Here is a 49,442-nt window from a genome sequence, read left to right on the forward strand (position 1 = left end):
GCGGCATCCTCAGCCTGGGGGTTGGGGTCGCTGGCGGCAGCGGCCCCTTCCTGCTTTTCGTCGCTTCCCTCGATGGGAATTTCGCGAGCCTCGGGGGCGACCTTCTTCTCGTCGTCCTTCTCACCCATGATTACTTACCTTCGTTCTTGTCGTCCACGACCTCGTAGTCAGCCTCGATCGGGCCGTCGTCGGCCGGGTTGGCGGCGCCGGCAGCGCCCGGAGCACCCTGAGCCTGCTGCGTGCTGTACACGACCTCGGCCAGCTTGTAACCGGCCTGCTGCAGCTTCTCGCCAGCAGCCTTGATGGCCTCGATGTCGGTGCCGGCCAGAGCGTCCTTGGCCTCCTTGATGGCGTCCTCGGCGGCCTGCTTGGTCTCAGCGGGAACCTTGTCGCCCAGCTCGGACAGGGTCTGCTCGGTGGCGTTAACCAGCGAATCGGTGTTGTTGCGAGCCTCAATCTCGGCCTTACGAGCCTCGTCCTCAGCGGCATGGGCCTCAGCGTCCTTGACCATGCGGTCGACTTCGTCGTCAGACAGAGCGGTGGAGCCGCTGATGGTGATCTGCTGCTGCTTGCCGGTGCCCAGGTCCTTAGCGGACACGTTCACGATGCCGTTGGCGTCAATGTCGAACGTGACCTCGATCTGAGGCACGCCGCGACGGGCGGCCGGAATGCCGGTCAGCTGGAAGCGGCCCAGCGTCTTGTTGTCAGCAGCCATCTGGCGCTCGCCCTGCAGGACGTGAATCTCGACGGACGTCTGGTTATCGGCGGCCGTGGAGTAAATCTCGGTCTTGCGGGTGGGGATGGTGGTGTTGCGGTCGATCATCTTGGTCATCACGCCGCCCATGGTCTCAACGCCCAGCGACAGCGGGGTGACGTCCAGCAGCAGGATGCCCTCGACGTCGCCGGCCAGCACGCCGCCCTGAACGGCCGCGCCGATGGCCACGACCTCGTCAGGGTTCACCGACATGTTGGGCTGCTTGCCGGTCATGTTCTTGACCAGCTCCTGCACGGCGGGCATACGGGTGGAGCCGCCCACCAGGATAACCTCATCAATCTGGCTGGAGGTCAGGCCAGCATCCCTCAGGGCACCCTCGACAGGCTGCTTGCAGCGGTCGAGCAAATCACGCGTGATGCGCTCGAACTCGGCGCGGGTCAGCGTGTAGTCCAGGTGCTGCGGAACGCCGTCGATGGAGGTGATGAACGGCAGGTTGATGTTGGTCTGCGAGGTGCTGGACAGCTCCATCTTGGCCTTCTCGGCGCCTTCCTTCAGACGCTGCAGCGACATGGGGTCCTTACGCAGGTCAACGCCGTGGTCACTGTTGAACTTGTCGGCCAGCCAGTCGATGACGCGCTGATCCCAGTCGTCGCCGCCCAGGTGGTTGTCACCCTTGGTGGACAGAACCTCGAACACGCCGTCGCCCAGCTCCAGAATGGACACGTCGAACGTGCCGCCGCCCAGGTCGAACACCAGGATCTTCTGATCCTTGTTGGTCTTGTCCAGGCCGTAGGCCAAAGCAGCAGCAGTGGGCTCGTTGATGATACGCTTCACCTCGAGGCCAGCGATCCTGCCGGCGTCCTTGGTGGCCTGGCGCTGCGCATCGTTGAAGTACGCGGGCACGGTGATGACGGCCTCGGTGATGGTCTCGCCGACCTTGGCCTCAGCGTCAGCCTTCAGCTTCTGCAGAACCATGGCCGAAATCTCCTCCGGCGTGTAATCCTTGCCGTCGATGTCGATGACGGAACGGCCGTCCTTGCCCTTCACCACGGAGTAGGCAACGGTCTTGCGCTCTTCGGCGGTCTCATCGTAGCTACGGCCGATGAAACGCTTGACGGAAGAAATGGTGTTCTTGGGGTTGGTGACAGCCTGGTTCTTAGCCTGCTTGCCCACAACGCGCTCGCCATCCTTGCGGAAGCCCTCCACGGACGGGGTGGTGCGGTCGCCCTCGGCGTTTTCCAGGATGACGGGGTTGTTGCCGTCCATGATTGCCATGGCGGAGTTGGTGGTGCCCAAGTCGATACCCAGAATCTTGCCCATATGTCTCAGTCCTCTCTTTCGTGCGAGACCGCCCGGCGCTGCGCCCTGCCTCTTAGCCCGGCGCCCGCTTCAAGCGGCCTCACGTGGCGGGTTCCCCCGCCGACTGTTATTACCTGTTTCTTCGTGCATTCAAGGCGCTTAACCTTTCTGCACGATTGACAATATAAAATCTAAGTGCTTCATTGTCAACTTATCTCACAAGTTATTTTTCATGTTACCTAGTTGTTGAATTGAGAGGATTGTTGAGCGTCTGGTTCATCATGCACATTCTTTATGGCAACGACGGATGCGGGGGTTTGCAAAATCGGATTCTGTTCTATCACTCACCCAAAAACGAGGCCCGCATGCTGCAATATGTTGCATACTGCAATATATTGCATGTCGGGCAGTTGGGTTTGGAGGCAGACGAGCATGGAGAACGTCGCGAACACGCAGGGTACCGGCTCAACCAATCTTCTTGAAGAGCTGGAATCCGTGCTGACAGGAAGCGGCGCAGCGCTTGTCGGGGTGGCCGACTTACGCGATATTGCTTCTGCGTCCGCAGGCCAGACGCAACGAAGCTCCTCCAACCATGCGAATGAGCGCGCGCCCGAAGACCCCCTTTTCTACCCTGTGGGCATATCCGTTGCCGTACCTGTGCCGGCCGAAATTGTCGCGGGCATTCGCGAGGCACCGACCGTCGCTTACGCGCAGGCATATCGCGATCTGAATGCGCAGCTTGATGCGATCGTGCTGGCAGGCGAGCGGTTTTTGACCAGCCACGGATACCGCGCGTTCGCCCTCACCAAGGCCCGCGCGGGAAAGACCAAAATCAATCGCTATGAAACGCTGCTCCCCCATAAGACCGTGGCATGCCTTGCAGGCCTGGGGTGGATCGGCAAAAGCTGCCTTCTGGTGACGCCCGAGTACGGCCCCGCCGTGCGCATTTCCACCTTGCTCACCGACGCGCCCCTGCACTGCGCAAAGCCCATGCTTGAACCGCGCTGCGGCGCCTGTATGCAGTGCGCCAAAGCCTGCCCCGGGCACGCTATCAAAGGGATGCTCTGGCGGGCAGGCTCCAGCCGCGACGATCGGCTGGACCTCAAGGCATGCGTCGCCCACATGGAGCAGGTGTCACGCGGCCTGGAGCAAGACCTCATCTGTGGCGCTTGTATCGCCGCCTGCCCTTATACGCAGCGATACATCAAACGCATGCAGAAAGGCACAATCAGCAGTAAATAGCTACGCTCGCCATACCTCGCTTTGCATGGCGAAAAAACCAACTACCCTTTTATTACAGCAGACAAGGCCATACACGATGCAGGAAACCACCGAGCAAAAGTAGTGCAGCCTGAGTTTCATACTGGACAAATCGGAAATTAGCCCGTTCGTGATAATTGGAAATAGTTGCTTGGTTAATATCCCGATTGGGAAAATATAGAAGGAGCAATCGCAATCCATGATGAGACCGGTAATCGCTTACACCCCCGAAGATATCGGGAAAGCCATTCGCGCGCGCAGGAAGAAGCTTGGCTATACGATGCAAGAAGTCGCCGAGTTTAATCAGTGCAGCCTTCGGTTCGTAAGCGAGCTTGAACGCGGAAAACCCGGTGCCGGACTTGGCCTTACGCTCAAAATAGCCAACAGCGTAGGCCTAGACATCGCCACCATCGAACGAGGAAGTGGCGTATGGGAATAACGGTCTTCTGGAAGCAATTCGCGGAAGATATCGGGGTGCCGTCCGAGTGGGTCATCGGTGAAAAGGAGCGGATGTCCAACGTCATCCAGGATAGCTGCCATTCTTTTGCGCGTTCGCTACCCGCAGATATGCTAGACGAATTTCGCCGCATTATCGACGATGCCAAACCGCGGCTTACTCTATAGGAAAGGCCCGACGGATGTCCGTCGGGCCTTTGGGATTGCCGCATTTATCGCGCTTACCTATTTCATCAAGCTCGCGATCTGGTTGGCGAAGGCTACCGGATCGGGAACGGTATCCCGCAGCTATCTACTTCACAACCTCGTACTCTCTTTCGACAATACTGATTAGCTCCTGTTGAGAATGGACGTCGAGCTTTGCGTAGATATGACGAACATGCGTTTTCACGGTATTGTGAGAAAGCACAAGCTTCTCCTGAATGATTAGGCTTGTTCGTCCGCGAGCGAGCAGCTCAAAAACCTCGGCTTCACGCGCCGTCAGACCGAATCGCTCGGCAACCGAGGAGCACGCGCTTTCGAAATCCTCTCCTTTCGTTGCCGGCAAAAAATCTTCGTTAGCAGCGTTTTGCCGCCCAGCATCGCAACCGCAACAGCCAGGGACAAACCCGTCTACTGCCGCATTGGCACGATTACCAGTTGCCGTATCATCCGCATGCACTTCTCGCTTGAGTTTGTAATCGGCGCCACGCTCCGCCGGAGCTTGAGCTTCAAGACAATCGACATGCGCAGGCACAATTCCCCCAATTGCGCGTGAAAAACTAAACCGTTCCGCTCCTATATAGTTGAACGCTATAAACACGAAGGCTATTACCATGGTGACCCATGCCGCAGCGGCTGGAGTGGTCTCGCCCATGCGTGCGGCAGCCTGCGCAATAGGAGCACCGACACCAATACCCACCCACTGCACTGCGAAAGCCGTCGTCGCAACAGACACAGCACCCAACCTATTGCGCGCACCCGCAACAGCCACTAGGCAATACAGCAGCATCGAAAACAAATCGGATCCCGAGTTGAGAAACGCTGCGTTCATTTGTCGACCAAGCATGGCGTTTTCGAAGAAAACCAAAGGCGCAGTAAGAAAGCCAGCGAACGCAAGCAAAGCGGCAGCCTTGTACACCGAGTCGAATGATGCAGCCCCACGAACTGCACCAACAACGAACGCTATGCTTACGGGCAGAAAGGATGCCAGTGTAAAAGTGGGCTCCATGCGCTGCGTTTCTCCTGAAACAGCAAACCCGCAAGCTACGCTGAACAGAAAAACCGCCACATACACAAAACTCGAAAGCGGCAAATACGACGACGGACTCGTTACATTAAGCACCGTGGGAGCCACGGAATCGTGAATCGCGCAAAGCGTTTTGCGGGCCAGAGGGCGAACAAGCACATAGCTCGCGACGAGCGAAGCCATGAACGCAATCGATGCGCACGGCACATCAAGAAAAACGCCTGCTGCCATCACGCCCATGCGAACCGCATAGTCAACAAGAAAAGCGCCCGGGACAACAAGGAGCACCTGTCTCGCAGCGAGGCTTGGCAGAGCAGCGCCTACAAGCACCGAAAGCCAGATTCCCGCGATTCCGCCAAGGGGACTTCCCGCGAGTATCGCCGTCTCATTCGCTGATACCGTGCCCCATGAAAGCATGCTCGCCGAAACAACGCCTGCGACGAACACCGCAGTCGTCCAAATCGTCTCGTTCATTGCCGACGGCCTGTGCCATGCCACCATGGCAACCACGACCGAGAACACCACACCACCGTATGTCGTAATTTCACGCGCCACAGGAAAGACCCCCGCAATGGGCGGAAAGAGGAACGTATTCAAAATATAGGAGGAAAATAACACGAGTGCCAAGGCGGCACATACGCGAGCCGAATCCCGCGATGACGAACTTTGGACTTCGCAAATTCCCTTAAATTGAAGCTCCATATACAACCCTCCCAACAATCAACAAAAGTGTATCGGAATACGGGATCTAGGTCTTTCAAAAAGGTCACCCTCTAGGGGCTATTTTTTTCTCTATACATGTTATTTTTCCTGGTCATTGAATCATTTTTATATTCACGATACCAGGGTGACGTTCTCGGTCCGATTTTTTCGTAGTGTGTGCTGCGTAGCTTAAGGGCTGCATCGTATACATGCATTAAGCATAAGGAGGGAACCATGGGAACTGAAAGTACTTCGAGGAGCGGTATTTCACGTCGGAGCTTTCTGACGGGCGCAGCGCTTACTGGGGTTGCCGCAGCAGGCGCGAGTCTCGTCGGCTGCTCGCCTTCGTCAAGCACGAGCAAATCCGAGTCGACGTCAAACGCGGACGTCATCGACTCCGCTAGCCCCTCGTGGCTTGGCGCCGAGCCAGAAATCGCCGAAAGCGACATCACGAAGACTGAGGAAACTGACTTCCTCGTAATTGGCGCGGGCACCGCTGGCATGTGCGCCGCAGGCACTGCGGCAGAACTCGGCATGAACTTCATTCTTGCCGAGAAAAATGACAAGGTTCCCGAGACTCGCGAATATTTAGGCATAGTAAATTCCAAAGCCGCGTTGGCGCAAGGCGGCGAAGTTGACAGCATGAAGCTGCTCAACGAGCTGACGCGTTACGCATCGGGCAAATGCAACCAGGACGTCATCAAAGTTTGGATTGACGAATCGGCCGAGCTGTTCGATTGGATCGATCCGAAAATGCAAGCAGTCGGCAAGCAGGTCGTGGTCGACATGCCAGCCGACCACGAAACCGGCGGTACCGATTACATGCTCCCCGTGCTGCAGCATGTTTGGCTCACCCCATATTCTGAACCCATGCGCAACGACGTGTTGCTCTCCCTTGTTCAAGAAAAGTCACCTGAGAGCGTACATTTCGGCTATGAATTGGTGAAGCTCGTCCATGAAGACGGCAAAGTGATGGGCGCCATTTTCAACACGTCCGAAGGCTATGTGCAAATCAATGCCAAAAATACGCTGCTCGCTACGGGTGGCTATCCTGCGAACCCAGTAATGATGAATGCCCTGCAGCCAGCTGCCGTCGGATGCTGCACCGCATCAAGTTTTAACCCGGCCGACAACGGTACTGGCCTGAAGGCTGGCATATGGGCAGGTGGCGTGAAAGATCCCGATGCGGCACCTATGATTTTCGACCGCGGAGCCGTAGAAGTTGGCGTCGATTGTGGCTATGTAGGTGAGGGGGATGACGCGGCATTCCCCGGCACTATCTATCAGGAAAACATCGGTAGCCAGCCGTTCATGAAGGTGAACCGGAACGGGGTTCGCTTCGCCAACGAATCGGCACCCTACGATACATTCTGCTTCCAAGCCGGTCAGCAGCCCGGCGGCGTGTGGTGCCAGATTTTTGACGGCAATGCAAGCGAAGACATCATTCGATTCTCGACCATCGGATGCTCAGCCTTCGCCAACCAGATGATGGCAGCTGGCATGCCGGTCGAGGAATTCGTCGCAACATCACGCGACGCGGGATTTTTGAAGAAAGCCGACACCATTGAGGAACTCGCCGACATGTTGGGCTTCGAAGGCGAAGCAAAGACCAACTTCCTGGAACAGGTCGACCGCTACAACCAGCAATTCGATGCCCAGGTCGATGACGACTACGGCAAAGAAGCGTATCGCCTTTCCGCCATTCGCACCGCACCGTTCTATGGCCTGTGGTTCGGCGGCACGCTGTTGACCACTATCGACGGCCTCCGTATCAACGGCGACTGCCAGGTGCTTGACATCAACGGAGCGCCCATCGAAGGTCTCTACGCAGCCGGCGATGTTTCGGGCAGCTTCTTCAGCGGCAACTATCCCGAGTACATCGTTGGAGTCGCTTCGGGCCGCTCTTCAACCCAGGGTCGCCATGTCGCACGCAAGCTCGCCGGTGACTTGTAATTTTCGATATCCCCGCCGCGGGTCGTCCCCTCCCTAGACCCGCAACAAGAAAGGCCCCTGCGACATCGAACTGCGCCCCAGTCCAAGAACCGGGGCGCAGTTCACACCGCAAGGGCCTTTTATTTAATCAGCATTTCGTAGTAGCTGAATCTTACCCGAACCTACTTCATCAAGCTGGCGATCTGGTTGGCGAAGGCGACCGGATCGGGCACGGGCATGCCTTCTACCAGCAGCGCCTGGTTGTACAGCAGGCCGGCATAGGTCTTCACCTTGTCGGCATCGCCCGCCTCCTGGGCGGCCTTGAGCGTCGCAAAGATCGGATGCTGAGCGTTAATCTCAAGCACGCGCTGGCTCTTGATCTCGTCGCCGGCGTCGGGCATCTGCGAGAGAATCTTCTCCATCTCAAGCGACAGCGGACCTTCGGTGGTGATGCACGCCGGCGCGTCGTCGGCCGAGGTCAGACGCGTAGAAACACCCACGCGGGTCACCTCGTCGCCTAGTGCGTCCTTCATGGCGCCAAACAAGCTCTCGGCCTCCTTTGCGGCTTCCTCGGCGGCCTTCTTCTCGTCCTCGGACTCAAGGCCCAAGTCGCCGGACGCCACGTTCTTCAGCGGCTTCTCGGTGAATTCCTCGCCCTCGACGGCAGGCTTGCCGTACGACTGCATGGCTTGGAAGCAGAACTCGTCCACATCCTGGGTGCACAGCAGCACGTCGTAGCCCTTGTTCATGACGGCCTTGACCACCGGCATCTTCGCCAGGCGCTCGACGGAATCGCCCGCGGCGTAGAAGATGGAATCCTGGCCCTCGGGCATGGCGTCCACGTACTCGTCGAGCGTGACCATCTTCTGCTCCTTGGCGGAGTAGAACAGCAGCAGGTCGGCCAGCTCGCCCTTGTTCATGCCGTAGCTCATGTAGATGCCGTACTTCAGGCCGCGGCCGAAGTTCTCGAAGAACTTCTCATAGGCCTCGCGGTCGTTGTCGCGCATGTTGGCGAGCTCGCCCTTGATCTTCTTCTCGAGCTTCTTGGCGATGGCGCGCAGCTGGCTGTTGTGCTGCAGGGTCTCGCGGGAGATGTTGAGCTGTAGATCCTGGCTGTCCACCACGCCGCGGACGAAGTTGAAGTAGTCGGGCAGAAGCTCCTCGCACTTCTCCATGATGAGTACGTTGGAGCTGTAGAGCGCCAGGCCCTTCTTGTAGTCCTTGCTGTACAGGTCGAACGGCGCGCGGCTGGGGATGAACATCAGCGCGTCGTAGGTCAGCGCGCCTTCGGCATGCACCTTGATCGTGCGCGCCGGGTCGCTGAAATCATGGAAGTCGGATTTGTAGAACTCGTTGTACTCTTCCTGAGTCACGTCCTGCTTGCTGCGCTTCCAGATGGGCACCATGGAGTTGATGGTTTCCGTTTCGGTGTAGTGCTCGTACTCGGGTTTGTAGTCGTCACCGGCGTCTTCGGGCTTGGGCTTCTGGCGCGTCTTGGAGCACTCCATGGTGATGGGATAACGCACATAATTGCTGTACTTCTTGATGAGGTTCTTCAGGCCCCACTCGGACAGGTAGGCGTCGTAATCGTCCTCATCGGTGTTGTCTTTGAGCGTGAGGATGACGTCAGTGCCGTGCCCCTCGCGGGTCGTCTCGCTGATGGTGTAGCCCTCGATACCGTCGCTCTTCCACTCCCACGCCTCGTCGGAGCCGAACGCGCGCGACACCACGCGCACCTCCTTGGCCACCATGAAGCTGGAGTAGAAGCCCACGCCAAACTGGCCGATGATGTCCACGTCGTCGCCCTGGGCCTCGGCGTTTTCGGACTTGAACTCGAGCGAGCCGGAATGCGCGATGGTGCCCAGGTTCTTATCCATCTCGTCCTTGGTCATGCCGATGCCAGAGTCGGACACGGTGACGGTGCGGGCATCCTTGTCGAAAGACACGTGGATGGTCAGCTCGTCCTTGCCCAGGCTCACATCGGAATCGGTCAGGCTCTTGAAATAGAGCTTGTCAACGGCGTCGGATGCGTTGGAGATGAGCTCGCGCAGGAAGATTTCGCGGTTGGTGTAGATCGAGTTGATCATGAGGTCGAGCAGCTTCTTGCTCTCTGTCTTGAACTTTTTCATGTGGCTCAGGTCCTTCTTTCCTTAACGCGTATGCATGCCGAAGAGACGGGCGGCACCTCGCAACCCTTCGGGTGGGTTCGCGGCGATTACCGCACGCCAGGCAAGCGGATTGGCGCCGTACACGCGACGGTTGCCGCTTTGTACGCGACCGGTGCGCTTCGCGGAGTTTGCTCGCCCTTCGACTTCGTTCCAAAAATTAGCACTCGAAGACTCCGAGTGCTAAAACGTGATTGTAGCCACGCGCGCGAAGGTGTCAACCCGCCCGCCCGCGACGTCATGCAATGTTGACGATTCGTTGCCGACGCATGAAGCCTGCGGTCCATGCCCATGCGAGCAAGTGCACCCCTTTCCCATCGTCGTGCGCTACACTTTGCGAAACCCCGACGAAGGGAGAACTCGTGATCTACGTTGTCTCCGATATCCACGGCCGCTACGACAAGTGGCAAGAACTCTTGCATACCATCAAGCCCACCTGGGCAGATACCATCTACGTGCTGGGCGACACCATAGACCGCGGGCCCGAGGGCCTCAAAACGCTGCTTGAGATGGCGGATATGCCTAACGTGATTCACCTGCTGGGCAATCACGAGTTCATGCTCATGAGCGTGCTGCCTATGCTGCTCGCGCATCTGACCGACGAAGTCGTCAACGACCTTGATCAAAGCAGCAACGCCATCGCTATGCTGGCAAATTACATGGCCAATGGCGGCGAGACAACGGCCGATGAGCTCAGCCGACTCGACGCAATTGAGCGCAAGAAGGTCCGTGCGTACATCCTGGGCATGAGCGCGTTCGAAGAAATCGAGGTGCGCGACAAAACGTACTTGCTTGTGCATGCGGGGCTGGACAACTTCGCCCCTGAAAAACCGCTCGAGGAATACGACCTACACGATTTTCTATGGGTGAGGCATGACGTGCGAAAACGGTATTACCCCGATAAAACAGTCGTGTTTGGACATACGCCCACGCGAAAGATTCGTCAGAAGTACGGTATAGGAGTCGGAGCCGGAACCGGCGACATGTGCGTAAATAGCCAAACAGACCTCGGTATTCGCATGGGCACCAAGAGCTCGATCTGCATTCATGCAGCCGACAATGACGCAAGCGAGAACAGCATCATAGTGGCACCTGGCATGATCGCCATCGATTGCGGCTGCGGCCATGGCGGCCCCTTAGGCTGTCTTTGCCTCGACACCATGGAGCGCGTGTACGTGTAGCCGAGAACGATAAAAGAGCGAGCTCATGCACAAAAATGGGATGAGCGTTTCCCGCGAAGCCATAACGTCATCCAAAGACACCGATGCTTCCCCAATTGACAAAAAGGAAAAAAAGGAAAGAATAGGAAAAAAAGGAAAACCTCAGGAGGACGCCGTGGTAGCTGATACGATTTTTTCTCCTTCTTTTGGGAATAGGCCTTCTTATCTGGTCGGGCGTGAAACCATCATTCGAGAGTTCATGCATGGGCTCGAAAGTGAGCCCGGCAATCGAGACCGCGCGATGGTTCTTCTGGGGCAACGCGGAAGCGGGAAAACCGTTCTTCTCTGGGAATTGGCCGATAGGGCTTCTGCCTCAGGATTCGTTGTTGCAACGCCAACGGTAACATCCGAGGGAATGCTTGAGCGCATCGTCGAAAAAATACAGGAAGACGGAGAGAGATACGTAAAACGCCGTCGTACTCATCTGACGGGCGGAACCCTTGGCGCACTCGGTTCTTCCGCCGGACTTGAGTTCGGCCGAGAGGTCCAAGAAACAAAGAGCTTCCAGTTCAAACTGGCCCAGCTCGCCCGAAAGCTCACCGAGCACGGACATGGCATTCTTATTCTTGTAGATGAACTGCAGGCAAACTCGAACGAAATCCGTCAGCTCGTCATCGCCTATCAGGAGCTTGTTGGCGAGCGGCTCAATATTGCGCTAGTCATGGCGGGACTTCCGGGAGCAGTTTCGGCGACTCTTAACGACAAGGTGCTGACGTTTCTTAATCGCGCACGGAAGGTATCGCTTCCACCCCTCGCGATAAGCGATGTAGATGCCTTTTACGACCAGGCATTTCGCAAACTGGGAATTCACATCTCTTCGAGTTTGCGCCTTCAATCAGCACAAAGCACGCAGGGATCCCCCTATCTGCTTCAGCTTATTGGGCACAATATTGTCTTGCGTGCGTCAGATGGCGAAGTTAACGAGGACGTCCTAGAGGCAGCAACGCATGCTGCTCGAGTAGATTTCGAAAACGACGTATGCAAAACCACGCTTTCAGCGCTGTCGGAGAAGGACCGAGAATTCCTCACAGCGATGGCCCAAGATGACGGGCTTAGCGCGATAGGCGATATCGCCGACCGCCTCGACGTGACGACCGATTATGCGCAGAAGTACCGCAGGCGTCTAATCGATGCCGGCGTTATTCAGCCAGCGGGCCGAGGTAAAGTAGAATTCGCTGTACCACACCTCCGAGACTTCTTGCAAAAAGAGCTTTGATCTCGTGCTTTTTTCGAGGACGGCCTTTGCGCCCTGCGTGCAAAGTGTCCCACTCGCTCAAATGCCGTTACCAGCGACAATCGTCTAGCGCACGAAAACGAGTGTGTCTTTATCGGAGCGCTCTTCGTCGAATCGATAGCCACCCACGTCGAAACGAGGGAAATCGGACACGTGCTCGATGGCGTTTTCGGCGCACCAGCGCACGAAGGTGCCACGCGCGGCCTTGGCCTCGGTCGCGCGCTGCGCGAACTTGCCGTTTTTCATGCTGCCGAAGAGACACGTAACGTAACGCGGCCCGCCCTGTTTCGCAGCGACCTTCGCGTACGGCTCAATCGCCTTGGCGTATTCGACGGACGCAAGGTTGACGATGGCGCGGTCAGCCTGAGCGAACGACTCAACGCTGATTTTGGCGTCCGTCGACGAAGCGTCACTCTCTGCGCCCGCAGCAGCATTCGTACCCTGAGAAGCCGAAACACCCAGGTCATCGCAAAGCGCATCATAGATGCGCGAGCCCCAGAACTCATATAAGTTACGCGTCGGCTCGCCGCTCGATTCACGCGGCATCGAAAGCTTCGCCTGCATCTCCAGGCGATACGGAGTCACGCCGTCGAACGGACGCACCACGCCATAGAAGCCGGAGAGAATGCGCAGATGCGCCTGCACATACTCAAGCTGTTCCGCCGTCATGACCTGCGGTGCCATGTTCTGATACTGAATGCCCTCGTAGGAAAAGACGGCCGGCGTAAGGAAGCGTTGCCAGCCAGGCAGCACGTTCCGCGCCGCGCCCTCTGCTTCAGCCCTTGCCTCCAACGGCTTAGCGTCGTCCGCATTGCCGCCCATGCAAGAGGCGCCGTTATCCGCGTTTTCGCCCAAATCCATATGCTGCACGCGATCGAAGTTGAGCTGAGCTAGCGCATCGCTGCACGCCCATAGCTCCTTGAGCTCCTCGTACGACATGCCCCGCAACGCGCCCAGCAGCTCGCGCGCCTGCGGAAGAAACCGCGGCAAATCTCGCCACGCAAACGCATCGGATGCATCCACCATCTTCTTAGCAGGAGAGACTATGAACAGCATACAAGGGCCTTTCTTATCTTTAAGATTCCCAACAATTGGAAAGAACGCCTAGATTCCCAAGTTTTATCTTTAATTTCAGCGATTTTTAAAGATAAGACTTCTGATTACTGACTCTTATCTTGAAAAATCACGATTTTTCAAGATAAGAACTCGATTCGACTTCTCCATCTTTTATTATTGTCCATATTTCAAATTAAGGCTCAATTGAAACAAGAGGCAAACAACATGTCCAACTATCTCGAGCTCTCGAAAATCTACCATAAGGCCGGCAACGATGGCGATTCCGAACTCGAAGCGGCATACCAAGCGCGATTCAACGCCGAGTCGACTTTTAGGACCGGCCTCATCACCAGTGGACACGAGCTTTTTCTGACCATGACTCATGAGCTTTCTCTGCTCACGGAGCGCATCCTTAGGAAAGAGAGGCGTGTCTCCAACATGCTGAGGCGCCTCCCCGCCATTGCCCATACCTCTCTCGTTCGCGATCTCATCATGGACGAGATTGTGTACTCAAATGAAATCGAAGGCATTCATAGCACACGCAAACAAATCGGTGAAGTTCTCGAAAGCATCCAGAGGAACGACCAAAGCCCAGAACTCAGACGGTTCAGGGAATTTGCTCGGCTGTATCTCCAAATCAGCGACGAATCCCATAAAGAGCCTGCTTCTCCGGAAGACATCCGCGAAATCTACGACCTCATTATGGATGGCGAGCTTAGCGAAGATGAAACCTCTGATGGAAAAATCTTTCGAAAGGATTCCGTCGAAATTATCGGCAGCGGGAAAAGCGTGCACACGGGTGTAAATCCAGAAAGCGCCATCATCGAATACGTAGATAAGCTTCTTAATCTGATGAGGTCAGATGCGATGCCGGGGCTTTATAGCGCTGCTATTTTCCACTACGTGTTCGAGTATATTCACCCGTTTTACGACGGCAATGGAAGAACAGGGAGATATCTGCTGGCTCTGCATTTAAGCAAGGTTCTTTCGATTTCGACCGCGCTCTCGCTTTCGCGGACGATCGCCGAGGACAAAGGCGCCTATTACCGCGGCTTTAGGTCGGTTGAAAACCGTTTGAACAGAAGTGATGCGACGCCTTTTGTGATTATGATTCTGGAGTTTATAGACCGCGCGCAAGACGATATGCTCGATAGGCTCGACAGCAGTATTATGGATCTTGAGCGCGCTACGAATGCCTTGAAGGAATATCACCTTGCTCATTCCGAACTGGAAGAAAAAGAATGTGCGGTTCTGTACTTGATGTTACAAGTGAAACTGTTCGGTGCATTCAGCAATATGTCTATCCATGAGATGGCTGATTATCTTGGCTGCAGCGCGCAAACCGCACGCAAATATACGCAGTCGCTTGAAGGCAAAGGCCTAATCGAAGCAAGGTCAAGGCGTCCCCTTGCGTTCGAGTTGACGAAAGAGGCAGAGGAGCTATTTTAGGATGAGGCAGGCAGGGCGTTGCCACAATCGGAGTAACGCCCGTTTGCCATTAATCAATCGCCCCTTCAAAATACTCGTAGATATCTTCACGAACCGGCGGATCCACATCGAGAGTGAAATTGACCACAGGTGCCTTACCGCCTTTACCGTCGGGGGCCAACCCTGAGGCAAACGGCGGAGCGCTGTCCGGCTCTTTACTCAGCATACCTAAGCCCAGTAATCTCCTGGTAGCGTCGCTTCAGCGTGTATGCATCGGGGAGCCTCGAAATCCTTTGATGAATCAACTTATCAAAACCCGGCAAGTCTGCGGCGACCGCATTGATGCCGCCGGCGACATCAAGCAAGTCGAAATACGTCATGAATCGGAACTCAAACGGAACGCCCTCGATCTCCTCAGCATAGCCGTCGTGGAAGTTAACTAGTCGTGAGATGTCATGGGCGACGTATGTGACACCAACAGTCGCATCGTAGGGTTCGTTACGTAGCTTCGCCTGATGCTTACGATATAGCACGGTTTCGTGCAGCGAGTTGATATGCGCCTGTATGTACTCGTCTCGCAAACTCCCTCCATGGGCCTCGTACGCCTCGATATGCGAACGGTTTGAAAGTTCCAGGTACTCAACATCACCGTATTTGCGCCCCGAGGCGTTAGTCTCATTAACAGAAGAACCGAGACCTCTCGCGAACCAGCCCTCTTCTGGATGGATACAACGAGTAAGGAAGTCCACCAAGCGTTGGTCAAGGACGCCTTTTGTCAAACTATTCGCGGCGCCAACGCATTCGATGAAAGCCTTAATGGAGTCGCAGCCAATCGCCTCCAGAGGCGTCTTCACCTGCCGAGAGTCGGCAATGAGAATCAAATAGCAACGAATGACATGCGCAACGCGCCTTCTCGTTGTGTAGGGCAACTCGGCCAGAATGTCGAAAGCGTCGGCAAGCACGATCGAACCGTTCCCGGTCTGGCGGGAGAGTTTCGTCTCGGCCCACGCCTCATCAAGTGAGTAAACGGACTTCGCATTGTTGAGATATGGATTCTCCTGAGTGGGGTGGTACATGGAGTTCCAAAGAGCCTTCACATTATTCGAGCGAGGGGCGCACTCGTAGATCGCCCTACCGGGAAACCTGTCAACCATCTCAAGCGTGAGTAACTCGAAGTAGAGCATAAACTGATATGGCTCGAAGGGAATGAGGCCAAGTTCGATGATATCGTCGGCAAGTACGTCGCATCTTGAGAAAGACCCGAGGAGGCCTCTGAATGTATCTCCGGCATCGCCGGGTTCTGTATCACCGAACAAAGCGGCCACGTCTGCAACGTCGGCTTCATGTATCGCCACGATTCTCTCAGAACTGAAGGGCGGATTGATTCCGATGGAGCTAATTACAGCATTGATTGCGTCAATAGTTGTAGTGGGGACGTTGAGAATGGCTCTGATCCTGTCGAGGCCGAGATGCTGCTCCACGACGAGGGTGCGAATAAGAGGAGCGCAGCCAATCAAGGCGATTGCGTGGCCCTTCTTCATGAACTGCTTCTTCTCGAGCTTCTCCTCGAGCTTGAAGTAGTTATTTGCCAGCTCTTTCATCCCGTGATCAACGCCGACCGCAACGCGAACGACGTCCTTCAATTCCTTCGAGGGCCTATCGGAGTTCTCCAGCCAAAACCCCCACATCTCGCTGAAGCGATCGGGGATCTCCTCAATAGGAATCCTGATATCTTCAGGGGCATTCTCGTAATAGTCCGCGACCAGCTTCGCTGCGTCGTCCATAGAATTAGGGTCGATGGGCAACGAAGCCGCCGAAAGTACCTCACGGATATCCGATGTGTTTGTCGCGTTACTCATCTACTCGCTCCCATAAAGGTTGCGGCTCATGCGCGAGAAGACCGTCGAGGTCATCACTCACCGCGCCAAAAGTCAGTCCGCAGGCACAAAGGACCCGGGAAAGTTCGACAACGGTCATTCGCTTGGAGCCATTTTCCAGTTTCGATATCGACGCTTGCTGGGTGCCCAGCGTCTCAGCGAGCGCCGCCTGCGAAATCCCCGAGTTCTTCCGCCATTCAGCGACGAGCCGTCCGAGGGAAAGGCTGAAGTCGTCCACGAAAACCCCTTTCCGGTCGCAGTCTATACCCATATATGATATCATCCCATGAGCTCATTCCAATATGGAATGAGCTCTACTTTTCAGGAGGATTTTCTTAATGAAACGTTTCGTCAGCCTTTATTCGGGAGCTGGTGGTCTCGACCTCGGTTTCATCGCCGCTGGGTTCACCCCCGTGTTCGCAAACGATATCAACGCAGATGCAATGAAGACCTACGCCGCCGCAATGGCCGCTATCTCGAAGAAGACCGGCAAAGCATTGAACCACAGGATAGTCACCGGTGACATCAGAGAAGTCGAGGAGCTACCCGAGAAAGGCTCGGCGGAGTTAGTTATTGGTGGACCGCCCTGTCAGGGCTTCTCGGTCGCAGGAAAGATGGATCCGAACGACCCTCGCTCTCGTCACGTCTTCGATTTTCTCGCTATGGTTGAGAGGATCCAGCCTATGGTGTTCGTGATGGAGAATGTTAAAGCTCTCGCCAAGAACAAGCGCTGGGCGGGAACCATCGCCGATATCCGCAAGAAGGCGGAAGAGATCGGCTACAAAACCAACCTTGAAGTGCTGAACAGCGCCGACTACGGTGTGCCCCAGACGAGAGAGCGCATGTTCCTCGTCGGAGTCAAAAACCATAGCATCGATTACGATTACCCCAAACCGACAGTCAAAGAATGGATGAGCGTTGCCGACGCCCTACGCAAACTGCCTCCCCTTGGAGAGCCGGGCAACGACCAGGCTTGCAAGGCAAAGATTACTGCGGCAAAAAATCCCGTACTCCGTCCATCGCCGTTTGCGGGCATGCTTTTCAACGGCCAGGGGCGTCCAATGAACTTGAACAAGCCCGCACCGACGCTTCCCGCTTCAATGGGCGGGAATAGAACGCCAATAATCGACCAGGAGACGCTTGAAACCGGTGCCCCCCAATGGGTCGAAGAATACCACGCAAAGCTCCAAAACGGCGGCAACCTTATCGGCAACGTCCCGGTCAGACTTCGCCGCATCTCAGTCCAGGAAGCTGCTGCCATACAGACATTTCCCCGGGATATGCCATGGTACGGCTCGCAGTGCTCCCGCTATCGCCAAATCGGTAATGCTGTTCCTCCCAAGATGGCTTTTGAGGTCGCTCGATCTGTCGCAGAAGCTTTCGGCATGGATTTAAATGCCAATTCCTCCCTGCTCGACGAACTTGGTTAAGGCGTCGGACTCGACGCGTCGTCACGTCAAGACTTTGCTGAGGGTTTCATGCAAGCTCTCCCAGGCGAGGTCGGCAAGATCAAGTCGGTAGCTCAAATCATGGATACGGTCTGAAATATCCTTAAAGAAGTCGATATTCTTGGCCGGATAGCAACGTATATCACGAACAAGGTATGCCGTTTCGAGTCCTTTTTCATCTACTCTAAGAAGTTGCTTTGCTAGCTCTGCCTGCGATCGGAAGTCAGTAAAACAGTTCTCGTATTTCGTGAGCCGCGCAGCGAGTTGTCTAAGCGTTTCTCCATTTGGAACCCTCTCAAGAAGAACTACGGCAAGATAGTTCGCATCTTCACTGAAAAGTTGGGCGTGCTTTATATGGACGTTCAACTTTTGAGTAGACGCCGCCTTAACTTCGATATTGCTCGCTTCGAGAGCAAAATCATATTTTGATTCTTCGCCAGCCAATTGCCAGTAGCGCGTAAAATCAAGGTCGATTCCTGTTTTTCGAACCGCATCAATCAGCGCCAGTTCGCCGTAAAGTCCCATCGCATTGATAAATCGCTGTCCGCGCAGGGGCCTGAAGAGACCGTTGAGAGAATAGAAGAATTCTTCGAAGGAAAGGGCCGTGCTTCCCTTGGCATGCATGGCACATAAGTCTATGAAGGCAGCGAGTTCTTTATCGTTTTGGAAGCTGGTCAAACGAATCATATCAAATCGCTGGATATCAAAGAAATGGTCACCTTCCGCAACTCTCAGCCTGATACCGAGCCGCAATTGGAGGCATTCAGTCTCAACCGCACTGTTGCTCTGAGCAGATTCTCCGACCTTCTCTGCGTAAATCGGCTCTCCGTTGCACACATAGAAACCCCCTCGTGCGCTCAAAACGCGCACGAGATAAACGCGTCCATCACAGGGATACCCATCGAAGTCCATATTGCTTATCATGCTCCAGCATAGCCTTTCTTCAAGTCATTCTCCCTATATAACGCAAACATATATTGCGTTTCGTCTTCAAGGGCAACCCCGTCAACTTCGGGACAAATATTGAAGATTTGAATACTGGCTTGTGCTACATCGCTGACTACCAGCTTGTCACCAAGATATTTCACACCGTCATCAGTACGACCTTGGTGCAGAGCTTTGATGACATTTCTTTTGTCAGCGGAATAGAAACTGCGGTGTCTGACGCGACTCCCCGGTGTCATAAGCAAGACGGCAACCGTAGGAACACTCTTTAAGACCTTTTCGACTTCGATCTGGCTAAAAGAATTATCCATATAGATTCCCTCAAGACTATGCATGAGTCTTGCAACCTGTCGTCCAGAACAGAGGGCCTCTTGGCAACTGGGCTTGCCATCATCTCTCGCGTAAGACTTGTCAACAAAAGTTAGTCCGGACAAGAAGTCTCTAACGCATTTATTGTTATGCTCGATTTCGCTCTTATTCGACGTGCGGTAACGCTGTTTGAGCCACTCTCTGGTGTAGATTGAGAAATAATCCGCAACAGCCCTTCTGGTGGGCTTTTGTTTCGAATCCTCCGCAAGAATGACGATCTCGTCAATCGGCAGTTCACCAGCTTCGACCTCGCCGAATTGCCTCCAGAGGTCATCTTCCATTTCCGCAAGGAAGGAGAACTCGTCGGCAATGGTCTCAGTCGTAAACAGCTTTATTAAGTCGCTATACTTTGATCGATAGCCAAACCAGCGAGCTCGCTGAAGATTGGTATCCATATTGCCATCAGATTTTGGCCAGCGAGTAAAGTAGGTTGTTAGCAGACAGTCGAAGGTGATTCCACGCTCCAGAAGTTGAGCGCCAATATAAATCTGATGGATTTTGAATTTGATGATTTCGCGTGTTCCTCGGTCTTGGCCGTTATGAAGCGCAATGCCCGTATCGTTGAGCACGTCACTCATGAGCTGCAATAGGTGATCGTCAAAGGGGACATTTCGCTTCACGTCATCCGAGAAACATTTGTCGTACACGCCAGAGAACAACGTGCGCGCGTCGTCAGATCCCTCTAGCAGGGAATCCTCAATAGCATCTTTAATATTTGCGATATAGGAGGCAATCCACTGATAAATCAATGAGTGGGTATCGACCTCTCGGAATGCATGAATGACCATGTGCGTATGCATTCGCTTCTGGCCTCTCTGCCGCGATTTAAGAATAGCACTAGCCATAATAAAGTGCCGAACCGCAAATCTGAGCGATTCCGGGCTTCGATTATCATCCCTCGCGTCATCCATTTCATCTGGAACGGTGTAGATAATGCCATGGTCCTCAAGATGGAAGAAGTCAGCCCCGCAATAACCTCTGGCCGGATGAAGAAGATGGACGGAATTAGGCCGCAAAGCGCTTAACGAATTCAAGAAAATGTTCGCTTGTGGCGTGGCTGTAACCGAGAAATAAAGCGGGTCGTCGAGAATTTCTTTCATGGTGCGAATGGCGGCATAGGTGGCCGATGCATCACTCGCTTTATCTTTCACGTTATTCAGGGACGCCTGATCACCTTCGTCGTCAATAACAAGAGATCGTATGGGGTAACCCTTCAAATTGTCGAGTTTCTCATTCACACCTCTGATACGTCGTGCATCTTTAATTGTGATGATGAAAACAGGTATACCCTCATCGAGAAAAGATCGTATGGTGTCTGCCGTCAAATTGTTGATACAAAGCTCATCTTTGCTGTCCGTGGTGAAAATATTCGGAGTTGAGGGGTCCCAAAGATCATCTTCCTCATCGGTGTCTTTAGGTGAATCCATGGTTTTGCGGAAACGCTTAACGGTCTGCTTGAGCAGGGTATTGTCATAACCACCGTACATGACAATCAAGTTGAAGCCATTGTCCAAGGCAAGACCAACAAGCGCTTCAAGATTAGAAGTCTTGCCAGACTGGACTTTGCCGACCAACAGAACATTATTAGTTTTTGACGGATCCTTTTCCTGCAGAAGCGAATCGCTCAACACCTTTTGGGCGGCACTCCTTGTTTTTCGCGCACCCTCCTCCCCATAAGAACTGAGGTGCTTGCCATACACTTTGTTACTGTAATCGGAAAATACAAGCGTTGGCGTCGAGCCGGCTTCGTCTTCGAACTCATACACTTCGTTCATATTAACCCTCACTTAACTTATTGAGATATCGGTTCATATTGTTGCGGATGGCACTTGCCATAATGTAGCCGTCGGCAGAAGAATTGAGCTTGGCAGTCTCTTCCGCGACTACAAAAGCGATGACGAACTTCTCTAGAACGACTTGGAATTCGTCTTCGTTGGAATATGGCTTAAAAAAGGGATGATTCACGTTGATTGTGACGCCGAGCGACTCATCATCATTCTTCGCAACATGAATCCACCTTGCATTGCTCCCAATTTCCCATGAGACATGAATATTCCTGGTCGTCACGTCATTCAATCGGACGGTATAAGAACGCTCAGAGCTTTGGAAATCGCTTGGCTTTTGGTTATCTTCATTCATCTCCAAAGCGAATTGCTGCACAACGTCATCACGAATATCGAAGAGCGACTGCGAAGGGATGTCGACTTCGTCGTGGTCGTGGTCGTCTGCGCAACGGTCCCCATCAGGGGTGAGGTTCATTAGATTCAGGTTTTCGACAGCACGAGAAACTTCTTCTTCCACGCGCTCGGAATGCTTGTCGGAATACTGCTCCTCACGCGCCCGTTCCTTGATGCTCATCCTGGCAATGTCGATGTAATCTTGGATTTGTATTTTCAATTGCGTCAGAAACTCGTCTTCGAGACCGTCATGCCACACAAATCCGTCTTTCGCCTGGTTGACGGGAAAATCATCGACATTGAGCTCGCCAAACAACTTCAGTGCAACTTGGCTGTTTGATGCGCCGAATATCTCGTGAGGCTTGTAGTTTTGATCTTCTCCGCCAATAATGACGCGGTTTCGGCGAAAGAGAGCAAATCCTGACTTCGGAAATCCAGCCGGGTTCATAATGCCGACAAAACCAGTTACGCGGTAGGACTTGCCTAGGAAATCAAAACTGAAGTCGAGGTCCTTTTTCCATTCCCTGTCCCTAAACCGCAGAATCGGATAACCCTCGAAGGCGATATCTTGGTCATTGACATTGATACGAACCTCGCCACCAGCAAGGTCGCGTCGGTACATGCTAGCAAGCATGGCACGCGTTTTTCCAATTGAGCGCGGCCCCATAGTCTTGGTTACTTGCGTAATGTGGATAGTAGTTCCGTGTTCCCAAATCGGAGCAGACTCAACACGAATTTCTATATCGCTTTCGCCGGATTCCTGAAAGTGTGGAATGTCGACAACCGCCGTGTATCGATTTGGCGATCCATACGCGGTGCTTGTTACGCTCCAAACATTTCCGAACCACGAAGCTGCGGTTTTGAGACCCATGCCAAATTCATTTCGGCTGTTCTCTTGCTCACCATTTTTTGCATCCAGGGTAATGGCATCCAGAAACCTATCGCGTTCCATGCCGAAAGCATTGTCCTCGATGGTCAAAGTACGCTCCCTGGGATCGTGCGTAACGATAATACTAAGTTTGAAATCAGGGACGCTTTCCCTTAACTCAGTCCTATGAAGAAAATACGATTGGGTTGAGTTGTCGACAAATTCCGCAATGGCGTAGTGGGGCTTATAGTTCAAACGCGAAAAAACATTCATGATGCCAGCCGGCGGCCGCATGTCATACATAAAATTGCCTGACGTATTGGGCATATTGGTTACTCCTTGCGCATTAAGCGGAGCAGCCCTTTGCCGAGCTGTCTCGCTATTTCAACGTTTACAGCATTGCCGAGTTGGCGATATGTTTGATTGTCGCTCTCACCAAACCTATAGTCGGGGTCAAACGATTGAAGCTTTGCGGCCTCTTTGGTCGTAATTCGCCTGAAATGCCCCATGCCTTCATCCCAAACAATAGGCGTGTTAGGCATAGCGACAAGAGTGGGGAAAAGATCGGGCCGCTTAACTCGAACGCCTGATTGGCGGATTTGAATCAAACCGCATTTAATATCAGGAACATCAGCACCACAGTTCCATTCAAATTTCTGTAGCAGTTTGCTCCTGTCATACATGTGGTATCGCTTGACCCAATCATCAACAAAATCCCGATGAAGGTGGTAAAAATGCCTGTTATGCCGTAGGTAGTTTTGTTTCCAGTTGGGCATTTCGGCAATCCCCATCGATTCGAAGAAATCAGAATCTCGATCAATACCTATTCCAAAATGAGAGAGCCATATCGGAAAACCAATAGTTTTAATCCCAGTCCCAAATCTAAACTCATCCCAAGCAAGCAAAGCCTCTTCAACATCAGGCGCAACGGCAAATGATTCATCAACGTCTTTATCAAGAATGCCAAAGGCGGCATTGTTCTCGCAAGGTTTTTTCCGCAAGTCAAGGTCGCCTTCGGTTATCCTCGAGTTGGGAAGAATCCTCTGGTCCCGATCTCGTTTCTTAATACCAAGAATAAAAACTCTTTCTCTTTTTTGGGGGATGCCGAAATCAGAAGGCGAAAGAATCAATGGGTCTTCAGTGATGATGAAATCACGTTTCTTGAGTTCTTCACAGATTACAGACCAGTTACTTTTATTGTCAGCAAGATTTCTAACATTCTCGAATATGAAACCTTTAGTTTCGGGGTGCGCATCAATGATGTCAAGGATCGAGAAGAACAGTTTTCCTCTTGACTCATCTTCAAATCCCAATTGTTTTCCAGCTTTGCTAAATGGTTGGCAAGGAAAGCCGGCACAGACTAAATCAAATGCCGGGATGTCAGAAGGACTATCGATACTCGTAATATCGCCCAGCATGGGAGTAGTGGGGAAATTGGCTCGATAGGCATCCACGCAGGAATCGTTCACCTCTGCCGCGCCCACGCACTTGCCACCGAGAGACCTCATCGCCAGATGAAAGCCACCGATTCCAGCGCACAAATCAACGTATTGAAATGGTATTTGGCTCTCGCTTACTCCCAACACCAAATGTCCTATCTTTTTCATCATTGTAGCCAGGGGCGAATGATGTCACAACCGACAAAATACTTAACATTATATTTAAAATATTCTCTTGGTTAGATTCATAACGGCCGTTGAGAATAAAACGCATGCCAACGGCCTTCTGCCCGCAATCACTCACGGCTGTATCAGTTCTACTATTATTCGATTTATCCAGATATTTGGACGAATAGGACTATTTTGCTAAAATCATCCAAGTAGCTGGATGATTTACCCATTGGAGCAGCCATGGCAAAACCTGCGCATCTTATCGAACGTCCGCAAGCGATGGAATGGCTTCGCCGCTGGCGCAATCGTGACGTAATCAAAGTGGTCACGGGAATTCGCCGATGCGGAAAATCCACTGTGCTCGCACTCGCCCAGCAGGAGCTTTTGCGCGATGGAACGCCTGAAAACGCCATTATTTCGCTCGACATTGAAAAGATGGCGTTCGACGCCCCGAAAACCGCAAGGGAACTGCATGACCTCGTGGTATCGCAACTCAAGGCGCAAACGAACTACGTATTCATCGATGAAGTGCAGCGCGTGCCCGAATTTGAGAAGGCCGTAGACGCCCTCTTCGCACGCGATGACGTTGACCTTTACATCACGGGATCAAATTCCGACCTGCTATCTAGCGAATTGGCGACGCTTCTCACCGGTCGATACGTTGAGCTGGCCATGCTACCGCTCTCCTTCGCGGAATATCGATCGGCATTCTCTCAAGAGCTTAGCGACGAGGACCTGTTCAACCGCTACCTCGTTTATGGAGGAATGCCTTACACGGCCACCATGCCGGAGTCGGACGTGGCGGATTACCTCGATGGCGTGCTCAGCACCATTCTGGTGAAGGACGTATCGCTGCGTCACCCTCGCTTCAATATGACGGCAATCAGATCGCTGGCAGCGTTCCTTTCCGACAACATTGGCAACCGTTACTCGCTCAAAACCATCGCAAATGGCCTTTCCCAAAACGGCACCAAAATATCCCCTACAACCGTTGGCGAATACCTCGATGCCTTGTCTGAAAGCTACATCGTGTTTGAGGCCAAACCCTACGACGCAAAAGGCAAAACGCTCCTTAACCAAGGTGGAAAATACTATCTGGGAGACTTGGGGTTCAGGCATCTGCTGCTAGGACGCTATCAAAGCGACCTGGGGCGCCGCGTTGAAAACATCGTCTATCTGGAGCTTTTGCGCCGCAATCGTAATGTGTTTGTTGGGCGCACCGGAGAAACGGAGATAGATTTCGTTACCGAGGGAAACCAGGGCACGCACTACTATCAGGTCGCTCTTACCGTTCTCGATGAAAGCACACTCTCCCGCGAGCTTTCTCCGCTGCAAAGCGTTCGCGACAATTACCCGAAAACACTCCTGACGCTCGACCGCATAGGACTAGGCGATCACGGGGGCATCAAGCACGTCAATATTATTGACTGGCTGCTAGGGCGCGAGGAGGCCTAGAAGAGGTCACGCACGTCCGATTTACTTCTGCCCGCCGTCGCGTTCCCGACGTTTGGCCTCCTGCCAGAGGGCCTCTTGCTCGTCGATGGTCAAATCGGCAGCGTCCTTGCCTTGCGCCCATGCGGCGCCTTCGATGAACGCCCAGCGGCGACGGAACTTCGCGCATGTTGCACGCAGGGCGTTTTCCGCGTCGATTCCTCGCCATCTCGCCACGTTGACCAGCGAAAACAGCACATCGCCAAACTCCAGTTCGGCATCCTCGGGGGCTGCGCTCTTGAATTCCTCGACCTCTTCGGCCACCTTTTCCCACACGCCTTCTTCATCGGGCCATTCGAAGCCCGCAGCAACGGCTTTGCGCGAAATCTTCTGCGCCTGCATAAGCGCCGGGAAGCTCGTGGGGACGCCGTCAAGCAAACCTTTGCGCTCCGTCTGACCAGCCGCCGAGACGGATGCCGCCGCCGCCTTGCGCTCCTCCATCTTCACTTGATCCCAGATGTCACCCACCTGGTCGGCAGACTGCGCCTTCACGTCGCCGAATATATGGGGATGCCTGCGCACCATCTTATCATTGATGTCGCGGCACACGTCGTCGATCGTGAACTCGCCCGCATCGGCAGCAATCTGCGCCTGCAGCACCACCTGCAAAAGCACATCGCCCAGCTCCTCGCGCAGATGCTTCACGTCGTCGGCCTCGATGGCGTCAACCGCCTCATACGCTTCTTCAATCATGTTGTGCGCGATGCTCTGATGGGTCTGCGCACGATCCCACGGGCACCCGTCGGGCGCACGCAGCTGCGCGATGGTCGCGACAAAAGCATCAAAATCGGGGTGAGCGGCCATTCGTATCCTCCTATACGCCTACCCCGCCCATCAAAGGCAGAGCTATCAAGCATAAACTGACGGCAGGGACAAGAATTCTTAAATTCATGGACGTTTTTGCGACTTTACCGGGCCATCATTCGACCAGGGTCTCACATACTTGTTTGCTGAAGCTGCCCGACCTCGAAATACGCAACCTCGCTCTTATAGCGAGCGCATATTGCACCCCGAGGCAATCCAACAGTTTCGACAAGACGGACTTTTTGGCCTCAAATTCCCGGTAAACTCGAAATAACGTCCACGAAATCCTTTTTTCATGGCGGGGAACATTCCCACCGCCCAAAAGCAGCTGCCCCGCCCGGCGCGAAAGCCGAACGGGGCAGCCATGCATACTAAGCCGTGCGCCAACTGCGGAAGAGCCCGATCGCGAAGCCTAAGCCATGCTCGCCTCTAGCCGACCGTTCGCGCGTCGCGCGGAACTAGTCCTCGGCGATCTCGGGGATGCAGCCCATGGGGCACGCCTCAACGCAGTCGCCGCACGCGATGCAAGCGTCCTCGTCAACAGCCTCAACGACGCCGTCCACGATGTCCAGGACGCCCTGCTCGCAAGCCTCAACGCAGATACCGCAGCCGATGCACTCTTCGGTCTCAAGCACGGGATGAGCCATAGCGGTACTCTCCTTCCGAATTTATTAAATCAATTGACACTGACACTGAGAGAAGCGCGCTCGCAGCGGGCGTGCTTCAAATCACCTGCGTGCAAGATAGCATTTAATCGCTCGTTTGCAAGAAGAATCTTGGAACCGGTACAGAACCGGGCAGGTTGTGAACAATGATAAAAAACTGATTGAAGTAATCAGGTTTCTGTGGGATACTAGCAGCCTGATTGCAATTCAATATTCAAGTTTCGCTTAACCACACTACAAACACCGCACGAGCGAAAGGACCTAAGCCGCATGGCAACAAAGCTATCCCGCACCGCATGCCCCGTTGAAGCTACGCTTTCCCTTATCTCGGATAAGTGGAAGGTTCTCATTCTGCGCGACCTGCTCACCGGCACCAAGCGCTTCGGCGAGTTGAAAAAATCCATCGGAACCATTTCTCAGAAGGTGCTCACGTCCAACCTCCGCGCCATGGAGGACGACGGCCTGCTCATGCGCGAAGTGTTCGCCGAGGTTCCCCCGCGCGTCGAGTACACGCTCACCGAACGCGGCGCAAGCCTGGCGCCTGTCATCAACGCCATGCGCACCTGGGGCGAGGCCCACATGGCCGAGCTCGCCGCCGAAGAGGAAGAAGCGCGCCGCGCCTCGTAACCCTCATGCGTGCTTGCGCCGCTTTTTGACTTGCAGGTCAATCAAAAGTCAGCGAGGTCGAATCTGGCGAGCCATATTGCCCTAAAAGAGGAGCGCCGCGTACTTCGTACGCAAGCGACGATTGCAGGGCAAGATGGTCGCCAGATTCGACCGCAGCGTCGGCTAGTTACGTCGGCCGGCAGATCATCGAGAAGAGGAACGAAACAGCGAGCGGTCGTGAGGTGCGGCATATAGGGCCGCCGCGCGGCTGAGCGTACTTTGGTACGCGAAGGAAAGCGCACAAGGCCCTAGATGGCGTGCCTCACGACCGCACAGCGTCGTAGCGCCTCATGCGTGCTTGCGCCGTTCGGAAGAACGGCGCAATGTCTTTAATAACGCCCAATCACGCTGCTTGGTGCGCTCTTGCGCCAAATCCGCCTCGAACGATGTGAACGCCACGTACGGCCTGCCGAACAGGCGGCCGTAGGTGTCGGTCGCCACTTCGCAGCGGTACGCCTGCGCAAGCAACGCCGCCGCCACATCATCGGCAATGATAACCGCCTCAGGGTCCAATCCCTCGAGCGCTGCGAAAGCATCCGCAGGCGCAAGTTGAGATGCGTCGAGATACACAGGATCCGGCATGCCTACGCCGTTGCACGCGGCTTCGAAAGCCGTTTTCACGCCCGCCGGAAGCGCGCCATACGACACGATGCAGGCAGACGCGTCAACGTCCCCGTCGATCGCCGCATCAAACGGCGCCAGGCTTTCAAGCTTGGCATTCACGTACATGTTACTTTTTGCAGGTTTTTTCACACCGTTTCCTTGCCCACTCTTTACATTGGCACCCCACAAGTAGCAATAATAGCCCCAACGAACCCGCTCCTCAATAAAGGATGGAAACGGGACCGAAGTTAGTCGGCAAAACGTCAGGGGCGTTCGTCGAGAAGGGCCCGCGCTCAGCACTGAGCTCTGAGCGCTCGCGAGCCGCCCGCGCAACACATCCCTGAGCGCAAGGCAGGCGCTACACAAAGTAGGAGGAAATCATGTGCACGAACGGAATTAACACCGACCAGTTCGAAATGATGATCGAGCAGATTGATGACCATATCAAGCTGGAGCGCCGCTGGACCCATAACCTCGCTCACAAGGCTGAGGACGCTGGCTTTGAAACCGTGGGCGAAAAGCTCCACACCGCCATGACCATGCTCGACGACATCCGCGCGCTGCTCGATGACGCGAAGGACGCCCTGGAAGATGACGCCCGCGACGCAAGCGGCGTGACCGTCGAACTGGTGTAGCCATGGGCCAGGATCTCGCCCGCTTCTCGGTCACGATGCCCGAAAGCCTGCTCATGCGCTTCGACGCCCTGGTGGCGAAGCGCGGGCTGGCCAAAAACCGCAGCGAAGTGATTCGCGATCTGGTGCGCGACGCGCTGGCCGAGGAGGAGTGCTCCATGCCGGGCGAAGAGGTGATGGGCACGCTCACCATCGTCTACGACCACCATACCGGCGCCGTGCGCGAAAAGCTCGACAGCATCCAGCACGAGTTCTACGAGCAGATCGTGACCTCCCTGCACGTGCATCTCGATGCGAACATGTGCATGGAGGTGGTGATTCTGCGCGGCGAAAGCGGGCTCATCCAGGCGGTTTCCAACATCATCCTGGGCACGAAAGGCGTCACACACGGACACCTCACGCTCACCTCGACCGGGTACAGTCTCTACGACAGCCATCAGGGCGGGTCACAGGCGCGCGCCTTTGCCCGCGCGCATCCGCACACCCCCACGGCGGCGCCGTTCCAGATGAGCCGCTAGCCCGGCGGGATATGACCACCAAGCATCCGAGGTACACCATGACCGAAGCGCTCGACATAGAAGTTCACGGCATTGTGCAGGGGGTGGGGTTCCGTCCCTTCGTCTACAACCTTGCGCGCAAATACGCCTTGAAGGGATGGGTGCTCAACGCAACGGCGGGCGTGTTCATCCATGCGGAGGGCGAGCCGCACGACATCGATTCGTTCGTCATCGAAATTTCCGAGCATTCCCCCGCCGCGGCGCGTGTGGACGAGATCCTCATGCATGAGGCGCCGCTGGAAGATTTTGCCGATTTCTCTATCCGCTACTCCGACGATGCCGCAGCAGCCGCCACCACGCTCGTGTCGCCCGATCTCGCCACCTGCGATGATTGCTTCCGCGAGCTGTTCGACCCGTCCGACCGCCGCTACCACTATCCGTTCATCAACTGCACCAATTGCGGCCCCCGTTTCACCATCATCGAGGGGCTTCCGTACGACCGCCCCAAGACGTCGATGAAGCGCTTCGAGATGTGCGAGGCGTGCGCAGCCGAATACGCAAACCCTGAAGACCGCCGCTTCCACGCGCAGCCCGATGCCTGCTTCGAATGCGGGCCGTGGATCTCGTGGCGCGATTCGCTCGATGTCGACAAAAGCAATGTGATCTGGGGCGATACGCGCGAGCGCAGCGACGAGATTATTGATTTGGTCGTAAGCGCCCTGCGTCGTGGCCAGATTGCCGCTATCAAAGGCTTAGGCGGATTCCACCTGGCATGCGACGCGAGCAATGAGAAGGCCATCGCCGAGCTGCGCCGTCGCAAGCGCCGCGAGGGCAAGGCTTTCGCCGTCATGATGCCCAATATGGCTCACGTGCTCGACTACTGCGAAGTGAACGATGCCGAGGAGCGCCTGCTCAACAGCCCGCAGCACCCCATCGTGCTGCTGAAGAAAAAGCCGGGCGCGCGCTTTGCCCCCGGCCTGGCCGATGCGCTGCCCGAACTGGGCGTGATGCTGCCCTATACCCCGCTGCAGCACCTGCTGCTGTCCGCGTTCGGTGGGCCGCTCGTCATGACGTCGGGCAACATTCACGACGAGCCCATCCAGACCGATGACGACGAAGCCTGGGAAGCGCTGCATGAGGTGGCGGACGTCTTTCTGGGCAACAACCGCCCCATTCTGTGCCGCTTCGACGATTCGGTGGTGCGCGTCATCAAGGCCGGCAGCGCCGGCGAGGCCATCCAATCGGTGCGCCGCGCCCGCGGCTACGCCCCCCTGCCGGTGAAAATCAAGCGCAGCGAAGGGTCTTCGCCCACAATAATTGCTGCCGGACCAGAGCAAAAATCCACCTTTACGCTGCTGCGCGGCGAGGACGCGTTCGTGAGCCAGCATATTGGCGACATGGAAAACGCCGCGACGTTCGATGCGTGGCTTGACGCGAAGGCCCACTACGAGAAGCTGTTCGATGCCCAGCCCGAAGCGCTCGCCTGCGACATGCACCCCGAATATCTGGCAACCAAATGGGCGCACGAAGAAAGCGCCAAGCGCGGCCTGCCCCTCATCGAGGTGCAGCACCACCATGCCCATATCGCCGCCGTGATGGCCGAAAACGACCTTGACGAAGCCGTAATCGGCGTGGCGTTCGACGGCACGGGATACGGCGCCGACGGCTCCATCTGGGGCGGCGAAGTGCTGCTGGCTAACCGATCGGACTTCGAGCGTTTCGCGAACTTCGCCTACGTGCCCATGCCCGGCGGTGCGGCATGCATCAAGCGCCCGCTGCGTATGGCATACGGCCTGCTGTGGGAGTTCGACTTGCTTGACCACCCCGCCGCCGCGTTTGTGACCGACGAGCTAGGTCAGGCGGAGGCCGACCTGTGCGCCCAGATGATCGAGCGCGGCCTGAACACGCCCATGACCTCGAGCGTCGGTCGCCTGTTTGACGCCATGAGCGCCCTTCTGGGCATCTGCACGCAGCCGGCCTACGAAGGCGAAGCAGCGATTCTCCTAGAAGCCGCCATCGACTCCGATTACGATTCGACCCAAGCGGGCGAACCGTATCAGATCGGTTTGATTAAAAACACGGCTGACCAGAACAGCACCGCCCATGACACGAGCGTGGTGCTGTTCGACGCCGAGCCGCTGGTGCGCGGCGTGCTGGACGACATGGCCGCCAACGTGCCGCGCGGCATCATCGCCGGCAAGATCCACGATGCGTTCGTGGGTGCCATCGCCCTCATCTGCCAGGTTGCCAACGCCGCCTACGGTATCACGACCGTCGCCCTGGCCGGCGGCGTGTTCATGAACCGCTACCTGGTGGAACACGCGACCGCCGCGCTGGAAGTCATCGGCTTCACCGTGGCCCTGAACAAAGAACTCCCGCCCAACGACGGGTCCATTTCATACGGACAAGCCGCTATTGCGGCCAAACGCCTCGAAGAAAGCGAGCAGCCATGTGCCTAGCAATCCCCGCTCAGATAACTGAGAAAAAGGACGACGGCTTGGCCGAGGTGGACATCCTCGGCGTCAAGCGCACCATCGCCACCGACCTCACGCCTCAGGCCGAGGTGGGCGACTACGTGCTGGTCCACGCCGGTTTCTCCATCGAAATCGTCAGCGAGGAGGAGGCCCAGCAAACCCTGGACCTCATTCGCGAATTCCCTGAACTTGCCGATCTGAAAACTGCGTGATCGTCATGGTGGGACCCAACGATTTCAAAGACCCGACGCTTGCGCGCGGGCTTATCGAAAGCATCCAGAAGCTTGCGCCCGAGCATGCCACGCTCATGGAGGTATGCGGCACCCACACCGTCGCCATCGCGCGCAACGGCATCCGCAGCCTGATGCCCGAGGGCTGTCGCCTGGCGAGCGGCCCAGGCTGCCCCGTGTGCGTAACCAGCAACCACGACATCGACGCGGTGATTGCGCTCGCACGCGTACCTGGCGTCATCCTCACCACGTTCGGCGACATGACACGCGTGCCGGGATCGACGTCCTCCCTCTTGAAGGAGCAAGCGGCGGGGCGCGACGTGCGCATCGTGTATTCACCGCTCGACGCGCTGGCTATCGCGAAGGAAAACCCTGAGCGCCAGGTGGTGTTCGTAGGCGTTGGCTTTGAGACCACAACGCCGCTCATCGCCATCGCCATCAAGCGCGCAAAGGCCATGGGGCTTGCCAACTTCAGCGTATTCGCCGCGCACAAGAACATGCCCAACGCCATGGACGTGCTGATGCGCGACCCCAACCTCAAGGTGGACGCGCTGATTCTGCCCGGGCACGTGAGCACCATCATCGGCATGGAGCCGTGGCGCTTCTTGGCCGAGAAGTACGGCATTCCCGGCGTGATCACCGGCTTCGAGCCGCTCGACGTGCTCGAGGGCATCGCGATGATCATGCGACAGCTGCACGAGGGTCGCGCCGAAATCGAGAACGCCTACACGCGCGGCGTGATGCCGCAGGGCAATCCCGTGGCGCTTGCCGCCATCGACGAGGTGTTCGAGACCTGCACCGCCACCTGGCGCGGACTTGGCCCCATCGAGGGCAGCGGTTATCGCATTCGCGAGGAATTTGCGCAGTTCGACGCGTTGCGTCGCTTCGAGCCCGAAATCGAGCCCACGCAGGAGCCTAAGGGTTGTCGATGCGGCGACGTGCTGCGCGGCATCATGGCGCCTAACGAGTGTCCGCTGTTCAGGCGCGTGTGCACGCCGGAAAATCCGGTGGGGCCGTGCATGGTGAGCTCGGAAGGATCCTGCGCCGCTTACTTCAGATATTACTAACTTACTGGGTCCCGGTGGCTCCGCGGAGGGGCCTGCGGAACACCCGCGATGCTACCGGTCGCCTTCGGCTCCCTATGCGCATCGCTCCGATGGCCCGTTTTTGAACGATTTGAGCCATCGAGTGCTTCCGCAGGCCCCTCCGCAGAGCCACCGGGACCCTCGCGAGTCTTGCACTATCTGGAGTAAACGGCTTAGGCGTCCCCTCGCTTGCGTCGGGGGAGTTTGTCGCGGGGCCTTTGGCCCGCGGGTTTTGATGAAAAGGATTGGACATGAACGATACTACGGTGCTTTTGGGACATGGATCTGGCGGGACTATGATGAAGCGCATTATCGACGAGGTGTTCGCGGCGTCCTATGGCAGCGAGGAGCTTGCCCAGGGCAACGATGCTGCGGTGCTGCCCGCGCCTGCTCCGGGCGAGCGCTTGGCGTTTTCCACCGACACGTTTGTGGTGACGCCGCACTTCTTCCCCGGCGGCAATATCGGCCGCCTTGCCGTGTGCGGCACGGTGAACGACGTGGCCACGAGCGGCGCGCAGGTGAAATACCTCTCGGTAGGCATGGTGCTTGAAGAAGGCTTCCCTATGGATGACCTGCGCCGCATCTGCGCCACCATCGCCGAGACCGCACGCGAGGCAGGCGTGCATATTGTCACGGGCGATACCAAGGTGGTCAATCGCGGCCATGGCGACGGCATCTATATCAATACCGCTGGCGTAGGCCTCATCCCCGAAGGGCGCGACCTTTCGGGCGCGTACTGCAAGCCCGGTGACGTGATTCTGGTTTCCGGCACGCTGGGCGATCACGGTATCGCCATTATGAGCCAGCGCGAGAGCCTCTCGTTTACCTCTCCCATCGAAAGCGACGCAGCACCCCTCAACGGCCTCATCGCCGATGTGCTTGCCGCCGCACCCGACACGCGCTGCTTCCGCGACCCCACGCGCGGCGGACTGGCATCCACCCTCAACGAGCTGGCGGAACAGAGCGGCGTGGACATGGCCGTCCGCGAGGACGACGTGCCTGTGAAAGACGCCGTGCGCGGCGCCTGCGAGATGCTGGGCTACGACGTGTTCCAGGTGGCCAACGAGGGCAAGATGGTATGCGTGGTGCCCGCTGAGCAGGCCGATGCGGCGCTTGCTGCCATGCGCGCCAACAAATACGGCGCCGACGCTGCCATCATCGGCCAGGTGGAGGAAGCCAAACCCGAGCGCGGCCCCAAGGTGTTCTTGGAAACGGGATTCGGCAGCCGTCGCATCCTCGACATGCTCGTGGGTGAGCAGCTTCCGCGTATCTGCTAGAGCCCTAGGCCTAGGCATCCTCGTCGCCGAGCGAATAAGCCGACCATCTTCGCATCCCTGTCGTAGCAAATAGCTCTTCGATGCCTGGGTTTACGCGCTTTCAAGAAAATCCGCGTAAACCCAGGCATCATGCGAATTGCCGCAGAACCCGTCCATTCCGATGCATCCGAAGCACCCTCCCATGTAAAATCCGCGTAATATTGCGGCGTTTTTCTTACGGTGGACGGCGGCGCCGGCAACGCTTTCTCCACAAATCGCCCTATCAGAGGGGCACTTTGATACAATACGGCTCACTGAAACACAAATAGCGCGGCGCACGGTTACGTGCGCCGTTTTCTTGCATGACATAAAGCCGTTCCCAGACGCACGCGGATGCGCCCGGGGAAAGGGGAAACGATGCTCGTCAACGAGACTGACAAGCTCTATCCTTCGGCCAAGACGCTCGTTCGCGATTGCGTGGCAAGCCGTCTGCACGCCAAGGATGCCTCGCTCTATGAGTTCGACGAGGTCGCGTGCGAATGCGCCGGCGACTTCATGGGATGGGCCGACCTTGCCACCAACCCGCCCACGTCGCCTGCGGAAATCCAGGCGTTCGCGCGCGAGGTGATTGCCGAGGGGTTCAAGACCGTTCTGCTTATCGGCCAGGGCGGCAGCACTCAGGCGCCCATGACCATCACCAAGTACAACAAAATCGATAAGAACGCGCTCGACTTCAAGACGCTCGACAGCGTGTCGCCCGTGCGCGTGCGCACCATCCTCGCGGGCATCGATCCGCTGACGACGCTCATCCTTGTTTCCAGCAAATCGGGAAGCACCATCGAGATGCGCAGCGTGCTGGATGCCGTGATTTCTTTCTTCTCTGAGAAAATCGACGAGCGCCGCATCCCGTCTCACCTGGTGGCAATCACCGACCCCGGCACCAAGCTGGAGGAACGCGCCAAGGCGGAAGGCTGGCGCGCCTGCTTCACCGGCGAGCCTATGGTGGGCGGCCGCTTCAGCGCGCTTTCGGTGTTTGGCCTGGTGCCCGCCGCGCTCGTGGGAATCGACCTGGAAAGCTTCCTCTCCCACGCCAAAGAGGCCGAAGCCGCATGCAGCGAGGACGCCGTGGACAACCCGGCGATCGCGCTCGCATCGTTCCTCTACGACAACTACACTGCCGGCCGCGACAAGTTCTGCTTCCTCACCCAGAAGCGCGGCCGCGTGCTCGGCCTGTGGATCGAGCAATTGGTCGCCGAGAGCCTGGGCAAAAACGGCCTGGGCATTCTGCCCAACATCGAGGTCGACACGCTGCTTTTGTCCAAGGACCCCAAGGACCGCTGCGTCATCACCTACCAGACCAAGAACACGCTGTGGGACGAGCGCAAAAACTTCGACATGAGCTTGGCATATCTGGACGATGCCATTCCGCGCATGAGCTTCCGCATCGAGAACGTGATCGAGCTGGCGGAGCATTTCGTGATGTGGGAATACGCCACGGCCATGTGCGGCTACCTGATGAAGGTGTGCCCGTTCGACCAGCCCGACGTGGCCTCCACCAAAGCGGCAGCGCTTAAGATTCTGGCCGAGGGCCAGCCTGAGCCAGACCTCAGGGAGGACTTCATCGGCACCGTGAACATGGGCGAAGCCGAGGCCACTATGGCGCCGTGCGTGAAGGCTGACAACCTGATGGACGCCCTGCGCAACCTGCTGGAATCCATCAAGCCGGGCGATTACTTTGCGCTTGACGCCTTCCTGCCGTTCGACGGCGAAGGTCGCCGCGAGGCGCTGGAAACCATCCGCCATGGCGTGGCCGAGAAGATGGGCGTTCCTGCATGCTTGGAGATTGGCCCGCGCTACCTGCATTCTACCGGACAGCTGCAGAAGGGCGGCCCCAACAACGGCGTGTTCCTGCTGGTTTCCGCCGATGAGCTCAAGGACATCCCGCTGTCGCACGTAGAGGCAACCAGCCTGGGCGCGCTCGCCAAGGCGCAGGCGGCGGCCGATCTGTCTATCCTCATCGACCGCGGACGTCGCTGCATGCACCTGCATCTGCCCGACAACACCGGCGTCACGCTGCGCGCCCTCGGCGACGCCGTGAACCACGTGCTGTTCGAAATCGAAGCCAAACGCGCCGCCAACGAAACAGCGGTTCAGGAATAGAGCCCCTGATAGCCCGCATCTTTGACGGTGCATGCAATCTCTTCTCAAGCACTAGGGGCCCCGAAACAACCCGGAGCCCCTTGCTCGTCTTGCTTCGTCATTGTTAATGAAGACTCGTTAGGGCTTAGTTAGCCCTTCGCACCCTCAGCAATCAATGCAGTCGTATGAAATCCCTTCGGAGGTTTCCTTTTCTTTCAGAAACTCCTCAGCCGACAGCATCCTTAGAGAAGACTTTGCGAAACCGCTTTTGTCGCGCGTAATAATTACGTCAGCTTTGATTTTTTGCGCCGCCCTGTCAATCAAGCAGTCTTCGAAATCACCCCAGCGCAGCCGACAGGAATCCCGGACGTCCTCTCCATCTATCGCGCACACATGGAGATGATTCAGGCTTTTGTTGATCATGTCTTGCAGGCGGTCGCTGCCAATGGGCTGCTTGAGCACATAGAACACATCAGTAAATGATTTGGCGGATGTCCATAGCTCCACATCACCGAATGCCTGGGCAATGAAAAGCTTATTCACCCAATCGCAGTGTGGCTTTCGTGCGCTGTAAAAATCGATCAAAGCATTTGTGTCAAGCAAGAGACGCATAATCTGCCCTCCTGCCTTCCTCCAGAATATCTTTGTACGTTCTTTCTCCCCAGAAGGATTCCGGAACCTGCACTGTGCTTTCCGAAAGAAAGCGCGTGAGCTCTTCCCTCATTTCGGGCGTAAGCGTGCGATGACCTGGCTTGGGGAGTTGCTCAATGGCATCCGTCGGCAGGCATTCATGCTGAATCAAATAATCATATGCAGAGTTAACGAGCTGCGTCTGCGTGGCACCAATCTTCTTCAAGATGGCGCTCCCCTGCCGTCTTACCTCGCTTGGCACACGCGATGTGACGATTTCATCCATGCCCGCCTCCTATATTTAGTATTACTGTATTACGCTTAGATTGTAATACGGTATTATTAATTGTCAAGGGCGATAGTTTAATGGACGAAAACGGAGAGCCGCAGAATCGCAGCTCTCCGCCTTTGATTGCCTTATCGCATGCCTCGCCGGACCCTTGCAAAAAATGCGAGGCAGCCTCCTAACCTATGCGGCCTTCGCCGGCTTTTCTTCTTCGGGGAAGAACGGCTCGAGGGCATCCGGCTCACTCGGCTTGCCCGCAAGCGAGCCAATCACCATTAGCACGAACGACACCGTAATACCAATCACAATCTGGTGCATGCCGAAGAACGTGATGCCCGCCGCCATGCAGATGCAATACGTGGCCACGCCGCCCGCCATGGAAAGCAGGGCACCCGTCTTGTTCGCGCGCTTCCAGAACAGCGCGCCCAAGAACACCCAGCAGAATGCCGTTTCAAGACCGCCGAACGCGAACATGTTGATCTTCCAAATCACGTCAGGCGGCACGATGGACAGCACGAACACGATGGCGCCGATGGCCAGCGTGATGATCTGGCTGGAGCGCGACACAGCCTGCTCGGTGACCGCGGTGCCTTTCTGCGCCGCATGATGCAGCCACAGGTCCTTGATGATGGCAGACGACGACGCGATCAAAAGCGACGACACCGTGGAAATAGAGGCCGCGATGGGGCCGATGATGGCGATACCGGCAAGCCACGGCGGAAGCGTCTGCACGATGGCCTGCGGGATGATGTTGTCGATGCTGCTGCCGTATGCGGAGAGGTCGTCCGTAAGCACGCCCGCCGCCAGCACGCCCAGCGCAGTCACGCCGATGATCATGGCGCCCATGATCACGGTGCCCAGAATGAGCGCGCGGTGGAGCGACTTGGTGTCCTTGAATCCCATGCAGCGCACCACCGACTGCGGGAGCGCAAACGTGAAGATACCCACCAGCAGCCACTGCGTGAAGTAGAGCGATACGGGCATGGTTCCCGCCGACAGCGGCTCAAGCATCTGCGGGTGGTTCGCCGCGATGGTGTCCATGATGTTGGTGTAGCCGCCCGCCTCGTTGAGGATGCCGCCGGCGAGCACGGCGATGCCCACGAGCATGGCAACGCCGCACATGGCGTCGGTCACCGCCACGCCGCGGAACCCACCCACGGTGGTGAATATGATGACGGCGATACCGAACAAGCACAGTCCCACCACGTACGAATAGCCGGTCACAGCCTCGAAGAGCTTGGCGCCGCCCACGAACTGGGCGACCATCGTGGCGGCAAAGAACAGCACGATGATAAGCGCGGCGATATTCGCAATGGCATTGGAGCGATATCGCGCACGAATGACATCGATCACGGTGACCGCGCCCAGCTTGCGCGACAGCAGAGCCATCTTCTTGCCCATGATTCCGTACAAAAGGAACAGCGTGGTCACCTGCACGGCGGCCATATACACCCAGCCGAAGCCGGTCTCCCACGCCTGACCAGGGCCGCCCACGAACGAGCTCACCGATCCATAGGTGGCGATGGTGGTCATGGCGAGCACGAACCCGCCCAGGCCGCGGTTGCCGATGAAGTACTCCTTCACGAATCCGCCGCTCGCTTTGCGCGAGCGATTGCGAATCACGATGGACACGATCAGCGCGGCAACGAGGAATAGAACGATGGGAATCAGGCCCACCAGGCCGGAAGCGTTATTCATGGCGCTCACCTTTCCCTTCTTCCTCATCGCCCAGATCGAAGTCCTGGAACACGCACGTACGCAGCACGACGACGGCGATAATCGAGAAGATCCACACGCCGATGGTTCCGCCGAGCACCCAGATGGGCGTATGGAACAGCTGGATATCCAGGCCCGAAAGGCCGAAGCCGAGCGCTATCCATACGACAACGGTAAGCGCGAGCACGATGAGTGTCGCCTTGGCTTCGCGGTTGGCCTGCGCCATTTTTTCGCGATATGTGTAATGCCTCATGGGGGCAGCCATGATGGGTCCTTTCCGCACAATTCATTCGGGCATGACGCCGGAGTCATGCGCGGCACATTCTACCCGTCCCGCGCATTGGGAGGATGCGCGGGTTTGGTTAAAAGCCCGTGAACGGATGGCTGACAATAGACATATGCTCTCACCTGGTCTTTTGCATTTGTCGAGCATACTCTTATTGTCGGAATTATGCGGGGTAATGCGGGGTATAATCACTAAGAATGAAAATAACTGCGCGCATTGATGCGTAGGCTTCGAAGCTGTCGCCCTGTTTGAGAAGAGGTATCGGCACCCCGCCTCTTCAGAAAGGCCATGTTCGATTCCCGTCCTCGTTTCGGCTGCCGCCGCCGGATCAAAAAGAAACATCGACGCCGGCAATCAGCGCCTCGCTCGCCTTTCGTAGACGGCTGTCACGCATCCACCGCGAACCGTGAAGGAACCGCTATGCACCTGAAAAAGACCCGACGCAATGGGCGCATCTATCTTTCCGTTGTCCAAAACTATCGCGAAGGCGGCCGCACGCGCACCAAAACCATCGAATCCATCGGGTACGTCGACACCCTCGGGAAGACCTACTCCGACCCAATCGCCCATTTTCAAGCCTACGTTGAGAGCCTGAACGAACAGCGACGCGCGCAAAACCCTCCCATCGAGCTCAGGTTCGCTGCTGATTCCGAAATCGACCCTGATCACGTGGCCTCAGCTCGCTGGGGATGCGCGATCGCCCTTGCCTATCTCGATGCGCTGGGCGTGCACGATTACTTCGATGCGCGTGCCGGTCATAGAGGATTTCCGCCCCACGCCGGGCGCATTTTCGAACTGCTCGCGTCCGAGCGCATCATCCATGTGGCGTCCAAGCGTGAATCGTGGGAACGCCGAGCGTCGTTTCCGCGGCCGTGCAACTTCTCGCTTACTGAGGTATATCAGGCACTTCCTTGCTTTGCCGCCCATGACGAAGGACTGATTCGCGCCATGAACGCAGCGTACCGACGCATCCGCGGATCGCGTCGGCGCGCCCAGACCTACGTGGTGCTCTCGCCCGCCGCATTCGCCGAAACAGGCGATGTTGCCTCGGCCCATAAGGCGGCAGCGTCGCAGGTGGGAGGCATGGCCATGATTCTCGACGAGGACACCATTCCCGTGTCATACCGGTTCGTTTCATCGCGACCGACGCCCGATGAGTTTGCGGCGCTCGCCCGCGAGGCACGTCGTGATACCGGCGCCGCGCGTGCGGTCGTTATCGCCTCACGCGCCAGCGATATCGAGCAAACGATGGCGGCCCTCGGCGCACAGGGGGACGGCTTCATTTTCTATCGGCCGCTGAAAAGCGCGGTGCCTGAGCTTCAGTCATGGGTGGATGACCCCCAGGGATACATCGCCACGCAATCGGGAAGCTACAAGGTGAAGTCAAGGTTGACCAGCGTTAACGCTTCAGATGCGACCGTTCCCGTCAAAGAGCTCGTGCTCTGGGGCCGCGATTTTGCCCAGCGCACCCGCCTGCGCAGAACGAATGCCGTCGAGCAGCGCAGCACGCCGCCTGAAACCGGACGAGAGGACGCATCGCTTGCCCCTGTCGACCAGTTGAGTGTGACAGAGGCGCATCTCGTCGATTCGCGTTCAGGTGAGCCGCCGCTGGCATCCGGCAAGGCAAACACGTCCAAAGATGCGGACGACCCACGGCATTCCCACCGTGCCGCCCCACCGGCCGATTTAGACGGCTACCTCTACCTTGTCACGAGCGAGACGAAGCAGCCTGAGGCCGTCATCTTCCATCTTTACCGCGAAATCTGGCGTCTGGCCGAGCCGTTTCAGGTGCTCGAATCGGATTTCTCGCCCTCGCCCTATCCCGTGTCGCACGACCAACATATTCAAGCGCATTTTCTGATTTGCTATACCGCGTTTTTCGCCCTGCGCCTGCTTCGCGCCGACATGGGATGGCGCTACAACGCGGCGCAAGTGGCCGACGCCCTTTTGCGCATGGAAGGAGCGTATCTGGATGAAAACTGGTTCCTGTTCAGCTATCGAAGTGACATAACCGACGCGATAGAAGAAGCGGCAGGAGTGGACGTTGCGCGCCGCCTGCGCACGCCGCCCGAAATTCGCCGCGACATCGCTCGCGCCCGCTCGCATATCGAGCATTCGGAATGATTTGGGGGGCACTGCCAGCCAATGCGGTTGGATTATCAGCTCATGTTGAAGCAACAAACAGCCTCGCGCTGCAGTTTTCAACGCTGCATGTAAGTAGCCAAGAAACGCCCGCCCTTTTGACCTGGGACTATGGAATGGCATTTTCACGTCTACTCCGCAAAGGGCAGTAAAACTGCAGCATGAAGTCAGGCTTATAGGGCACACTGTTGTCCTATAAACCTGAAATCGCTCCTCTTGTACCTGCGCCCACAAAAAAACGCCGCCCGGAAGTTCCGAGCGGCGTTCTGAAATGCGTTGTAAGCGCGAAAACTGGGTTGCAGGAAGGCTACAGCCCCAGTGCCTTCTTGAGGGAAGACACGCGACGGCGAGACACGGGAATCTTCTCCTCGACGCCGTTGAGCGTGAGCAGGAGCGTTCCGCCGGCTACCGGCTCGACTTCCTCCACCAACGAGAGGTTCACCAGGAAGCCGCGATGCACGCGGAAGAATCCATGGCCGTCGAGGCGCTTCTCAAGATGCGCCAGCGACGTGGTGGAGAAATACTCTTCAACGTCGGTGTAGAGCTTGGAGTAGTCATCCTTGGCGCGCACGTAGCGAATAGTGTCGATGGGAACAAGAATCTTCTTGCCGCCCTTTTCCACGGGGATGCGCTCGGACTGGGCGACCTTCAGGTGGAGCGTGACGTGCTCGTTCGCACGGTTCACGGCCTGGCGAAGACGATCGGTTTCCACGGGCTTGACCAGGTAATCGACCGCATTGACCTTGAAGCCTTCAAGAGCATGCTCGCTGTAGGCGGTAACGAAGATGACCGCAGGAGGGTTCCTCAGGCGCTGCAACGCTTCCGCAAATTGGATGCCCGTGACCTCGGGCATGCTGACGTCCAGGAACAGAACGTCCACCGGATAGCTTTGCATCTTCTCGATTGCCTCGCGTACGCTGGCGGCCTCGGCCACCACTTCGACGCCGCCTACTTCTCCCAGCAGGTAGCGCAATTCCGAACGCGCGGGCGCCTCGTCGTCTACGATAATCGCGTTAAGCACTGCATCCTCCATCGCCACAGAAATCAGCCGCTAGATATCAGCGACGTCTTTATATTATCCCACATCGTATGACGCGTGAGTGCGAATCGGCATAAATGGCACGGGTTTGGCTTCAATTTCTATAAAACGATAGACTACCCTTATGGCAATTGCCGTTCACCGTTGATTTTACGCCTTTTACTCTGCCGAATCTACCGTATGCCGGGATTCAGACGCTAGTCGTCAAGCAACGCGTCCTTCAAGAACATGCGCACGCAGGTACCATTGCCCGGCTGCGATTCGACATCCATGTGCGATTCGGTGCCGAAGTTGCCGCGCAGGCGCTCGCTGATGTTCTTCATGGCGATACCCAGGCCCTTGGACGCCTCGGGGCGCAAGAGTTTGCGTGCCTGTTCAGCCTCCATGCCCACTCCGTCGTCGCGCACCTCGATGATCACATCGTCGCCTTCGCTGTGCACCGCGATCTCCACCGTGAGCTTGCCCTCCTGAGGCATGGCATGGCGCACCGCGTTTTCTACCAGAGGTTGAATCATGAACGCAGGCACCATCATGTCTTCGAGGTCGTCCTCGATATTCACCTCGAGCGCCAGGCGCTCCTCACCGAAGCGCGCCACCTCGAAATTAAAATAGCGCATGGTCTGATCGACCTCGCGCATCAGCTCGATGAAGTCTTCCGAGTTCTCCAGCGTCCGGCGGTAGAAAATGGCGAATTCGCGCAGCAGCACGCGCGCGCGGTCGGGGTCGGTGCGAACCAACGATGCGATGGTGTTGATGGTGTTGAACAAGAAATGAGGGTTGATCTGCGATTGCAGCGCCTTGAGCTCCATGGTGGTGGCAAGCTTAGTCTGCTGCTCGAGCTCGACGGCGGCAATCTGCGTGGACAAAAGCTCACCGATGCCCTCGGCGAGCGCAAGCTGGGTCTCGGTGATCTCGCCGGCGCGGCGGTAATAGAACTTGAGCGTTCCCACAATCGCCTCGCCGCGGCGCAGCGGCACGATGATGCCGGCACGCAGACTTTTCACCGTAGGCGGAAACCCGATTTCTTCCGGCGTTCCCAGCACGCGAATGCGCCCGTCCTCCAGCGTAGCGTGCGTCGCCTTGGTGCGAATAGGGCTGCCACCAGGGCTGGAGGTTTCCTCCAGGCCGGCGTATCCCAGAATATGCTCCTTGTCAGTGATGGCGACGGCCTGCGCCCCGATCGCGGGAAGCAGCAGGCGGCACACCTTCTGCGCCGTGGGGATGTCCATGCCCTTCTGCAGGCAGGCGAGCGTTTCGGATGCGATTTTGAGGATGGTGTCCGACTGACGCGCGCGCACGCTGTCAGGGTTCAACCGCAGATAGATGAGCAGCGCGAGCGAGACCGTGAACGAGATGCCCGCAACAACGTTGAGGTTGCCGATGGCCTCGGGGCGGTACACGCCCAACACCAGCACGGCGGCCGCAAGCGTTGCGGTCGCGAACAGAATCAGGTCGAGCGCCTTCGCGTAGTTGTTCTTCATCGTCATCGATACCATGAATATCAGCGCTCCTCTTTGTATCTCGATGCAGCCCCTCCATGCCGGATTCGGGACAGCAACTCGTTCCATCGTGGACAAAAAATCGATTTTCCCGGCGCCGGATTGCCGATTGACATGAGACAGCGCATGAGCTGCAACCAAAGCACCAGGTCGCGATAGCGAGACCTCATGCACCACAAGCGCTTTGGGGTCGCACATCGCTCAAATTCGACCTTCTCCATCATTATTATCCGGTAAAGTCGAAAAAATGTCCCCAAAATCTGGTTTCACTGGTCGACGGGGACGAAAAGCCCGATAGCGCGCGTTCGATTTCAAGCTTGAGAAAGCGAGGTGGGTGCGAGTTGCACTGGCCGGCGGGGGCGAAAAGCCCGGTAGCCTACGGCATCACGGCCTCCAAACGCGACAGCCCGTGGCATCACGGCCTCCAAACGCGACAGCCCGTGGCATCACGGCCCCAAGCTCGGTAGCCCCCATGGCATTGCGGCCTCCAAGCCCGGCAGCCCCATGGCGACAGCCCCATGGCATAGCAACCTTTACGTATGGCAATCGGCCTACGCCAGCACACCCACCTCGTTGAGCACCAGCACCACGGCAACGACCGCCAAAAAGCATGCGAAGAAGATGCGCAGCGTGCGCTCCGGGATGCGTTTGACCAAGTTGGCGCCGATAATAGCACCGGGGATAGACCCCACGGCCATGGCGATGCCGATGGCGAAATCAACGTTGCCCAGCAGCGCCTGCTCAATGACGCCCGGAACTGCCAAGATGCACACCGCCGTGAGCGACGTGCCCGACGCAAGCTTCATCGGCACGCCCAAAAGCGAGATGAACAGCGGCACCATCACGAAACCGCCGCCCACGCCAACATAGCCGCTCATGAAGCCGGCGAACACGCCGATGACAGCGGTTTTGACGAGGAGGGCAGGCGTGAAGCGAAACGCTGCGGCGAACGCGCTCTCGTGCGACTCCCCTGCCAGACCAGAGCCCTCCGCATTGTTCGAGCTGGCGCCCTTACCCGCATCGGCGCCTCCGGCAAGGCCGGCGCCCTTGCCCGCATCGGCATCGCACTGCAGGTCGGCGGATACAACCCCCGACACGCCAGCAGATGCCTTCTCGGCTGCGTGCGTCTCGCTCTTTTGCTTCTTGGGAGATTTGAGCGCTTTGGACAGCATGGTCACGGCGGAATAGGCGATGATCACAGCCGCCACCGCCATAATCAGCCAATCGGGCGAGATGTTCGCCGCCCAGACGCCCACCGGCGAAAGGCACGCGCCGAACAAGCCGCATACGGCGCCGATTTTGGGCACGCTCGTCTTGTTGCGCGCATGCTTGACCATACCCGAAATGGACGTGGGAATAATCGTGAACAGCGACGTGGCGGTTGCCACGATCGCGTCAAGTCCGAAACCCAGCCTGAACAGGGGCACCATAATCACGCCGCCGCCGATTCCCAGCAGGCCCGACAGAATGCCGACGCCCACACCTACGACGGCAGCGATGATAAATATCTCCATGACTCCCCTACTCGCTTGCGCCCAGATTCAGGCGGATCTCAGTGGTCTCACCCGGGTTGATGCCGGCGCCCATAGGAACCATGCCGTTTTCGTCCTTGCCCGCCGAACGCATGAGGGCGGTCCTCAGAATGGCGTCGTTCTCCATGCGCAGCATGAGCGTAGGCCACATGAACTGGAATTCGAAATATTTGCCGCAGTGCGATTCGGCGTAGTGCGCCGCCTCGTTGCTCGCCGCCTTGGCGGCCTCGCGATAGCCCTTGCCGTCGGGACGCCCGATAGAGCGCAGGAGCGCCGTGCGCCGGATGCGTTTGACCACGTCGGCCGTGAGGAACGGCCCCGGATACGGCAGAAGCGACTGGGGCTTGATCTGCATGAGGTCGATCTGCGTGCGCGCGTACTCGAGCTTGCGGTACTCGTAGAGCCAGCGGAAGATGTCCTGGCGGAAGCGCATGCCCTCGCGCGGCGTCTTGGGAGGCAGGTGGCGCAGCACCCACGTGTTGTCGAACCAGATGTCGCTTCCGTACATGCGCAGGTCAAGCATGTAATCAAGGTCCTCGCCGCGCGAAATCCACGGGTCGAACGACACGCGCTTGAACGCCTCTTTATGAAGCGCCAGGCATCCGCCGCACACGTGGTTCGAACGGGAGAGGCGCGGGCCGCGCATGGCGCGCGTGATCCACGCGTTGAACGCCTTGCCCTGCTCCCAATAGCGGTCGTACCACTTGGTGGAACGTCGCGAAAGATAGCTGTCCTGGTCGTTGAGATAATACCCCGTCTTGGCGAGAATGGGAACGCCGCGACGCGTGAGCTTGCCCAGGCCGTACATGGCGCGCTCGAGGAACGCCTCGTCGTCGATGACCTCGTCGTCATCCACGAACACCGCAGCATCGAACCCCAGGACGTTCGCCATGAGCAGACCCATGTTGCGCACGGCGCCATAGCCCGAAAGGCCCACCTCGCCGTGGGTGATGATGCCCAGCTGCTCCATGCGCTGACGCACCAGAGCCGCTTCGGGCGCGCCCACCACAACGATATCCAAATCCGGGAACTGCGAGGCTATGCCGCGAATCTTGCTTGCCGCCTGGTTTTCTATCGCCGCCTCGGCGGCCACCAGAATGACGACGGTCCCCAGCCCCCGCACGCAACGCAGCGAATCGAGGCAGCGTGGCAGCTCGCCCTCGGAGGACAGCGGCGTGGCGTGGTCGTATGTGGTGGTGACGGCGCCGCCCTGCGAACGGCGGCTCGCGGAAACGTATGTCGGAATCAGAACTACCGGGTTCATAAGCATCCTTTGACAACTGCGCAAAACGAGGGACGCAATGGGCGTCCCTCGTTCGCTGGCTCGTGATACATGGCAAAGCCTCGCGCTCGCCCGCTTCGTCAAAACAGGATTGCGCGCGCTTGGCCTTTGATGCGAACCCGTCTATTTTACCCTTTATAGCTTGTGCCGTTCGTCGGTGGCCCACGGCTTTCACAAGAAGGCGTATGTCTTCACCAAAATTTGAAGCGCTTTTGCGCCGGTTTTCGCTTATTTCCACCAAAAACGGTTACTTTGAAAACACCTTGGCGCGACGCAGGGCGGCCAGCAGCGGCGTGCCCAGAATGTAGACGACCGCCGCCTCGCCGATGCCAGTAGCAACCAGGCCGAACAGGTACATGGGCAGATATGCGCCGTCAAGGCTGATGGTGGTGAAGGGAATCGTGTAGAAGCCCAGACCCTGCAGCAGAATAGGCAGATACGCAGGCACGATGACGGCGTTCGCGAGCACCGGACCCAGCATGGCGACCTTGGGATTCTCGGCGAACTTGCGGCACCACAGCGCGCCGATGAGCGTGGCGGCAGAACCGAACACCACATCCAGCAGGCCGAGCGCGCCCGTTCCGTTGATCACCATGGCGGCAAGGTTGGCGATCACGCAGCCGATGGTCAGTCCGGGAACGGCCGCGGGCGTGAGCACGGCAAGCACGGTTAGCGCCTCAGAGATGCGGAACTGAACGGGACCCCAGGCCAAACCCTGGAGCAGCAGCAGAGCGACCAGCGTGCAGGCCGCATACACGGCAGCAATCAGGCCGGCCTCGGCCACGTAGGTCGTGCGCGCAGACGACGCGCCCTTGACGGCGGTTTTTTCCATGATTCCTCTTTTCTCCACGATGCGGGCAGACCGCACGGGCTATGGGCAACTACAGATACACGGCGCGCAGGGCCCAACGATGCGCGACACAAGGGCGCAGTATAGCAGATTGAAGAGGCATCACAAGCCACACGCATACCACCTTCCGCGCGAAAGACGCCCTCCGCCTTTTTGCGCCACGATGCACGAAAGCCCGCACGGGGCGGGCTTTCGACTGATGCATGATATGCGCTGACAGGCGCAGCGGACAAGATAAGGGCTATTCCGCAGCCTTGTCGGCTTCCTCGGTGGCCTTCTTCTCGGCCTCGCGCTCGGCCTTGAGCTGCGCGATGGTCTTGTGCGCATCCTCTTCGGCCTTAGCCTCGGCGGCAGCCTTCGCGGTTTCCTCAGCGGTGGGCTCGGACGCCTCCTTGGCCTCTTCCTTCTTGCCCTTCATGCCGAACACCTTGCCGATGCGCTCGCCGATGCTGGGCTTGGCGGCACGCTCGGCCTCCTTCTGCTGGGCATGGAGATTGGCAGAATGCGTCTTGGCATGACGCTTGATCTCCTTGGGATGCTTCTTCATCATCTCCATCTGGTACGCCTGGCGCACCTTGCGAATCTTGGAGAAGTCAAGCCACAGAGCAACGATGATCAGGGCGTACGCGGGAACGATGCACCACCACTGGATGCCGGGCACGTTGGGGAACCACTGCGGAATGAACATGCCCAACGCCGTAAGCACGATGGCGCCAAGCAGGCATACCCACCACAGGCGACGCAGGTTCTTGTACTCCTGGGTGGGAGGATTGTAGTATTTGCTGTCCAGCTCGCGCTGCTTCTGGCGCTGCTCGCGGCGGATAGCCTTCTTCTCCTGGGGCGTCTTCTCGGCGGGACGCACGTATACACTGGAAGCCGCCTTGGTCTTGGGCTTCATCGAAGACGCGGACTTCTTGGTCTGGCCCTTGGGGGCTTCGCCTTGATAGCGCTCGTTCATCGGATTACGTTGAGTCATGATTCCTCTTCGATCTATAGTGCTCTAACGAAAAAACTCGAAATGCCAATATAAAGAAAGCGCCCGCTTGCTGCAACTCCCACAAGCGGACGCCGTAAGAAAATCGTAGGAATTAAGCGCCTCTTCGAGTAAAGCGCCGCTCGAAAGAACGGCGCAGTGCGTTACTGGAACTTGCGACCCGTAATCTTCTCGTACGCCGAGATGTACTTCTCGGTGGTCTTCTCGATGACCTCCTGGGGCAGGCGCGGCGGATTGCCGGTGCGATCCCAGTTCTCGTTGAGCCAGTTGCGCACGAACTGCTTGTCGAAACTGGGCTGCTCCTTGCCCACCTCGTAGCAGGAGGCGTCCCAGAAGCGAGAGCTGTCGGGCGTCAGAACCTCGTCGCCCAGAATGACCTTGCCGTCCACCGTGCCGAACTCGAACTTGGTGTCGGCGATGATGATGCCGCGCTCGAGCGCGTGGGCGGCTGCCGTCTCGTACACCTTCAGCGACAGGTCGCGGATGGCGCTGGCGGCCTCGTCGCCGATAATCTCGGCGCAGCGCTCGTAGCTGATGTTCTCGTCGTGGTCGCCGATCTCGGCCTTGGTGGAAGGCGTGAACAGCGTAGTCGGCAGCTTGGCGGAGTTCTCCAGGCCGGCGGGCAGCTCGATGCCGCACACCTTGCCGGTGTTCT

The 49,442-nt window shown here is 57.1% G+C and carries 43 protein-coding genes; 18 read left to right on the forward strand and 25 right to left on the reverse strand.

Translation table 11 applies throughout. From position 1 onward, the window contains the following. Positions 1-130: 130 nt before the first annotated feature. On the reverse strand, positions 131-2,035 hold the full coding sequence (gene dnaK, locus Q0J60_RS00055; RefSeq protein ID WP_294438143.1) for a molecular chaperone DnaK: 1,905 nt from the start codon (positions 2,033-2,035) through the stop codon (positions 131-133). Positions 2,036-2,446: 411 nt separating this feature from the next. On the opposite strand from dnaK, the gene Q0J60_RS00060 reads away from it, so the two are divergent. From Q0J60_RS00060 to Q0J60_RS00070, 3 genes are all read left to right on the forward strand, one after another. Continuing rightward, positions 2,447-3,256, forward strand: a complete 810-nt coding sequence (locus Q0J60_RS00060; protein ID WP_294438144.1) for a 4Fe-4S double cluster binding domain-containing protein — start codon at positions 2,447-2,449, stop codon at positions 3,254-3,256. A gap of 217 nt (positions 3,257-3,473) precedes the next feature. After that, positions 3,474-3,713, forward strand: coding sequence for a transcriptional regulator (locus tag Q0J60_RS00065; protein WP_294438145.1), 240 nt, complete (start codon positions 3,474-3,476; stop codon positions 3,711-3,713). Continuing rightward, positions 3,704-3,898, forward strand: coding sequence for a hypothetical protein (locus Q0J60_RS00070; protein ID WP_294438147.1), 195 nt, complete (start codon positions 3,704-3,706; stop codon positions 3,896-3,898). Before Q0J60_RS00065 ends, Q0J60_RS00070 begins: the two co-directional genes overlap by 10 nt. Positions 3,899-4,022: 124 nt before the next feature. On the opposite strand, the gene Q0J60_RS00075 is transcribed toward Q0J60_RS00070, so the two are convergent. After that, positions 4,023-5,660 carry a helix-turn-helix transcriptional regulator gene (locus tag Q0J60_RS00075; protein WP_294438148.1) on the reverse strand — a complete coding sequence of 546 codons (1,638 nt, stop codon included), beginning with the start codon at positions 5,658-5,660 and terminating at the stop codon, positions 4,023-4,025. A 234-nt stretch (positions 5,661-5,894) separates the two neighbouring features. Here Q0J60_RS00075 and Q0J60_RS00080 point away from each other — a divergent pair, with 234 nt between their 5' ends. Beyond that, complete coding sequence (locus Q0J60_RS00080; protein WP_294438150.1) at positions 5,895-7,613, forward strand: FAD-binding protein; 1,719 nt, start codon at positions 5,895-5,897, stop codon at positions 7,611-7,613. Between the two features lie 161 nt (positions 7,614-7,774). On the opposite strand, the gene htpG is transcribed toward Q0J60_RS00080, so the two are convergent. Continuing rightward, the gene (gene htpG / locus Q0J60_RS00085) at positions 7,775-9,721 is read right to left on the reverse strand and encodes a molecular chaperone HtpG (protein ID WP_294438151.1); all 1,947 of its coding nucleotides are present in this window, start codon (positions 9,719-9,721) and stop codon (positions 7,775-7,777) included. Positions 9,722-10,119: 398 nt separating this feature from the next. Here htpG and Q0J60_RS00090 point away from each other — a divergent pair, with 398 nt between their 5' ends. Beyond that, positions 10,120-10,938, forward strand: a complete 819-nt coding sequence (locus Q0J60_RS00090) for a metallophosphoesterase (RefSeq protein ID WP_294438152.1) — start codon at positions 10,120-10,122, stop codon at positions 10,936-10,938. Positions 10,939-10,963: 25 nt separating this feature from the next. After that, positions 10,964-12,193, forward strand: coding sequence for an ATP-binding protein (locus Q0J60_RS00095; RefSeq protein WP_294438153.1), 1,230 nt, complete (start codon positions 10,964-10,966; stop codon positions 12,191-12,193). An 84-nt stretch (positions 12,194-12,277) separates the two neighbouring features. On the opposite strand, the gene Q0J60_RS00100 is transcribed toward Q0J60_RS00095, so the two are convergent. Further along, a complete protein-coding gene (locus Q0J60_RS00100) occupies positions 12,278-13,267 on the reverse strand; it encodes a YaaA family protein (protein ID WP_294438155.1) in 990 nt (329 codons plus the stop codon). A gap of 225 nt (positions 13,268-13,492) precedes the next feature. Here Q0J60_RS00100 and Q0J60_RS00105 point away from each other — a divergent pair, with 225 nt between their 5' ends. Beyond that, positions 13,493-14,716 carry a Fic family protein gene (locus Q0J60_RS00105; RefSeq protein WP_294438157.1) on the forward strand — a complete coding sequence of 408 codons (1,224 nt, stop codon included), beginning with the start codon at positions 13,493-13,495 and terminating at the stop codon, positions 14,714-14,716. Positions 14,717-14,765: 49 nt separating this feature from the next. On the opposite strand, the gene Q0J60_RS00110 is transcribed toward Q0J60_RS00105, so the two are convergent. From Q0J60_RS00110 to Q0J60_RS00120, 3 genes are read right to left on the reverse strand one after another with little or no spacing between them, the layout of a single operon-like run. Next, a complete protein-coding gene (locus Q0J60_RS00110; protein ID WP_294438158.1) occupies positions 14,766-14,921 on the reverse strand; it encodes a hypothetical protein in 156 nt (51 codons plus the stop codon). Then, complete coding sequence (locus tag Q0J60_RS00115) at positions 14,911-16,554, reverse strand: hypothetical protein (RefSeq protein ID WP_294438159.1); 1,644 nt, start codon at positions 16,552-16,554, stop codon at positions 14,911-14,913. Before Q0J60_RS00115 ends, Q0J60_RS00110 begins: the two co-directional genes overlap by 11 nt. Then, positions 16,547-16,810: a helix-turn-helix domain-containing protein gene (locus Q0J60_RS00120; protein WP_294438160.1), complete on the reverse strand. Its 264-nt coding sequence runs from the start codon at positions 16,808-16,810 to the stop codon at positions 16,547-16,549. Before Q0J60_RS00120 ends, Q0J60_RS00115 begins: the two co-directional genes overlap by 8 nt. 100 nt (positions 16,811-16,910) lie before the next feature. On the opposite strand from Q0J60_RS00120, the gene Q0J60_RS00125 reads away from it, so the two are divergent. Further along, positions 16,911-18,002: a DNA cytosine methyltransferase gene (locus tag Q0J60_RS00125; protein WP_294438161.1), complete on the forward strand. Its 1,092-nt coding sequence runs from the start codon at positions 16,911-16,913 to the stop codon at positions 18,000-18,002. 21 nt (positions 18,003-18,023) lie between these two features. Here the strand turns inward: Q0J60_RS00125 and Q0J60_RS00130 are convergent, their stop codons facing one another. The 4 genes from Q0J60_RS00130 to Q0J60_RS00145 are packed head-to-tail and all read right to left on the reverse strand — an operon-like array spanning position 18,024 to position 23,989. Further along, positions 18,024-18,932 carry a PD-(D/E)XK motif protein gene (locus Q0J60_RS00130; protein ID WP_294438162.1) on the reverse strand — a complete coding sequence of 303 codons (909 nt, stop codon included), beginning with the start codon at positions 18,930-18,932 and terminating at the stop codon, positions 18,024-18,026. A gap of 8 nt (positions 18,933-18,940) precedes the next feature. Next, on the reverse strand, positions 18,941-21,109 hold the full coding sequence (locus Q0J60_RS00135; RefSeq protein WP_294438163.1) for a Z1 domain-containing protein: 2,169 nt from the start codon (positions 21,107-21,109) through the stop codon (positions 18,941-18,943). A gap of 1 nt (position 21,110) precedes the next feature. Beyond that, positions 21,111-22,706 carry an ATP-binding protein gene (locus Q0J60_RS00140; protein ID WP_294438164.1) on the reverse strand — a complete coding sequence of 532 codons (1,596 nt, stop codon included), beginning with the start codon at positions 22,704-22,706 and terminating at the stop codon, positions 21,111-21,113. Positions 22,707-22,711: 5 nt separating this feature from the next. Further along, the gene (locus tag Q0J60_RS00145) at positions 22,712-23,989 is read right to left on the reverse strand and encodes a DNA cytosine methyltransferase (RefSeq protein WP_294438165.1); all 1,278 of its coding nucleotides are present in this window, start codon (positions 23,987-23,989) and stop codon (positions 22,712-22,714) included. A 240-nt stretch (positions 23,990-24,229) separates the two neighbouring features. Here Q0J60_RS00145 and Q0J60_RS00150 point away from each other — a divergent pair, with 240 nt between their 5' ends. Beyond that, on the forward strand, positions 24,230-25,444 hold the full coding sequence (locus Q0J60_RS00150) for an ATP-binding protein (protein ID WP_294438166.1): 1,215 nt from the start codon (positions 24,230-24,232) through the stop codon (positions 25,442-25,444). 21 nt (positions 25,445-25,465) lie between these two features. On the opposite strand, the gene mazG is transcribed toward Q0J60_RS00150, so the two are convergent. Next, the gene (mazG, locus tag Q0J60_RS00155) at positions 25,466-26,284 is read right to left on the reverse strand and encodes a nucleoside triphosphate pyrophosphohydrolase (RefSeq protein ID WP_294438167.1); all 819 of its coding nucleotides are present in this window, start codon (positions 26,282-26,284) and stop codon (positions 25,466-25,468) included. A gap of 458 nt (positions 26,285-26,742) precedes the next feature. Continuing rightward, positions 26,743-26,931: a 4Fe-4S binding protein gene (locus Q0J60_RS00160; RefSeq protein ID WP_294438168.1), complete on the reverse strand. Its 189-nt coding sequence runs from the start codon at positions 26,929-26,931 to the stop codon at positions 26,743-26,745. A 288-nt stretch (positions 26,932-27,219) separates the two neighbouring features. Between Q0J60_RS00160 and Q0J60_RS00165 the strand changes: the two genes are divergently transcribed. Then, the gene (locus Q0J60_RS00165) at positions 27,220-27,576 is read left to right on the forward strand and encodes a helix-turn-helix domain-containing protein (protein ID WP_294438169.1); all 357 of its coding nucleotides are present in this window, start codon (positions 27,220-27,222) and stop codon (positions 27,574-27,576) included. Positions 27,577-27,903: 327 nt separating this feature from the next. Here Q0J60_RS00165 and Q0J60_RS00170 read toward each other — a convergent pair whose 3' ends face one another. Further along, entirely contained in the window at positions 27,904-28,368 is a 465-nt protein-coding gene (locus Q0J60_RS00170) for a hypothetical protein (RefSeq protein WP_294438170.1), read from the reverse strand. 230 nt (positions 28,369-28,598) lie between these two features. On the opposite strand from Q0J60_RS00170, the gene Q0J60_RS00175 reads away from it, so the two are divergent. The 7 genes from Q0J60_RS00175 to Q0J60_RS00205 all read left to right on the forward strand — a co-directional run bounded on the left by Q0J60_RS00175 (position 28,599) and on the right by Q0J60_RS00205 (position 36,552). Continuing rightward, complete coding sequence (locus Q0J60_RS00175; RefSeq protein ID WP_123209528.1) at positions 28,599-28,853, forward strand: dynein gamma chain protein; 255 nt, start codon at positions 28,599-28,601, stop codon at positions 28,851-28,853. A 2-nt stretch (positions 28,854-28,855) separates the two neighbouring features. Beyond that, entirely contained in the window at positions 28,856-29,368 is a 513-nt protein-coding gene (gene nikR, locus Q0J60_RS00180) for a nickel-responsive transcriptional regulator NikR (protein WP_294438171.1), read from the forward strand. Positions 29,369-29,406: 38 nt separating this feature from the next. Then, positions 29,407-31,806 (forward strand): carbamoyltransferase HypF, encoded by a 2,400-nt coding sequence (gene hypF, locus Q0J60_RS00185; RefSeq protein ID WP_294438188.1) that lies wholly within the window; start codon positions 29,407-29,409, stop codon positions 31,804-31,806. Next, positions 31,797-32,033 carry a HypC/HybG/HupF family hydrogenase formation chaperone gene (locus Q0J60_RS00190; protein ID WP_294438172.1) on the forward strand — a complete coding sequence of 79 codons (237 nt, stop codon included), beginning with the start codon at positions 31,797-31,799 and terminating at the stop codon, positions 32,031-32,033. The genes hypF and Q0J60_RS00190 overlap by 10 nt, the downstream gene beginning before the upstream one ends. Before the next feature lie 5 nt (positions 32,034-32,038). Then, positions 32,039-33,118, forward strand: a complete 1,080-nt coding sequence (gene hypD, locus Q0J60_RS00195) for a hydrogenase formation protein HypD (protein WP_294438173.1) — start codon at positions 32,039-32,041, stop codon at positions 33,116-33,118. Between the two features lie 269 nt (positions 33,119-33,387). Beyond that, positions 33,388-34,413, forward strand: coding sequence for a hydrogenase expression/formation protein HypE (gene hypE, locus Q0J60_RS00200; protein ID WP_294438175.1), 1,026 nt, complete (start codon positions 33,388-33,390; stop codon positions 34,411-34,413). A 396-nt stretch (positions 34,414-34,809) separates the two neighbouring features. Next, positions 34,810-36,552: a glucose-6-phosphate isomerase gene (locus Q0J60_RS00205; RefSeq protein ID WP_294438176.1), complete on the forward strand. Its 1,743-nt coding sequence runs from the start codon at positions 34,810-34,812 to the stop codon at positions 36,550-36,552. A 144-nt stretch (positions 36,553-36,696) separates the two neighbouring features. On the opposite strand, the gene Q0J60_RS00210 is transcribed toward Q0J60_RS00205, so the two are convergent. The 4 genes from Q0J60_RS00210 to Q0J60_RS00225 all read right to left on the reverse strand — a co-directional run bounded on the left by Q0J60_RS00210 (position 36,697) and on the right by Q0J60_RS00225 (position 39,428). Then, positions 36,697-37,143 (reverse strand): PIN domain-containing protein, encoded by a 447-nt coding sequence (locus tag Q0J60_RS00210; protein WP_294438177.1) that lies wholly within the window; start codon positions 37,141-37,143, stop codon positions 36,697-36,699. Further along, a complete protein-coding gene (locus Q0J60_RS00215; RefSeq protein WP_294438178.1) occupies positions 37,127-37,447 on the reverse strand; it encodes a hypothetical protein in 321 nt (106 codons plus the stop codon). Before Q0J60_RS00215 ends, Q0J60_RS00210 begins: the two co-directional genes overlap by 17 nt. A gap of 183 nt (positions 37,448-37,630) precedes the next feature. After that, positions 37,631-39,145: a sodium/pantothenate symporter gene (gene panF, locus Q0J60_RS00220; RefSeq protein ID WP_294438179.1), complete on the reverse strand. Its 1,515-nt coding sequence runs from the start codon at positions 39,143-39,145 to the stop codon at positions 37,631-37,633. After that, on the reverse strand, positions 39,138-39,428 hold the full coding sequence (locus Q0J60_RS00225; RefSeq protein WP_294438180.1) for a YhdT family protein: 291 nt from the start codon (positions 39,426-39,428) through the stop codon (positions 39,138-39,140). The genes panF and Q0J60_RS00225 overlap by 8 nt, the downstream gene beginning before the upstream one ends. A gap of 441 nt (positions 39,429-39,869) precedes the next feature. On the opposite strand from Q0J60_RS00225, the gene Q0J60_RS00230 reads away from it, so the two are divergent. After that, complete coding sequence (locus Q0J60_RS00230) at positions 39,870-41,573, forward strand: hypothetical protein (RefSeq protein WP_294438181.1); 1,704 nt, start codon at positions 39,870-39,872, stop codon at positions 41,571-41,573. A 325-nt stretch (positions 41,574-41,898) separates the two neighbouring features. Here the strand turns inward: Q0J60_RS00230 and Q0J60_RS00235 are convergent, their stop codons facing one another. From Q0J60_RS00235 to Q0J60_RS00265, 7 genes are all read right to left on the reverse strand, one after another. Further along, positions 41,899-42,612 (reverse strand): LytTR family DNA-binding domain-containing protein, encoded by a 714-nt coding sequence (locus Q0J60_RS00235; RefSeq protein WP_294438182.1) that lies wholly within the window; start codon positions 42,610-42,612, stop codon positions 41,899-41,901. A gap of 215 nt (positions 42,613-42,827) precedes the next feature. Then, a complete protein-coding gene (locus tag Q0J60_RS00240) occupies positions 42,828-44,117 on the reverse strand; it encodes a histidine kinase (RefSeq protein ID WP_294438189.1) in 1,290 nt (429 codons plus the stop codon). 563 nt (positions 44,118-44,680) lie between these two features. Continuing rightward, on the reverse strand, positions 44,681-45,643 hold the full coding sequence (locus tag Q0J60_RS00245; protein WP_294438183.1) for a sulfite exporter TauE/SafE family protein: 963 nt from the start codon (positions 45,641-45,643) through the stop codon (positions 44,681-44,683). 7 nt (positions 45,644-45,650) lie between these two features. Beyond that, a complete protein-coding gene (locus Q0J60_RS00250; protein ID WP_294438184.1) occupies positions 45,651-46,925 on the reverse strand; it encodes a glycosyltransferase family 2 protein in 1,275 nt (424 codons plus the stop codon). 265 nt (positions 46,926-47,190) lie between these two features. Further along, on the reverse strand, positions 47,191-47,775 hold the full coding sequence (locus Q0J60_RS00255; protein WP_294438185.1) for a QueT transporter family protein: 585 nt from the start codon (positions 47,773-47,775) through the stop codon (positions 47,191-47,193). Between the two features lie 259 nt (positions 47,776-48,034). Continuing rightward, entirely contained in the window at positions 48,035-48,769 is a 735-nt protein-coding gene (locus tag Q0J60_RS00260) for a hypothetical protein (protein ID WP_294438186.1), read from the reverse strand. 161 nt (positions 48,770-48,930) lie between these two features. After that, positions 48,931-49,442 (reverse strand): phosphoribosylaminoimidazolesuccinocarboxamide synthase (locus Q0J60_RS00265; RefSeq protein WP_294438187.1); only part of this gene is annotated, 512 nt, incomplete at its 5' end.

This window comes from uncultured Slackia sp. (genome assembly GCF_944321625.1).
GTDB lineage: Bacteria > Actinomycetota > Coriobacteriia > Coriobacteriales > Eggerthellaceae > Slackia.

Coding starts and splice junctions, on each gene's coding strand:
- dnaK (WP_294438143.1), bottom strand. CDS start 2,035: ATGGGCAAGATTCTGGGTATCGACTTGGGCACCACCAACTCCGCCATG.
- Q0J60_RS00060 (WP_294438144.1), top strand. CDS start 2,447: ATGGAGAACGTCGCGAACACGCAGGGTACCGGCTCAACCAATCTTCTT.
- Q0J60_RS00065 (WP_294438145.1), top strand. CDS start 3,474: ATGATGAGACCGGTAATCGCTTACACCCCCGAAGATATCGGGAAAGCC.
- Q0J60_RS00070 (WP_294438147.1), top strand. CDS start 3,704: ATGGGAATAACGGTCTTCTGGAAGCAATTCGCGGAAGATATCGGGGTG.
- Q0J60_RS00075 (WP_294438148.1), bottom strand. CDS start 5,660: ATGGAGCTTCAATTTAAGGGAATTTGCGAAGTCCAAAGTTCGTCATCG.
- Q0J60_RS00080 (WP_294438150.1), top strand. CDS start 5,895: ATGGGAACTGAAAGTACTTCGAGGAGCGGTATTTCACGTCGGAGCTTT.
- htpG (WP_294438151.1), bottom strand. CDS start 9,721: ATGAAAAAGTTCAAGACAGAGAGCAAGAAGCTGCTCGACCTCATGATC.
- Q0J60_RS00095 (WP_294438153.1), top strand. CDS start 10,964: ATGCACAAAAATGGGATGAGCGTTTCCCGCGAAGCCATAACGTCATCC.
- Q0J60_RS00100 (WP_294438155.1), bottom strand. CDS start 13,267: ATGCTGTTCATAGTCTCTCCTGCTAAGAAGATGGTGGATGCATCCGAT.
- Q0J60_RS00105 (WP_294438157.1), top strand. CDS start 13,493: ATGTCCAACTATCTCGAGCTCTCGAAAATCTACCATAAGGCCGGCAAC.
- Q0J60_RS00110 (WP_294438158.1), bottom strand. CDS start 14,921: ATGCTGAGTAAAGAGCCGGACAGCGCTCCGCCGTTTGCCTCAGGGTTG.
- Q0J60_RS00115 (WP_294438159.1), bottom strand. CDS start 16,554: ATGAGTAACGCGACAAACACATCGGATATCCGTGAGGTACTTTCGGCG.
- Q0J60_RS00125 (WP_294438161.1), top strand. CDS start 16,911: ATGAAACGTTTCGTCAGCCTTTATTCGGGAGCTGGTGGTCTCGACCTC.
- Q0J60_RS00130 (WP_294438162.1), bottom strand. CDS start 18,932: ATGGACTTCGATGGGTATCCCTGTGATGGACGCGTTTATCTCGTGCGC.
- Q0J60_RS00135 (WP_294438163.1), bottom strand. CDS start 21,109: ATGAACGAAGTGTATGAGTTCGAAGACGAAGCCGGCTCGACGCCAACG.
- Q0J60_RS00140 (WP_294438164.1), bottom strand. CDS start 22,706: ATGCCCAATACGTCAGGCAATTTTATGTATGACATGCGGCCGCCGGCT.
- Q0J60_RS00145 (WP_294438165.1), bottom strand. CDS start 23,989: ATGATGAAAAAGATAGGACATTTGGTGTTGGGAGTAAGCGAGAGCCAA.
- Q0J60_RS00150 (WP_294438166.1), top strand. CDS start 24,230: ATGGCAAAACCTGCGCATCTTATCGAACGTCCGCAAGCGATGGAATGG.
- mazG (WP_294438167.1), bottom strand. CDS start 26,284: ATGGCCGCTCACCCCGATTTTGATGCTTTTGTCGCGACCATCGCGCAG.
- Q0J60_RS00160 (WP_294438168.1), bottom strand. CDS start 26,931: ATGGCTCATCCCGTGCTTGAGACCGAAGAGTGCATCGGCTGCGGTATC.
- Q0J60_RS00165 (WP_294438169.1), top strand. CDS start 27,220: ATGGCAACAAAGCTATCCCGCACCGCATGCCCCGTTGAAGCTACGCTT.
- Q0J60_RS00175 (WP_123209528.1), top strand. CDS start 28,599: ATGTGCACGAACGGAATTAACACCGACCAGTTCGAAATGATGATCGAG.
- nikR (WP_294438171.1), top strand. CDS start 28,856: ATGGGCCAGGATCTCGCCCGCTTCTCGGTCACGATGCCCGAAAGCCTG.
- hypF (WP_294438188.1), top strand. CDS start 29,407: ATGACCGAAGCGCTCGACATAGAAGTTCACGGCATTGTGCAGGGGGTG.
- Q0J60_RS00190 (WP_294438172.1), top strand. CDS start 31,797: ATGTGCCTAGCAATCCCCGCTCAGATAACTGAGAAAAAGGACGACGGC.
- hypD (WP_294438173.1), top strand. CDS start 32,039: ATGGTGGGACCCAACGATTTCAAAGACCCGACGCTTGCGCGCGGGCTT.
- hypE (WP_294438175.1), top strand. CDS start 33,388: ATGAACGATACTACGGTGCTTTTGGGACATGGATCTGGCGGGACTATG.
- Q0J60_RS00205 (WP_294438176.1), top strand. CDS start 34,810: ATGCTCGTCAACGAGACTGACAAGCTCTATCCTTCGGCCAAGACGCTC.
- Q0J60_RS00210 (WP_294438177.1), bottom strand. CDS start 37,143: ATGCGTCTCTTGCTTGACACAAATGCTTTGATCGATTTTTACAGCGCA.
- Q0J60_RS00215 (WP_294438178.1), bottom strand. CDS start 37,447: ATGGATGAAATCGTCACATCGCGTGTGCCAAGCGAGGTAAGACGGCAG.
- panF (WP_294438179.1), bottom strand. CDS start 39,145: ATGAATAACGCTTCCGGCCTGGTGGGCCTGATTCCCATCGTTCTATTC.
- Q0J60_RS00225 (WP_294438180.1), bottom strand. CDS start 39,428: ATGGCTGCCCCCATGAGGCATTACACATATCGCGAAAAAATGGCGCAG.
- Q0J60_RS00230 (WP_294438181.1), top strand. CDS start 39,870: ATGCACCTGAAAAAGACCCGACGCAATGGGCGCATCTATCTTTCCGTT.
- Q0J60_RS00240 (WP_294438189.1), bottom strand. CDS start 44,117: ATGACGATGAAGAACAACTACGCGAAGGCGCTCGACCTGATTCTGTTC.
- Q0J60_RS00245 (WP_294438183.1), bottom strand. CDS start 45,643: ATGGAGATATTTATCATCGCTGCCGTCGTAGGTGTGGGCGTCGGCATT.
- Q0J60_RS00250 (WP_294438184.1), bottom strand. CDS start 46,925: ATGAACCCGGTAGTTCTGATTCCGACATACGTTTCCGCGAGCCGCCGT.
- Q0J60_RS00255 (WP_294438185.1), bottom strand. CDS start 47,775: ATGGAAAAAACCGCCGTCAAGGGCGCGTCGTCTGCGCGCACGACCTAC.
- Q0J60_RS00260 (WP_294438186.1), bottom strand. CDS start 48,769: ATGACTCAACGTAATCCGATGAACGAGCGCTATCAAGGCGAAGCCCCC.